General features: G+C 72.2%; 53 protein-coding genes (2 of these 53 running past the window's edge). 20 read left to right on the top strand and 33 right to left on the bottom strand.

The features are described from left to right. From IDM40_RS10020 to IDM40_RS10010, 3 genes are all read right to left on the bottom strand, one after another. Positions 1-212, bottom strand: partial view of an alpha-amylase gene (locus IDM40_RS10020; protein WP_193121667.1) — the beginning only. It extends 1,291 nt beyond the left edge of the window; the window shows 212 of its 1,503 coding nt (coding positions 1-212); the start codon lies at positions 210-212; the stop codon falls past the left edge of the window. A 250-nt stretch (positions 213-462) separates the two neighbouring features. Further along, positions 463-801, bottom strand: a complete 339-nt coding sequence (locus IDM40_RS10015; RefSeq protein WP_193121666.1) for a hypothetical protein — start codon at positions 799-801, stop codon at positions 463-465. Positions 802-886: 85 nt separating this feature from the next. Next, entirely contained in the window at positions 887-1,462 is a 576-nt protein-coding gene (locus IDM40_RS10010) for a hypothetical protein (protein WP_328806985.1), read from the bottom strand. 256 nt (positions 1,463-1,718) lie between these two features. Here IDM40_RS10010 and IDM40_RS10005 point away from each other — a divergent pair, with 256 nt between their 5' ends. Beyond that, positions 1,719-2,327: a dihydrofolate reductase family protein gene (locus IDM40_RS10005; RefSeq protein WP_193121664.1), complete on the top strand. Its 609-nt coding sequence runs from the start codon at positions 1,719-1,721 to the stop codon at positions 2,325-2,327. A 32-nt stretch (positions 2,328-2,359) separates the two neighbouring features. Here IDM40_RS10005 and IDM40_RS10000 read toward each other — a convergent pair whose 3' ends face one another. Next, entirely contained in the window at positions 2,360-4,132 is a 1,773-nt protein-coding gene (locus tag IDM40_RS10000; RefSeq protein WP_193121663.1) for an NAD+ synthase, read from the bottom strand. A 299-nt stretch (positions 4,133-4,431) separates the two neighbouring features. Here IDM40_RS10000 and IDM40_RS09995 point away from each other — a divergent pair, with 299 nt between their 5' ends. The 4 genes from IDM40_RS09995 to IDM40_RS09980 all read left to right on the top strand — a co-directional run bounded on the left by IDM40_RS09995 (position 4,432) and on the right by IDM40_RS09980 (position 8,372). Next, on the top strand, positions 4,432-5,793 hold the full coding sequence (locus IDM40_RS09995; RefSeq protein WP_193121662.1) for a glutamine synthetase family protein: 1,362 nt from the start codon (positions 4,432-4,434) through the stop codon (positions 5,791-5,793). A 130-nt stretch (positions 5,794-5,923) separates the two neighbouring features. Further along, entirely contained in the window at positions 5,924-6,193 is a 270-nt protein-coding gene (locus IDM40_RS09990) for a metal-sensitive transcriptional regulator (protein ID WP_193121661.1), read from the top strand. A gap of 104 nt (positions 6,194-6,297) precedes the next feature. Continuing rightward, a complete protein-coding gene (locus IDM40_RS09985; RefSeq protein WP_193121660.1) occupies positions 6,298-7,671 on the top strand; it encodes an MBL fold metallo-hydrolase in 1,374 nt (457 codons plus the stop codon). 113 nt (positions 7,672-7,784) lie between these two features. Further along, the gene (locus IDM40_RS09980; RefSeq protein ID WP_193121659.1) at positions 7,785-8,372 is read left to right on the top strand and encodes a rhodanese-like domain-containing protein; all 588 of its coding nucleotides are present in this window, start codon (positions 7,785-7,787) and stop codon (positions 8,370-8,372) included. Between the two features lie 12 nt (positions 8,373-8,384). Here IDM40_RS09980 and IDM40_RS28805 read toward each other — a convergent pair whose 3' ends face one another. The 4 genes from IDM40_RS28805 to IDM40_RS09960 all read right to left on the bottom strand — a co-directional run bounded on the left by IDM40_RS28805 (position 8,385) and on the right by IDM40_RS09960 (position 14,828). Next, positions 8,385-11,297 (bottom strand): helix-turn-helix transcriptional regulator, encoded by a 2,913-nt coding sequence (locus IDM40_RS28805; protein WP_193121658.1) that lies wholly within the window; start codon positions 11,295-11,297, stop codon positions 8,385-8,387. A gap of 65 nt (positions 11,298-11,362) precedes the next feature. Continuing rightward, entirely contained in the window at positions 11,363-12,541 is a 1,179-nt protein-coding gene (locus IDM40_RS09970) for a globin domain-containing protein (RefSeq protein WP_193121657.1), read from the bottom strand. A gap of 236 nt (positions 12,542-12,777) precedes the next feature. Then, complete coding sequence (locus IDM40_RS09965; RefSeq protein ID WP_193121656.1) at positions 12,778-13,224, bottom strand: RrF2 family transcriptional regulator; 447 nt, start codon at positions 13,222-13,224, stop codon at positions 12,778-12,780. Between the two features lie 23 nt (positions 13,225-13,247). Further along, the gene (locus IDM40_RS09960) at positions 13,248-14,828 is read right to left on the bottom strand and encodes an MFS transporter (protein ID WP_193121655.1); all 1,581 of its coding nucleotides are present in this window, start codon (positions 14,826-14,828) and stop codon (positions 13,248-13,250) included. Between the two features lie 292 nt (positions 14,829-15,120). On the opposite strand from IDM40_RS09960, the gene panB reads away from it, so the two are divergent. The 3 genes from panB to IDM40_RS09945 all read left to right on the top strand — a co-directional run bounded on the left by panB (position 15,121) and on the right by IDM40_RS09945 (position 18,178). Then, positions 15,121-15,957, top strand: a complete 837-nt coding sequence (gene panB, locus IDM40_RS09955; protein WP_193121654.1) for a 3-methyl-2-oxobutanoate hydroxymethyltransferase — start codon at positions 15,121-15,123, stop codon at positions 15,955-15,957. A 150-nt stretch (positions 15,958-16,107) separates the two neighbouring features. After that, entirely contained in the window at positions 16,108-16,992 is an 885-nt protein-coding gene (locus IDM40_RS09950; protein WP_193121653.1) for a sulfurtransferase, read from the top strand. A gap of 145 nt (positions 16,993-17,137) precedes the next feature. Next, positions 17,138-18,178, top strand: coding sequence for an LLM class F420-dependent oxidoreductase (locus IDM40_RS09945; RefSeq protein ID WP_193121652.1), 1,041 nt, complete (start codon positions 17,138-17,140; stop codon positions 18,176-18,178). A 117-nt stretch (positions 18,179-18,295) separates the two neighbouring features. On the opposite strand, the gene npdG is transcribed toward IDM40_RS09945, so the two are convergent. Continuing rightward, a complete protein-coding gene (gene npdG, locus IDM40_RS09940; protein WP_193121651.1) occupies positions 18,296-18,994 on the bottom strand; it encodes an NADPH-dependent F420 reductase in 699 nt (232 codons plus the stop codon). A 51-nt stretch (positions 18,995-19,045) separates the two neighbouring features. After that, on the bottom strand, positions 19,046-19,237 hold the full coding sequence (locus IDM40_RS09935) for a hypothetical protein (protein WP_193121650.1): 192 nt from the start codon (positions 19,235-19,237) through the stop codon (positions 19,046-19,048). A gap of 128 nt (positions 19,238-19,365) precedes the next feature. On the opposite strand from IDM40_RS09935, the gene map reads away from it, so the two are divergent. From map to IDM40_RS09895, 8 genes are all read left to right on the top strand, one after another. After that, the gene (gene map / locus IDM40_RS09930; RefSeq protein ID WP_216630562.1) at positions 19,366-20,217 is read left to right on the top strand and encodes a type I methionyl aminopeptidase; all 852 of its coding nucleotides are present in this window, start codon (positions 19,366-19,368) and stop codon (positions 20,215-20,217) included. A gap of 120 nt (positions 20,218-20,337) precedes the next feature. Then, entirely contained in the window at positions 20,338-21,171 is an 834-nt protein-coding gene (locus IDM40_RS09925) for a M55 family metallopeptidase (RefSeq protein WP_193121648.1), read from the top strand. Between the two features lie 156 nt (positions 21,172-21,327). Then, positions 21,328-22,713, top strand: a complete 1,386-nt coding sequence (locus IDM40_RS09920) for a M20/M25/M40 family metallo-hydrolase (protein WP_193121647.1) — start codon at positions 21,328-21,330, stop codon at positions 22,711-22,713. A gap of 65 nt (positions 22,714-22,778) precedes the next feature. Continuing rightward, positions 22,779-23,780, top strand: coding sequence for a S66 peptidase family protein (locus IDM40_RS09915; protein ID WP_235997469.1), 1,002 nt, complete (start codon positions 22,779-22,781; stop codon positions 23,778-23,780). Between the two features lie 56 nt (positions 23,781-23,836). Then, a complete protein-coding gene (locus IDM40_RS09910; RefSeq protein ID WP_193121646.1) occupies positions 23,837-24,226 on the top strand; it encodes a hypothetical protein in 390 nt (129 codons plus the stop codon). Positions 24,227-24,281: 55 nt separating this feature from the next. Continuing rightward, entirely contained in the window at positions 24,282-24,569 is a 288-nt protein-coding gene (locus IDM40_RS09905; RefSeq protein WP_193121645.1) for a helix-turn-helix domain-containing protein, read from the top strand. Between the two features lie 58 nt (positions 24,570-24,627). Beyond that, positions 24,628-26,604, top strand: a complete 1,977-nt coding sequence (locus IDM40_RS09900; RefSeq protein WP_193121644.1) for an acyl-CoA dehydrogenase family protein — start codon at positions 24,628-24,630, stop codon at positions 26,602-26,604. Positions 26,605-26,684: 80 nt separating this feature from the next. Beyond that, positions 26,685-27,284 carry a PadR family transcriptional regulator gene (locus IDM40_RS09895; protein WP_193121643.1) on the top strand — a complete coding sequence of 200 codons (600 nt, stop codon included), beginning with the start codon at positions 26,685-26,687 and terminating at the stop codon, positions 27,282-27,284. Between the two features lie 22 nt (positions 27,285-27,306). Here IDM40_RS09895 and IDM40_RS09890 read toward each other — a convergent pair whose 3' ends face one another. The 7 genes from IDM40_RS09890 to IDM40_RS09860 form a co-directional block, all read right to left on the bottom strand. Further along, positions 27,307-28,080: a VOC family protein gene (locus tag IDM40_RS09890; RefSeq protein WP_193121642.1), complete on the bottom strand. Its 774-nt coding sequence runs from the start codon at positions 28,078-28,080 to the stop codon at positions 27,307-27,309. A gap of 158 nt (positions 28,081-28,238) precedes the next feature. After that, complete coding sequence (locus IDM40_RS09885; RefSeq protein WP_193121641.1) at positions 28,239-28,868, bottom strand: hypothetical protein; 630 nt, start codon at positions 28,866-28,868, stop codon at positions 28,239-28,241. 159 nt (positions 28,869-29,027) lie between these two features. Then, positions 29,028-29,645 carry a TetR/AcrR family transcriptional regulator gene (locus tag IDM40_RS09880; RefSeq protein WP_193121640.1) on the bottom strand — a complete coding sequence of 206 codons (618 nt, stop codon included), beginning with the start codon at positions 29,643-29,645 and terminating at the stop codon, positions 29,028-29,030. Positions 29,646-29,715: 70 nt separating this feature from the next. Next, a complete protein-coding gene (locus IDM40_RS09875; RefSeq protein WP_193121639.1) occupies positions 29,716-30,888 on the bottom strand; it encodes an acyl-CoA dehydrogenase family protein in 1,173 nt (390 codons plus the stop codon). Next, positions 30,885-32,915 (bottom strand): acetyl/propionyl/methylcrotonyl-CoA carboxylase subunit alpha, encoded by a 2,031-nt coding sequence (locus IDM40_RS09870; RefSeq protein ID WP_193121638.1) that lies wholly within the window; start codon positions 32,913-32,915, stop codon positions 30,885-30,887. Before IDM40_RS09870 ends, IDM40_RS09875 begins: the two co-directional genes overlap by 4 nt. A gap of 70 nt (positions 32,916-32,985) precedes the next feature. Then, entirely contained in the window at positions 32,986-34,587 is a 1,602-nt protein-coding gene (locus tag IDM40_RS09865) for an acyl-CoA carboxylase subunit beta (protein ID WP_193121637.1), read from the bottom strand. After that, complete coding sequence (locus tag IDM40_RS09860) at positions 34,584-36,335, bottom strand: acyclic terpene utilization AtuA family protein (RefSeq protein ID WP_193121636.1); 1,752 nt, start codon at positions 36,333-36,335, stop codon at positions 34,584-34,586. Before IDM40_RS09860 ends, IDM40_RS09865 begins: the two co-directional genes overlap by 4 nt. A gap of 148 nt (positions 36,336-36,483) precedes the next feature. On the opposite strand from IDM40_RS09860, the gene IDM40_RS09855 reads away from it, so the two are divergent. The 3 genes from IDM40_RS09855 (at position 36,484) to IDM40_RS09845 (ending at position 38,867) form a co-directional block, all read left to right on the top strand. Then, on the top strand, positions 36,484-36,966 hold the full coding sequence (locus IDM40_RS09855; RefSeq protein ID WP_193121635.1) for a hypothetical protein: 483 nt from the start codon (positions 36,484-36,486) through the stop codon (positions 36,964-36,966). 100 nt (positions 36,967-37,066) lie between these two features. Beyond that, a complete protein-coding gene (locus IDM40_RS09850) occupies positions 37,067-37,675 on the top strand; it encodes a hypothetical protein (RefSeq protein ID WP_193121634.1) in 609 nt (202 codons plus the stop codon). Between the two features lie 154 nt (positions 37,676-37,829). After that, positions 37,830-38,867 (top strand): UbiA family prenyltransferase, encoded by a 1,038-nt coding sequence (locus tag IDM40_RS09845; RefSeq protein ID WP_193121633.1) that lies wholly within the window; start codon positions 37,830-37,832, stop codon positions 38,865-38,867. Positions 38,868-38,919: 52 nt separating this feature from the next. Here IDM40_RS09845 and IDM40_RS09840 read toward each other — a convergent pair whose 3' ends face one another. From IDM40_RS09840 to IDM40_RS09795, 10 genes are all read right to left on the bottom strand, one after another. Beyond that, the gene (locus IDM40_RS09840) at positions 38,920-40,209 is read right to left on the bottom strand and encodes a thymidine phosphorylase (protein WP_193121632.1); all 1,290 of its coding nucleotides are present in this window, start codon (positions 40,207-40,209) and stop codon (positions 38,920-38,922) included. Positions 40,210-40,320: 111 nt separating this feature from the next. Next, a complete protein-coding gene (locus IDM40_RS09835; RefSeq protein WP_193121631.1) occupies positions 40,321-40,740 on the bottom strand; it encodes a cytidine deaminase in 420 nt (139 codons plus the stop codon). Further along, on the bottom strand, positions 40,719-42,314 hold the full coding sequence (locus IDM40_RS28800) for an ABC transporter permease (protein ID WP_193121630.1): 1,596 nt from the start codon (positions 42,312-42,314) through the stop codon (positions 40,719-40,721). Before IDM40_RS28800 ends, IDM40_RS09835 begins: the two co-directional genes overlap by 22 nt. After that, entirely contained in the window at positions 42,311-43,789 is a 1,479-nt protein-coding gene (locus IDM40_RS09825; protein WP_193121629.1) for an ABC transporter permease, read from the bottom strand. The genes IDM40_RS28800 and IDM40_RS09825 overlap by 4 nt, the downstream gene beginning before the upstream one ends. Beyond that, a complete protein-coding gene (locus tag IDM40_RS09820; protein ID WP_193121628.1) occupies positions 43,786-45,390 on the bottom strand; it encodes an ABC transporter ATP-binding protein in 1,605 nt (534 codons plus the stop codon). Before IDM40_RS09820 ends, IDM40_RS09825 begins: the two co-directional genes overlap by 4 nt. A 201-nt stretch (positions 45,391-45,591) precedes the next feature. Then, a complete protein-coding gene (locus IDM40_RS09815; protein WP_193121627.1) occupies positions 45,592-46,644 on the bottom strand; it encodes a BMP family lipoprotein in 1,053 nt (350 codons plus the stop codon). Positions 46,645-47,055: 411 nt separating this feature from the next. Further along, complete coding sequence (locus tag IDM40_RS09810; RefSeq protein WP_193121626.1) at positions 47,056-47,790, bottom strand: alpha/beta fold hydrolase; 735 nt, start codon at positions 47,788-47,790, stop codon at positions 47,056-47,058. 145 nt (positions 47,791-47,935) lie between these two features. Further along, a complete protein-coding gene (locus IDM40_RS09805; RefSeq protein ID WP_193121625.1) occupies positions 47,936-48,277 on the bottom strand; it encodes a biotin/lipoyl-containing protein in 342 nt (113 codons plus the stop codon). Between the two features lie 7 nt (positions 48,278-48,284). After that, complete coding sequence (locus tag IDM40_RS09800) at positions 48,285-49,304, bottom strand: alpha-ketoacid dehydrogenase subunit beta (protein ID WP_407939952.1); 1,020 nt, start codon at positions 49,302-49,304, stop codon at positions 48,285-48,287. Next, positions 49,301-50,299 (bottom strand): thiamine pyrophosphate-dependent enzyme, encoded by a 999-nt coding sequence (locus tag IDM40_RS09795; protein ID WP_328806984.1) that lies wholly within the window; start codon positions 50,297-50,299, stop codon positions 49,301-49,303. Before IDM40_RS09795 ends, IDM40_RS09800 begins: the two co-directional genes overlap by 4 nt. 643 nt (positions 50,300-50,942) lie before the next feature. Here IDM40_RS09795 and IDM40_RS09790 point away from each other — a divergent pair. Then, positions 50,943-51,437 carry an Lrp/AsnC family transcriptional regulator gene (locus IDM40_RS09790; protein WP_193121623.1) on the top strand — a complete coding sequence of 165 codons (495 nt, stop codon included), beginning with the start codon at positions 50,943-50,945 and terminating at the stop codon, positions 51,435-51,437. 33 nt (positions 51,438-51,470) lie between these two features. Here the strand turns inward: IDM40_RS09790 and IDM40_RS09785 are convergent, their stop codons facing one another. The 6 genes in view from IDM40_RS09785 to deoC are tightly spaced (at most 55 nt apart) and all read right to left on the bottom strand, a layout consistent with a single transcriptional unit that may run on beyond the window. Then, a complete protein-coding gene (locus tag IDM40_RS09785) occupies positions 51,471-53,129 on the bottom strand; it encodes a phospho-sugar mutase (RefSeq protein WP_193121622.1) in 1,659 nt (552 codons plus the stop codon). Positions 53,130-53,152: 23 nt separating this feature from the next. After that, a complete protein-coding gene (locus IDM40_RS09780; RefSeq protein WP_193121621.1) occupies positions 53,153-53,950 on the bottom strand; it encodes a purine-nucleoside phosphorylase in 798 nt (265 codons plus the stop codon). Then, positions 53,947-54,591, bottom strand: coding sequence for a GNAT family N-acetyltransferase (locus IDM40_RS09775; protein WP_193121620.1), 645 nt, complete (start codon positions 54,589-54,591; stop codon positions 53,947-53,949). Before IDM40_RS09775 ends, IDM40_RS09780 begins: the two co-directional genes overlap by 4 nt. A 55-nt stretch (positions 54,592-54,646) precedes the next feature. After that, the gene (locus IDM40_RS09770; RefSeq protein ID WP_193121619.1) at positions 54,647-55,576 is read right to left on the bottom strand and encodes an aldehyde dehydrogenase family protein; all 930 of its coding nucleotides are present in this window, start codon (positions 55,574-55,576) and stop codon (positions 54,647-54,649) included. Continuing rightward, the gene (locus IDM40_RS09765) at positions 55,569-57,005 is read right to left on the bottom strand and encodes an aldehyde dehydrogenase family protein (RefSeq protein ID WP_328806983.1); all 1,437 of its coding nucleotides are present in this window, start codon (positions 57,003-57,005) and stop codon (positions 55,569-55,571) included. The genes IDM40_RS09770 and IDM40_RS09765 overlap by 8 nt, the downstream gene beginning before the upstream one ends. A 5-nt stretch (positions 57,006-57,010) precedes the next feature. Next, positions 57,011-57,671 carry the 3' portion of a deoxyribose-phosphate aldolase gene (gene deoC, locus IDM40_RS09760; protein WP_193121618.1) on the bottom strand. It continues 287 nt past the right edge of the window, so the window shows 661 of its 948 coding nt (coding positions 288-948); its start codon lies beyond the right edge, outside the window; the stop codon is at positions 57,011-57,013.

The raw sequence follows: 57,671 nt of genomic DNA, 5'->3' as shown, positions 1-57,671 counted from the left end.
CCGAGGAAGTCGGTGCACTCCTGGGCGACGGCGTCCCAGGTCCATTGGAAGAGGTGGACGATCGTGCCGTCTTCGGGGGCCTGCTGCGTCTGCGGGGGTTGTGCTGCCGCGGCCGGCTGCGCCTCGGTCGGGGTGGAGGGCCCCGAGACCGCGATCAGTCCGGCCCCGAGGACCAGGGCGCCGGCGACCGCGCCGATCCGGAGGGTTGTCATCGTGCGCTCCTTCGCGGGGGTGTGCGTCGGGGGCGGTACCACCCCCGACGACGTTTCCTTGCAGAGTTTGCAAGACTTTGCGCGCGAGTGACAAAGGTAACAGACGGATGCCGCCCTGTGAACGGGTGGTCACGCAGGAAATCCGGCGCAAGTCCGCGCAAGAAAAGCGGGGACGGCACGGACCTGCGAAGTCCGTACCGCCCCCGCTCCGAGGCCGGCGCGCGGCGTGCGGGCACCGCGCGGGCGAGCATCACCAGAAGACGGCGAGACCGATGTTGAGGACGCCGAGCACACCGGCGGCCGCGGCGAGCTTCGTGGCCGGGTTGCGCTTGTTCACAAAACCGACGACGACGATCGCCAGAGCGATCACGAGCTTGATGCCGATCTTCATGTGGTTGACGTCGGCGAGGTCGGCCATCTCGTAGACACCCACGAGCAGGATGCCGCTGACGAGCTGCAGCAGGGCGCTGTGCAGCAGGACCTTGACCGACTTGGTGTTGTCGGTCATCAGCTGCATGAGGACGCCGGCGAGGATGCCCGCCAGGCCGATCATGTGCAGGAAGAGAAGGAAGGATGCGAGGATGCTCATGCGCCCAGACTACTACTGGTTGTAGTTGTTCTGTCCGTTTTGTCGACACACTGACGTAACGAAGCGCACAGGCCCCCGGCACCGGTCAGCGGGCCAGGAAGAAACCCCGCTGGCGCCAGAGCAACCACGCCAACAGGAGCACGAGCCCCGCGCCCGCCACACGTAGTGCGCTCTCCCCGTCGACCGCGCCTGCGGCCTTGGCGACCGCGGTCTCCTCGGCCACCGGGACGTCCTCGGTCGCACACGCGGTCGGCTCGGCCTCGCGTTCCAGGAGCAGGCACGCGGTGCTGCCCAACTGGCTCCCGGGCCGGGCGTCCTCGCCCAGGCGTGCCGTCACGGTGTACTCGGCGTCCTCGCCGGGCGGCACGTCGACCACCCAGTTGGCGATGTCGCCCTCGACCACGCCGTCCCGTCCGGCGGAGACGATCTCCATGTCGTCGGGCACGTGCTGGGCGAGCAGCGCCTGCTCCATCGAGTCGCGGTCGCTGTTGGCCACGGTGATACGGAACCGGACCTCCTCACCCGGCTCGACCGGCCCCTCGACCCCGTTGAGCGAGACCCCCACGAGCGGTTCCCCCTGGCCGTCCGCGGGTTCGGCCGCCGCCGGGGCCGAGGCAACCACCAGGAGCCCCACCGCGCCCGCTCCGATTCGGCCCGCCACCGGGCCCCAGCTTCTTCGCGCGATCCGAGCCATACCTGCGCCTCCTGTCCCTGAACACTCGAACAGGACAAGACAACTATGCGTGGGCGAACGATCCCGGCCGGTGACACGCGCCACCACAAGAAGTCTTCGGCGGACAGCGACGCTCTGCGCTCCTTTGTCCGCATTCGGCCACACCCGGCGGCGCCGACCACGCCTGTGCGCTCCAGGGACGTGCCATGCTTCGACGGTCGGCCCTCGACCCCCTGGAGGCAGCATGCGGACCCTGACCTACTTCGTCGCGGTCTCGTTGGACGGCTACGTCTGCGGCCCCGACGGTTCCTTCGACTTCTTCGACCCCGGGGAGGAGACGGGCCAGCTCGGGGACAACGGCGAGTTCCACGTGAGCGAGTATCCGGAGCTGTTGCCCCGGAGCGTGCGGTCCCACCTGGGGCTGGACGTGCCCAACCGGCACTTCGACACCATGCTCCAGGGCCGGGGTTCCTACCAGGTCGGCCTCGACGCGGGCATGACCAGCCCCTACGGGCACATGCGGGAGTACGTCTTCTCGCGCTCGCTGCCCGGGGACGTCGACCCGAACGTGACGGTCGTGGCCACCGACCCCTCGAAGACCGTCCGCGAGCTCAAACAGGAGGACGGGCCCCTGGGCATCTGCATGGTCGGCGGCCCCTCCATCGCCGGATACCTGCTGCCGGAGATCGACGAGCTCTTCATCAAGCGCTACCCGGTGGTCGCCGGGGCCGGGAAGCCCTTCTTCGAGGGTGCGTCCTTCGACCCCGCCCGGTTCGAACGGGTGGAGAGCCGCGTCTTCGAGGAAGGGGCCGACTACACGCTCTTCCGGCGCCGCACCTCCGGCACCGCGTAGGGCCGACGGGCGCAGGGAGCGGCCCCGCGCCCTCACACCGTCCAGCGGTTGGTCATCGGCAGGCGGCGGTCGCGGCTGAGGTTGCGGGCGCTGATCTTGGTGCCCGGGGCGCTCTGGCGCCGCTTGTACTCGGCCCGGTCCACCATCCGGATCACCCTTCGCACGAGCTCGGGGGCGAACCCGGCGAAGACCAGTTCCGCCTCACCCTTGTCGGTGCCCACGTAGGCGTCCAGGACCGCGTCGAGCAGCGCGTAGTCCGGCAGGGAGTCGGTGTCGAGCTGGTCCGGGCCCAGCTCGGCGCTGGGCGGTTTGCTGATGGAGTTCTCCGGGATCGGCGGCACGTGGCCGCCCCGCTCGGCGTCGGCGTTGCGCCACTCGGCGAGTTCCCACACGAGCGTCTTCCAGCAGTCCTTGAGCGGTGCGAACCCGCCCACGGAGTCGCCGTAGAGGGTCGAGTACCCGGTGGCGGCCTCGCTCTTGTTTCCGGTCGCCAGCACCAGGTGGCCCTCCTGGTTGGACAGGCTCATCAGGAACGTGCCCCGCACCCGCGCCTGCAGGTTCTCCGCGGCGAGCCCGTGCAGAGGGCTGGCGGCCTGCTCGGCGGCGGACTCGAACGCCTCCACCATGGCGCCGATCTCGACCGTGCGCACCGGGAAGCCCTGCCGACGGGCGAGCTCCTCGGCGTCGGAGACCGAGTGCGTGCTGGAGTGCTCGCCCGGCATGAGGACCCCGTGCACCAGGTCCGGGCCGAGCGCGTCGACCGCCACCGTGGCCGCCAGTGCGGAGTCGATGCCGCCGGAGACGCCCACGAGCACCGACGAGAACCCGTTCTTGAGCACGTAGCCCCGCAGCCCCGTGACCAGGGCCCGGTAGACCTCGCCCACGTCGGAACGCGGGTCGGGCCTCGGGGTGACGGTGTTGGCGCGCGGAGGGTAGGGGGCCACCGCATCGGAGGAGACGGTACGGCGGCGCACCCGCAGCCCTTCGACCAGGTCGGGGCCGTGTTCGGCGCGCCGGCCCGCACCGGGCAGGTCGAGGTCGGCGACCAGGAGCTCCTCGGTGAACTGCGGGGCGCGCGCCACCAGCTCGCCCTCGGCGTCGACGACCAGGGAATCACCCTCGAAGACCAGCTCGTCCTGGCCGCCGACCATGTTGACGTAGGCCAGGGCGGCGTTGATGCGGCGGGCCCGCGCCTGGCACAGGTCCAGGCGCGCGTCGTCCTTGTGGCGCTCGTAGGGGGAACCGTTGAGCACCGCGAGAAGGTCGGCCCCGACGGCCCCGGCGGCGTCCACCGGTCCGCCCTCCTGCCAAAGGTCCTCGCACACCGCCAGCGCGACGTCCACACCGCGCACGCGCAGGAGGGCCAGGGTGTCGCCGGGCACGAAGTTGCGGAACTCGTCGAAGACCCCGTAGTTGGGCAGGTGGTGCTTGGCGGAGGTGAGCACCACCTCGCCCCGGTGCAGCACCGCGACGGAGTTCTGCGGCGCGCCCGAGGGCTGACCGGTGCGGGAGGGCGCACCCTCCCGGCGGGACAGGAAACCCACCACCACCGGCAGCTCGCCCAGGCCCTCGTGGTCGAGGTCTGAGGCCAGGTCCCGCGTCGCCTTGACGGAGGCCGACACGAAGGAGTCCCGCAGGGCGAGGTCCTCCACGGGGTAACCGGTGACGACCATCTCGGGGAACAGGACCAGGTGGGCGCCCGCCCCCGCCGCCCGGCGGGTGTGTTCGACGACCAGGGCACGGTTGCCCTCCAGGTCTCCGACGACGGGATCGACCTGCGCGAGTGCGATGCGGAGCTGTGTCACGGGGCCGACCCTAGCCCGCCCGCGTTACGGCGAGGGGTCAGCGAAACGGGCGTGTGCGGGGCTTCCGGGGCGTCCCGGGCCGGTGCGCCGGGGCGATTCGCCCCGGGGGTGCCGGGTGAGGCACCCTTACCGCAGGCCATCCCGTGTGCGAAGGATCCGAAACCGACCGACCGGACCCGGGGTTCGGAAACCCGGAGGAAATATCCACACGGCAGACTGGTGATGGGACACGACGTCCGGCCGGTCCGCGCGCCCGTGGACCACCCGCCCGGACCGACCGGCATCGAGGAAGGTTGAACGTGAATCGACAGCAGGAATTCGTGCTCCGTACGTTGGAGGAGCGCGACATCCGGTTCGTACGGCTGTGGTTCACCGACGTGCTCGGGTACCTCAAGTCCGTGGCGATCGCGCCTGCCGAGCTGGAGGCCGCCTTCTCCGAGGGCATCGGCTTCGACGGATCGGCGATCGAGGGTTTCGCGCGCGTCTACGAGGCGGACATGCTCGCCCAGCCCGACCCCTCGACGTTCCAGCCGCTGCCCTGGCGCAACGAGCCGCACGGGACCGCGCGCATGTACTGCGACATCCTGATGCCCGACGGTTCGCCGTCGCCGGCCGATCCGCGCCACGTGCTCAAGCGCCAGCTCGGCAGGGCCTCCGACCTCGGGTTCACGTTCTACACGCACCCCGAGATCGAGTTCTACCTGCTCAAGAAGATGCCCGACCACGGGGAGTTCCCCGAGCCCAACGACCTGGGCGGGTACTTCGACCACACGCCGCACAACAGCGCGCACGACTTCCGGCGCAACGCCATCAACATGCTCGAGGCGATGGGCATCTCGGTGGAGTTCAGCCACCACGAGGGCGGGCCCGGCCAGCAGGAGATCGACCTGCGGTACGCCGACGCACTCACGACCGCCGACAACATCATGACCTTCCGGCTCGTGATGAAGGAGGTGGCGATGGAGCAGGGGGTCTACGCGACCTTCATGCCCAAGCCCTTCACCGAGTACCCCGGTTCGGGCATGCACACGCACCTGTCGCTGTTCGAGGGCGACCGGAACGCGTTCTACGAGCCGGGCGCCGACTACCAGCTCTCCAAGGTCGGGCGCGGTTTCATCGCCGGTCTGCTGCGGCACGCCGACGAGATCGCGGCCGTGACCAACCAGTGGGTGAACTCCTACAAGCGGCTGTGGGACGACCCCGCCGCCTCGGCCGGCGCGGGCGGCGAGGCCCCTGCGTACATCTGCTGGGGGCACAACAACCGCTCGGCGCTGGTGCGGGTGCCGATGTACAAGCCGGGCAAGTCCAACTCGAGCCGGATCGAGATCCGGTCCCTGGATTCCTCGTGCAACCCCTACCTCGCCTACGCGGTGATCCTGGCCGCCGGCCTCAAGGGCATCGAGGAGGGGTACGAGCTGCCCCCGGGCGCCGAGGACGACGTGTGGGCCCTCACCGACGCCGAGCGGCGTGCGATGGGCATCCGCCCGCTGCCGCAGAGCCTGGACGAGGCGCTGCGCATCATGGAGAACAGCGAGCTGGTCGCCGAGACGCTGGGCGAGCACGTCTTCGACTTCTTCCTGCGCAACAAGAAGGCGGAGTGGAACTCCTACCGCCGCCAGGTGACCCCGTACGAGCTGCAGCGGTACCTGCCCACCCTGTAGGGAGCACCGCGCCGCGCCCCGGCCCCCGTCCTCCGGGCGGGGGCCGACGTGTGCCCGGCGTGGCCGGCAACACACTCAGTCGGGAATGGATACGGGCGGGGGTATGTTGACGCCGGTGAGGTGATGACCGATGGAGCTGAAGCCGGAGATGGTCGGCGATGCCCTGACCCGTCTGCGCAGGGCGCAGGGGCAGTTGGCCGGCGTGATCGACATGATGGAGCAGGGCGAGGACTGCACCGAGGTGCTGCAGCAGCTCGCGGCGGTCTCGCGCGCCCTTGACCGTGCCGGGTTCAAGATCGTCTCCAGCGGTCTGCGCCACTGCAACGCCGCACGTGAACGCGGCGAGGAGCCGGAGATGACCGAGCAGGAGCTGGAGAAGCTCTTCCTCGCCCTGGCCTGACCGGGTTGGCGCCAGAGCCCCCTCTGTACACCACATACCCCTGGGGGTTCTTATACCCTCCGGATACCCCCGGGGGTTCAAAACGACCACGAAGGAGCGCGAGCATGATCCTGACCCAGTACTACCTCGACTGCCTCTCGCAGGCCTCGTACCTCATCGGCGACGAGACCACCGGGAAGGCCGTCGTGGTCGACCCGCGCATCGACGTGGACGAGTACCTCGACGACGCACGCGACCAAGGCCTCGACGTCGTGGGGGTGATCAACACCCACCTGCACGCGGACTTCATCTCCGGGCACTTCGAGATCGCCGAACGCACCGGCGCCTGGATCGGCTACGGGGAGACCGCCGAGGCGGAGTTCGCCTTCCGGGGTCTGGCCGAGGGCGAGCGCATCACGCTGGGCGAGGTCGAGGTGGAGGTCCTGCACACGCCCGGCCACACCCCCGAGTCCATCAGCCTCGTGGTGTACGAGCGCGGCGGGGACACCGTGCCCTACGGGGTACTGACCGGCGACGCGCTGTTCATCGGCGACGTGGGCCGTCCCGACCTCGCAGCCTCGTTCGGGCATTCCCCCGAGAAGCTCGCGCCGATGCTCTACGACTCGGTGCACAACAAGCTCATGGCCCTGCCCGACGCCACCCGGCTCTTCCCCGGGCACGGCGCCGGTTCGGCGTGCGGCAAGAACATCTCGACGGAGCGGCAGTCCACGATCGGCGACCAGCGGCGTACCAACTACGCGGTGCAGCCGATGAGCGAGGCGGACTTCGTGGAGCTGGTGAGGGAGGGCCAGGAGGCGATCCCGGCGTACTTCTCCTACGACGCCGCCCGCAACCGGCAGGACCGCGACCCGGTCGACGTCGAGGCCCTGGCCCGGCCGTTGGACGCGGAGGCGTTCCTGCGCCTGCGTGCCGCGGGCGCAGTGGTCGTCGACGCCCGTGACCACCAGTCGTTCTCCGCCGGGCACCTGCGCGGGGCGCTCAACGTGGGCACCGACGGCCGCTTCGCCGAGACCTCCGGGATGATGGTCGAGCCCGGCTCGGAGATCCTGGTCGTGGCCGCCGCCGGGCAGGAGCAGGAGGCCGTGACCCGCCTGGCCCGCGTGGGACTGGACACCATCGCCGGGTACCTCGAGCGCCCCGAGGCCGCGATGGCCTCCGTTCCCGGTGAGGTGGAGCGCGCCCCGCGGGTGGAGGCCGCAGAGCTCGCCCGCATGCTCGAGGCGGAGGACGCCCCCGTGGTGGTGGACGTGCGCGGTTCGGCCGAGCGCGAGGGCGGCTTCATCGAGGGCGCGGTGCACATCCCGCTGGCCCACCTTCCCGAGCGCGGCGGGGAGCTGCCCGCCGACCGGCCGATCGTCGTGCACTGCGCCGGCGGTTACCGTTCCAGCGTCGCCGCCAGCCACCTGCGCGCGCAGGGGCACGCGCAGGTCGCCGACCTCGTGGGCGGCTACCACGCCTACCGCATGCTCGCCGCCTGAACGTTCGTGATCCAGGGGGACGTGTACCCTCGGGATACCCCCCGGGGTTCCAGAACCCGTACACGTCCCCGCCCGCCCTTGCCGACCCACACGTCCGGAACCGGAGTTCCCGCATGACCAGCAGCACCACCGACGTCCCTTCCGTGCGCGCCCTTATCGAGCGCGACCCCGACACCCTCGTGGTCGACGTGCGCACGCCCGCCGAGTACGAGAGCTCGCACATCGACGGCTCCGTGAACCTGCCCCTGGGCCAGGCCGGGCCGCACCTGGAACGCCTCGCCGCCGACGCCCGCGGGCCGATGGTTCTGATCTGCCAGGCGGGACCGCGCGCCGAGCAGTTCCGCGACCGCCTCACCGGGGCCGGGTTCACCGACGCCTCCGTGATGACCGGCGGGATGAACGCCTGGGAGGCCGACGGCGCCCCGGTCGTGCGCGGCAAGGAGCGCTGGGCCCTGGAACGCCAGGTGCGCCTGGTGGCCGGCAGCATCGTCCTGGTGTCGGTGCTGCTGAGCCTGGTGTGGCAGCCGGCGGTGTGGGTGGCCGCCTTCATCGGCGCGGGGCTGACCTTCGCGGCAGTGACCAACACGTGCGGGATGGCGATGGCGCTGTCCAAGCTCCCCTACAACCAGCCGCGCAACGCCGTGGACGTGGAGGCCTCGGTGGCCCACCTGACCGGCGCCGGCGGGTCCGCACGCCGCTGAGCGGTCGTGGCCTCAGGTGAGGCCGAGGTCGCGGGCGCGCACCGCGGCGGCGTTGCGGTTGGTGACGCCGAGCTTGGACATCAGGTTGCTCATGTGCACGCTCACCGTCTTCGGTGAGATGAACAGGGCCTCCCCGATCTCCCGGTTGGTCGCGCCCGCAGCCAGGCGCACGAGGACCTCCTGCTCACGCCGGGTCAGGCCGGCCGGGGCCTCGCCCGGCTCGCCGAGCACGGCACGCACGGGGGCGGCGTGGCGGCGCAGCAGGGCGGCACCGTTGTCGCACTGTCCCGCGACCTCGTCGCACAGCACGAGCAGGCGCCGCGCGTCGCCCTCCCGACCGCACTCCGCGGCGAAGGACGCGGCCCGGCCCAGCGCGACGGTGCGCTGTACGGGGAACCCGACCTCGCCCAGGGCGGTGGCGTAGCCCTCCCACAGGCGCAGGGCCTCGGCCGGGTCGGTGGCCAGCCAGGCACGGCTCTGTTGCTCGCGCAGCCGCCCGCGCGGGGTCTGCGCCCACACCTCGCCCCGGCGGAACAGCTCCAGCCCGGGCCGGAGCTCCTCGGCCAGGGCCCGGTGGCCGGGGTCGCCCGAGCGCATCAGGTGGTGGAGGGCCTGGGAGAAGTGGGCCATGCCGTCGACGCTGGCCTGCGTCGGGGCCTTGCTCCGTTCGCCGTCGATCATGGCGCGCGCCACCGGTCCCATCGCGTCGAGGTCGCCCTCCTCCGCCAACAGGCGCAGCCGGGCCGCGAGCCGCACGATGCGCCGGTCGGCCGGCAGCTCCACGGCCTCCTCCACGGCGGTGAGTTCTTCGAGGAGCCGCCGGGAGGTGGGCACGTCGCCCTCCCACAGCGCGATCGACAGGGCGATGTGGGCCTTCTGTCTGCGCACGGGCAGGTCGCCGCCGGGGAACCGGTCGAACAGACGGTGGGCGGCGTCGGTGTGGCCCAGGTTCACCAGGACCGCGGCGAGGTTTCCGGCCGCCTCGGCTCCGCGGGTCCGGGCCACGCCGAGTTCGGTGTGGCGTTCCATGGACCGGCGGGCGACCTCCAGCGTGGCGTGCAGGTCGAGCCGGAAGTGCAGGGCGACCTGGAGGTTGTTCCAGCCGCGCAGCTCGGTCTGCACGTGTCCGATGCGGGCGGCCAGGGCGATCCCACGGCGCAGCAGGTGCTCGCGCTCGTCGGCGTCCTCCCCGATCCAGAAACTGCCGAGTGTCACCAGGGCGTCGGCCTCGCTGTGCGGGTCACCCGCGCGCCGGGCCCACTCCAGCACTGCGCGGGCGACCGGCTCGGCCTCCCGTTCGCGTCCCCGGACGTTGAGGGCGGCCGCACGGGCGGCGTCGACGGCGATCCGGCCGGTGTGGTCCTCGCCGAAGAGGACTGCGGCGGCGTCGAGGTCCTCCAGGTCGCCGTCCTGGCCGAGGGTGCGCAGGACACGCGCCCTGGTCAGCCGGAGCAGGGCGGCGGCGATGCGGTGCTCGGACGCGGGCGGGGTGTCGCCGTCGGCGCCGAGCTCGGCCAGGCCCGCGGTGGCGTGGTCCCGGGCGCGGCGGGCGCGCCCGGCCAGGTGGGCGGCGGTGGCGGCGCGGCGCAGGAGGTCGGCGCGGGTCGCACCGATCTCGGCCGCGGTGGCGGGAACAGCTTCGTACAGCTCCAGGAGGCGTTCGAGCAGGTCCAGCTGTTCGGGGTGGCCGGGGGTGTGCTCGTCGCGGGCGACCACGGCCCAGGTGGCCCGGAAGGCGCGCTCGTGGTCGTGGGCCAGGGTGGCGTGGCGGGCCAGGAGCCGGTCGCGTGCGGGTTCGGCCAACCCGGGCACCCCGGCGTCGAGGGCGTCGGCGAGGTTGCGGTGGGTGCGCACACGTTCGCCGGGGAGCAGGTCCTCCTGCACGGCCTCGGCCAGCAGGGCGTGGCCGAACGTGTAGCCGTCACCGTCCACCTGCAGGACCCGGGCGTCGACGGCCTCGCGCAGGGCGGCGTCGAGGTCCTCCTCACCCACACCGGACCGTGCGGCCGCAGCGGCCAGGAGTGTGTGCGGGACCCGGGTGCCGATGAGTGCGGCGGTCCCCAGCACGGACCGGGCCCCGGAGGACAGGGCCTCGACCCGGCGCAGCATGAGTTCGCGCGGGCCCTCGGGGATCCCCGACCCGCCGTCGCCGCCCGTGATCAGGGCCTCGACGAAGAGCGGGTTGCCGCCGCTGCGCCCGTGCAGGCGTTCGGCCTCGGCGTCGGCGGGAGCGTGCCCGCGCAGGGCGGTGACCTGGGCGGCGACGCCGGCCACGTCGAGGGGTTCGAGGTCGGCGGTGCCCACGCGGGGCAGGCGGACCATGTCGGGCACGAGCCTGCGCAGCGGGTGGGTGCGGTGCACGTCGTCGGTGCGGACCGTGGCGAGGATCTGGAGCGGGGCCCGGCCCGGGTTCCGCAGGAGGAACAGCAGCAGGTCGCGGGTGGAGGCGTCGGCCCAGTGGAGGTCCTCCAGCACCACACAGAGGCCGGGCCGGGTTCCGTCGCCCGCCTCGGCGCAGCGTTCCAGGAAGGTCAGCACCGACTCGAACAGGCGGATGCGTCCGTCGTCGGGCACGGTGGAGACCTCGCCGAGCTCCGGCAGGATGCGGGCGAGCTCGCGCGCCTCGACCGGTGTCGGGGCGTGGTCACGGGCCAGGGGGCGCAGCACGGACGTGACCGGGGCGAAGGCGACGGCGTCGGTCCCGGACTCCACACACCCGCCGACGGCGCGGGAACCGAGCGGGGTGCGCCGGAGGTACTCGTCGACCAGGCGCGTCTTGCCGACCCCGGCCTCACCGCGCACGAACACGGCCCGGGCCCCGCCGTCGAGCACGTCGAGGGCGTCCTCGAGCAGGGCGGTGACGTGGTGGTCGCGGCCGACGAAGGCGGAGCGGTCGGCGGAGGGCGGGATCGTCTCGGGGGGCATGGGCCCAGTATGTCGGCCCGGGCCGGTTCCGGGTACCGGCCCGGGACACCTCCCGGCGGCCCGGCTCAGGCGGCGCCGAGCCAGAGGTCGGGGCCGAAGACCTCGTAGTGGACCCGGCGCGGCGGCACACCCGCGTCGAGGAACTGGGCGCGCACGTCCCGCATGAACGGCAGCGGGCCGCACAGGAAGACCTCGGCGCCCGCGGGGACGTCGATCTCCGAAAGGTCCATACGTCCGCGGTGGTCACCGCCGCCGTCCTCGTACCAGGTGTGCGAGCTCGCGCCGGGCAGGGTGTCGACGAGCACGGCCGTCTCGTCGCGGTGCGGGTGTTGGTCGGGGCCGTGGTCGGCGTGCAGGACGAGGACCTCGCGCGAGCTGCCGGCCTCGGCCAGGTGGTGCAGCATCGCGAGCATCGGGGTGCAGCCGATCCCCGCGGACACGAGCACGAGCGGGTGTTCGCCGCCGGGAACCGTGACGTCGCCCGCCGGTGTGGAGACCATGAGTCTGTCCCCCGGGGCGGCGTCGTGCAGGAGGGTCGACACCTCGCCGGCGGGGTTCCGGCCGGCGCGCAGCCGCTTGACGGTGATGCGGCGCCGGCGGCCGTCCCACCCGGTCAGGGAGTACTGGCGGGCCTGGTGCACCCCGTCGGGCATCTGCACCTGCACGCTGACGTACTGGCCGGCACGGAAGGCCGGCGCCTCTCCCCCGTCCTCGGGTTCGAGGCCGAGGGCGACGGTGTCGGGGCTCTGCGGGGCGCGGTCGGTCACACGCCAGGGCCGCCAGACGTCGCGGCCGGTGGCGCCGCCGTCCGCGTAGAGGCGGGCCTCGATGGCGGTGAGCGCCCCGGCCATGAGCCAGTAGACCTCGTCCCAGGCGGCGACGACGTCGGGTGTGGCGGCGTCTCCGAGGGTCTCGGCGATGGCCTGGAACAGGTACTTGTGCACGAGTGCGTACTGGTCCTCGGTCACGCCGAGGGAGGCGTGCTTGTGGGCGATGCGCGAGAGCAGGGTGTCGGGCCGCTCGTCCGGGTTCTCGAGGAGGGCGGTGGCGAACCCGGCGATGGAGGCGGCCAGGGCCCTGCGCTGGTCCCCGTTGGCCTGGTTGGCGCGGTTGAACATGCCGTCGAGCAGTTCGGGGTGTTGGCCGAGCATCCCGTCGTAGAAGCGGGCGGTGATGGTGTCGAGGTGTTCGGCGACGACCGGGAGGGTGGCGCGGACGGTGGCTGCGGACTCTGCGGAGAGCATGCGTCCTCCTTCTCCGGGGTGACCCGGACCAGATAATTGGTATCTGAAATGCAGATTAAATCCGGGCCCTGGAGAGCTCTCACCGGGGTGGCCCCAAGGACACCTCAGCGCCACCGTTGTACTGCGACGACGCCGCGATCGGGCAGGGCCGGACGGCCTTGTACGCGCGGGACGCGGGCCCGGCTCCGCCGGGACTTCCGGCGCCCCGCGGGACCCGACCTCCGGCCCGGTCCGGCTCAGGTGCCGGCGGGCGGTTCGCGCAACAGTGTCAGGGCACGACGTGTGGGGGATTCCACCAGGGAAGCCACGGTGACCTGGTCCAACGATGCGTAGAACGCCTCGCGCGCCTGGGCCAGCGCACCCCGCAGGCGGCAGGCCTCACGCAGCGGGCAGGGCGGGTCGTCCTCGCATCCGGCGAGATCCCCGTCACCCTCGAGTTCGCGCACGATCGCGCCGACGGAGGACGCACGTCCCGCCTCGGTCAGCAGCAGGCCTCCCCCGCGGCCGCGCCGGGCCTCGACGATCCCCAGGTCGGACAGCCGGGCCACGGCCTTGGCCATGTGGGTGTAGGGCACCGAGAGCATGCCCGACGCGGCCCGTGTGGTCAGGCGTTCGCCCTCCTCGGCCACGGCCAGCCGCATGACCAGGCGGAGGGAGACGTCGGTGAAGGCGGTCAGGCGCATACCCCCAAGGTATGCGGAGCGCTTCACCCCGAACGTGTCCCGGAACCCTGGCCGCGCCCTCCCCGGCCCCCGTCGCCCCCGGAGGAGCGCGGCAGCCAGATGAGCACGACGACGAGCCCGATGATCCCGAAGGCCAGGGAGACCAGCGCCGCCAGGTGCATGCCCGAGACGAAGGCCTCCTTGGCCGGGGCCACGAGCACCCGCCCCGCGTCACCGAGCTCCCGGACCAGCGTCATGGTCGCCTCGATCGACTCCCCCGCCGTCTCGGCACGCTCCTCGGGCACGCCCTCCTCCGCCGCGACACGTTGCAGCTCCGGCGAGAGCGCCGAACGGTAGTGCACGGAGATGACCGCGCCCAGCACCGCCACCCCCAGCGCGGTGGCGATCTGGCGGGCGGTGTTCTGCACGGCCGAGGCCGCACCGGCCTTGCCCGGCGGAACCGAGGACACGATCGCGTCGGTGGCCGGGGTGAGCACCGTCGCCATCGCCGCCGCCTGCGTGAAGAAGAACAGCATGATCAGCGGGATCGGGGTGTCCTGCTGGATCACCGCGAAGAAGGCGAACGAGAGACACACCGCCACGATGCCGCCGGCCGCCACCGCACGCGGGCCCGCCTTGCGCACCAGGGTCGGGCTCAGTGGCGCGAAGAGCATCTGCCCCACCGCCGAGGGGAGCACGAGCAGACCGGCCACGAGCGGGCTGAACTCGCGCACGCTCTGCCAGTAGAAGCTCATGAAGAAGATGATCCCGGCCATGCTGAAGAACAGCAGCAGGATCACGGCGATGGAGACGCTGAACCGCGGATCGCGGAAGAAGCGCACGTCCAGCGAGGGGTTGTCCACCCGCTTCTCGTGCAGCACGAAGAGCGTGAGCACCCCGAGCCCGCCCAACAGCGCCACGACCACGTCGGGGTCGGTCAGCGAGGCCCGCTCCCCCGCCGTGATGACGCCGTAGATGAGCAGCACCAGGCCCGGGATCGACAGCAGGACCCCGACCAGGTCCAGGCGTCCGGGGGCCTCGTCGCGCGACTCCGGGATGAGCACGAAGATCAGCGACAGCCCGACCAGGACGAAGGGCACGTTGATGAGGAAGATCGATCCCCACCAGAAGTTCTCCAGCAGCAGGCCGCCCGCGGTGGGCCCGATCGCCAGCGCCAGCCCGACCGCCCCGGCCCAGATCCCGATGGCACGCGGGCGTTCGTCGGACGGGAACACGTCGGTGATGATCGACAGCGTCTGCGGCATGACCATCGCCGCACCGAACCCCATCGCGGCGCGGGCGGCGATGAGCTGCTCGGGGCTCTGGGAGTAGGCCGACAGCGCCGAGGCCGCACCGAAGACGAACAGCCCGGAGGCGAGCAGGCGCCGCCGTCCCCACCGGTCGCCGAGCACCCCGAAGGTGAACAGCAGTCCGGCGAAGACCAGGGTGTAGGAGTTGATCGCCCACGCCAGCTGGGACTGGCTCGCGCCCACACCCTGCTCGGGGTCGGAGAGCACACGCAGCGCCACGTTGAGGATCGTGTTGTCGGCCACGAGCACCAGCAGGCAGATGATGAGCACGGCGAGCGCGCCCCATCTGCGGCGATGGGCTGTCTCTCGGTCCACGTCACCGTCCCTGTGCGCTCCGGCAGTGCTTTGTGACCCTACCCAGCTCTGTGCGGGGCGAGCAGGCCAGGGGGCGCCACCGCTGTCCCGTGCGCCCCGTCCGTCACACACCCGCGGGCGCACGCGCTGCAGGGATGAACCGGGGCCGCATCGGGGTTCCACCCGACAGAGGGCGCCCGGAACGCACCGTGCGATGATGCGGGCACCGCGTTCCGGCGCGGCCACAACAATCGTCCACAACGCCCGGGGACACCCACGAGGTGCCTCGAGGACACGTAAGGAACGATCACAGATGAACACCACAGGCACCGCCCTCTACGGAGGGGTCACCAACCGGCGTGTGACCGTGCGCGACCTGGCCTCGGCCAAGGGGCGCGGAGAGCGCTGGCCGATGCTGACCTCCTACGACGCGATGAGCGCCCGGATCTTCGACGAGGCGGGCATCCCCGTCCTGCTCGTGGGCGACTCGGCCGCCAACGTCGTCTACGGCTACGACACGACCGTGCCCGTCTCGGTCGACGAACTCCTGCCCCTGGTGGCGGCGGTGGCACGGTCCACGCAACGTGCCATGGTCGTGGCCGATCTCCCCTTCGGCTCCTACGAGGGCTCGCCCCAACAGGCCCTGGAGACCGCGACCCGCTTCATGAAGGAGGGCCGGGCCCAGGCGGTCAAGCTCGAGGGCGGCGCGGAGGTCGCCCCGCAGGTGGAACTGCTGGTCAGGGCCGGGGTCCCGGTCATGGCGCACGTGGGTCTGACGCCGCAGTCGGTCAACACCCTGGGCGGGTTCCGGGTGCAGGGCCGCGGTGAGGCCGCGGACCAGCTGCTCGCCGACGCCCGGGCGATGGAGGACGCGGGTGCGTTCGCGGTCGTGCTGGAGGCGGTCCCGGCCGACCTGGGCGCGCGCGTGACCGAGGAGCTCGGTGTCCCGACGGTCGGGATCGGCGCGGGCGCCTCGACCGACGCTCAGGTGCTGGTCTGGCAGGACATGGCCGGCCTGAGCGACTGGACCCCGAAGTTCGTCAAGACCTTCACCGACCTGCGTGCGTCGCTGCGCGATGCGGCCGAGACCTACGCCGAGGAGGTCCGGGAGGGCAGCTTCCCCGAGGACCAGCACTCCTACAGCGGCTGACGCCCCGGACCGAGCACGGGACCGCCGATCGGTGCGCCGGTCGGCGGTTCGTCGTGTCCGGGCGGCCTCCCCCTGCTGGGATGTGCTGTGCCGACACCCGGCGGTACGATTTTTCCTACTGCTTCGATTGGATTTCGGGGGATTCATCCGATGGCTCATCAGGCACCGACGGTCAGCGTGCACTGGCTCGCCGATCACCTCCACGACAGCGACCTGGTCGTCGTGGACTCCACGTCCCACCTGTCCATGCCCGCCGAGGGGCCCTACCGGGTCGAGTCCGGCCGCAGCACCTACGAGGCCGAGCACGTCCCGGGCGCGGTCTTCGCCGACCTGCTCGACGACTTCGCGGACACGAGCGCCCCGGCGCCCTGGACCGTGCCCTCCTCGGAGAAGTTCGCGGCCTCGGCCGGGGCCCTGGGCATCGGCCGGGGCCGGCGCGTGGTGGTCTACAGCCAACACAGCACGATGTGGGCGACGCGCCTGTGGTGGCAGCTGCGGCTGGAGGGGTTCGACGACGCCGTGGTGCTGGACGGCGGCCTGGAGGCGTGGAAGGCGGCCGGGCAGCCGACCACCGACGAGCCCTCCGTGCCCTCGCCCACGGTGTTCACCCCGCGCCGCCGCCCGGAGCTGCTGCGCTCGACCGAGCAGGTCGAGGGCGCCCTGGGCGATGACCGCACGCTGCTGGTGAACGTGCTCGACCCGGCGACCTACCGGGGCGACAAGCACACCTACGCCCGGGACGGCCACATCCCCGGCAGCATCAACCTCCCGGTGAGCGAGGTCTTCGACGAGCGCGGGGAGTTCCGCCCCACCGACGAGCTCCGGGCGATCTTCGACCGCGCCGGCCTGCTGGACCCGGGCGTGACCCCGGTGACCTACTGCGGGGGCGGGATCGCCGCGACCGGTGTGGCTCACGCTCTGGCGCTGGTGGGCCGGGAGGACGCCGCGGTCTACGACGGTTCGATGACCGCCTGGGCCGCCGACGACTCCCTTCCGCTCGTCACCGGTGACGAACCCGGCGGCGGCCGGGGCTGACCTGCGCGGGCACGTGCGCGCCCGGCCCCTGTGACCCAGGCAACAACCCGAACGGTACTCGGTAGTACAGTGACTCGGGACCGAGCAGCGGCCGGTGCACGGGCCCCGGGCGCCGCGGGAACGCCCTCCGGAAGGGACGAAGTACATGCGCATCTCGACGCAGCTCCAGTACGACGGCGATCCGAAGGCGGCCGCCGACTCGGTGGTCGCACTCGAGAAGGCCGGGCTCGACACGGTCTGGGTCGCCGAGGCCTACGGTTTCGACAGCCCGACCCTCATGGGTTACATCGCCGCACGCACCGAGCGGGTGCGCATCGCGGCCGGGATCCTGCCCCTGTACAGCCGGACCCCCACGCTCATCGCGATGACCGCAGCGGGCCTGGACAACATCTCCGACGGGCGTGCGGTCCTGGGCCTGGGTGCGAGCGGACCCCAGGTCATCGAGGGGTTCCACGGGATCCCCTACACCAAGCCGCTGGCGCGCACCCGGGAGACCATCGAGATCTGCCGCAAGGTCTGGGCCCGCGAGGAGCGCCTGTCCCACGACGGCAAGGTCTTCCAGCTCCCGCTTCCCCCCGAGCAGGGCACCGGCCTGGGCAAGCCCCTGAAGATCATCAACCACCCCGTGCGCCCCGAGATCCCCATCCACGTGGCCGCCCTGGGCGTGAAGAACGTGGCGATGACGGCGGAGATCGCCGACGGCTGGCTCCCGCACCTGTTCATCCCCGAGCGCGCCGACCGCGTGTGGGGCGAGCCGCTGGCGGAGGGCAAGGCCAAGAGGGACCCGTCCCTGGGCGAGCTCGAGGTCACCGCCGGCGGCATGCTCGCGATCGGTGAGGGCGAGGACACCAAGAAGCTCCTGGACTTCATGCGGCCGATGATCGCCCTGTACGTCGGCGGGATGGGCGCCAAGGGCAAGAACTTCTACAACACGGTGGCCCAGCGGTACGGCTTCGAGGAGGCGGCCGCCAAGATCCAGGACCTCTACCTGGACGGCAAGAAGGACGAGGCCGCGGCGGCGGTGCCGGAGGAGTTCGTGGAGCTGACCAACATGGTCGGCCCGGAGTCCTACGTGCGCGAGCGCGTGGAGGCCTTCCGCGCCGCCGGCGTCACCCAGCTGAACGTGACACCCGTCGGCGAGAACCCGGCCGCGCTGGTGGAGAAGGTCAAGGGCTGGGTGAGCTGACCCCACCCGCACCCTCAGTGTGCCCCGTCCCCGAAACCGGGGGCGGGGCACACGTGTGAGCGGGCCCGGGTGCGCCGCCCAGCGCAGCAGCGGGCGGCGCACCCGGGAGGCCGTGCTTCAGAGGCCGGTGATGCGGATCCCGGCGTGGGTCTTGTAGCGGCGGTTGACGGCGATGATGTTGGCGGTGAGCGCCTCGACCTGGTGGGCGTTGCGCAGGCGTCCGCCGAAAACGCCCCGCACACCCGGGATGCGGTCGGCGAGTTCGCGCACCGTGTCGGTGGCCGCGCGGTCCTCACCCAGGACGAGCACGTCGAGCTCGACCTCGTCGACGTCCGGGTCGAGCAGCAGGCGCGCGGAGACGTGGTGGAAGGCGGCGGTGACACGGCTCTCGACCAGGATCTGCTCGGCCTGCTGGGCGGCGCTGCCCTCCTCGACCTCCAGCGGGAACGGCCCGCGCTTGTCGAAGCCGAGGGGGTTCACGCAGTCCACGACGATCTTGCCGGCCAGGGGCTCGACCAGCCCCTGCAGCAGTTCGCGGTGGCCGTCCCACGGGACGGCGACGATCACGATGTCGCCCTCGGCCGCGGCGGCGGTGTTGTCGAGGCCGCGCACGTCGATCGTGGAGGACTCGCCCTCCACGAGCTCGGCGGCGGCCTGCTGTGCACGTTCGAGCTTGCGGGAACCCAGGTACACGGTGTTGCCGGCCAGGGCCAGGCGGCGGGCCAGACCCCGGCCCTGGTCACCGGTGCCGCCCAGGACCGCGACGGACGCCGTGGCGACGTCGACCCGGGGGGTGCTGTCTTCGGTCGTAGTCATGCAGCGATCCTGCCACGGGCACCCCCGGGCGGCTTCGAGCGGCCCGCACGCTCACGAGTCGCGCTCGTCGTCCTCCTGCTCGTCCCACTGCTCGTTGCGGCGGGCGGCGATGTTCAGCGCGTTCGCGGCCGTGGCCTCGTCCGGGTAGGGGCCCATGCGCTGCTTGTTGGGGCAGCCTGCGCCGTGTTCGACCCGGTTGTGCTTGAGGCAGTACCACCAGCCGTCGTCCTGTACGTCACCCATGTCGGCCTCCTGTTGCATGGCGGTCGGGTTCCCGGGGCGGAGCATGCCCGCCGGGGGCCGTCCGAAGCCTCTCACGCCACACTCGAGGGAGCCCCGCGGCCGCCGCACACGAACTACAATTCGTGCCCATGACTACTCCGCTGGTTCCTGGGCGTATCTCGCCACAACGTTCGGTCCCCTCGCACATCGTCCGACCGGAGTACGTCGGCCGCAAACGGCCCGTCGAGGGGGTCCTCGGCGACATCCAGACCCCGGAGACCATCGAGCGCATCCGCGAGGCCGGCCGTATCGCCGGGCAGGCCCTGCAGGAGATCGGCAAGAACGTCCGCCCGGGCGTGACCACCGACGAGCTCGACCGCATCGGCCACGAGTTCCTGCTGGACCACGGCGCCTACCCGAGCACCCTGGGATACAAGGGCTACCCGAAGTCGCTGTGCTCCTCACTCAACGAGGTCATCTGCCACGGCATCCCCGACGACACCGTTCTGTCGGACGGCGACATCGTCAACATCGACATCACCGCCTACAAGGACGGCGTGCACGGCGACACCAATGCCACGTTCCTGTGCGGCGACGTCTCCGAGGAGCACCGCCTGCTGGTGGAGCGCACCGAGGAGGCCACGATGCGGGCCATCAAGGCGTGCCGCCCCGGCCGGCAGATCAACGTGATCGGCCGTGTCATCGAGTCCTACGCCAAGCGGTTCGGGTACGGCGTCGTGCGCGACTTCACCGGCCACGGCGTGGGCCCGGAGTTCCACTCGGGCCTGGTGGTGCCGCACTACGACGACCCGCGCGCGACCACGGTCATGGAGCCGGGCATGACGTTCACGATCGAGCCCATGATCACCCTGGGCGGCGTGGACTACGACCTGTGGGACGACGGCTGGACCGCCGTGACCGCCGACCGCAGGTGGACGGCGCAGTTCGAGCACACGCTGGTCATCACCGACTCCGGCGTGGACATCCTCACCCTGCCCTGACCGCGCACCGCACTCGTTCCGGCCCCGGCGTGCCCGGGGCCGTTCGTGTGTGCGGGGCCGGAACCGGCCGGTTCACGGGATCCATGGCCTTCCCGCGCGCGCCCGCGTAGGGTCGTGCGCGTGAAGATCCTCATCTCCGCCGACATGGAGGGCGCCACCGGCGTCACCTGGCCCGCCGACTGCGAACCGGGCACGGAACAGTGGCAGCGCTGCCGGTCGATGTTCACCAGCGACGTCAACGCCGCGATCGGGGGGCTCCTCGACGGCGGGGCGGGCGAGGTGTTCGTCAACGAGGCGCACGCGACCATGCGCAACCTGCTCCTGGAGGACCTGGACGAGCGCGCCACGATGATCACCGGCCGCCACAAGGAGCTCTCCATGGTCGAGGGGGTCCAGTCCGGCGACGTCGACGGCATCGTGTTCCTGGGTTACCACTGCGGCGCCGGCGAGGACGGCGTGCTCGCCCACACCTACCTGCCCAACGCCATCACCGGCGTGTGGCTCGACGGCGCACCCGCGAGCGAGGGTTACCTGAACGCGGCCGTGGTCGCCGAGTTCGGCACCCCGGTCGTGCTGGTCACCGGTGACGACCGTGCGTGCGAGGACGCCGAGACCTACGCACCCGACGCCCGCAAGGTCGCGGTCAAGGACCACGTGAGCCGCTACGCCGCCCGCTGCAGGCCGCCCGCGCGCACCGCCGCCGCGATCGGCGCGGCCGCGCGCAGCGCGATGGACCTGGCGGGCTCGGTGGAGCCCGCCGCGCCGCGCCCGATGGTGCTGGAGGTCGAGACCGACTCCGCGCACCTGGCGCAGGCCGCCGCGATCGTGCCGGGTGTGGAACGCACCGGGGTCCGGACCGTGCGGTACGCGGCGCCCGGCGCCTACGAGATGATCCGCTGTTTCAAGGCGCTCGCCACGCTCATCTCGCAGGCGATGGAGGAGCGCTACGGGTAGGACTGGGGTCCGGGCCCGCGGAGGGGGAAGGGCCCGGTCGGCCGGGCGGTGAACCGAACGCGCCCGGCACGAGTCCGACCAGAGCGTAGGACCCCGGTGCCGGCGGCGGTGCACCCGCCGCTCCGGGGTGGAGCCGTGTGAGAGCGAGGCCGAGCCGTGGGCCACCCATCTGCAACTGTGACCGATCCGGAGACCGGACTGCGCGACGCCGGGAACGAGGCCGTCGACCTGGCCCGGGACCTGATCCGGCGCGACTCGACCAACAACGGCGGCGGTGACGGCGACGAACGCGGGGTCGCCGAGTTCGCCGCCGAGGCGCTGAGCATCGGCGGCCACGTCCCACAGGTCCTGGAGTCGGCGCCCCGCCGCGCCAACACGGTGTTGCGCATCCCGGGCACCGACCCCGACGCCCCGGCGCTGCTGGTGCACGGACACCTGGACGTGGTGCCGGCGGCCGCCGAGGACTGGACCGTCCCGCCGTTCTCCGGGGAGATCACCGACTGCCCGGTCACCGGCGAGCCCGCCCTGTGGGGGCGCGGCGCCGTGGACATGAAGAACACCGTCGCGCAGATCATCGCGGTCGTGCGCTACTGGGCCCGTTACGGCCTGCGCCCGCGCCGCGACGTGGTCATCGCACTGGTCGCCGATGAGGAGGACAGCGCCCGCTACGGCGCGGACTTCCTGGTGCGTGAACACCCCGACCTGTTCGAGGGCTGCACGGTCGGTATCGGCGAGGGCGGCGGGGAGACCATCCACGCCGCCACGGCCTCGGGCCGCCCGGTGCGCCTGTACCCGGTGGGCGCGGCCGAGCGCGGCAGTGCCTGGCTGGACCTGCGGGCGGAGGGCACGGCGGGGCACGGTTCGCGCCCCCCGCGCGACAACGCGGTCACGTCCCTGGCCGAGGCGGTCTCGCGCATCGACCGGCACGAGTGGCCGCTGCACCTGACCCCGGTCACCCGTGCTGCCATCGACGCGATCGCGCGCGCCCTGGAGGTCGAGCGCGTCCAGGGCGACACCGACACCTACACCGCCGTGTCCGAGCTGGTGGGGCGGTTCGGGAGGGCGGCCCCGCTCATCGGCCCGACAGTGCGCAACAGCGCGGCCCCGACCATGCTCTCGGCCGGGTACAAGGTCAACGTGGTGCCGGGCGAGGCGGTCGGCGGTGTGGACGGCCGCGTGCTCCCGGGCGCTGAGGAGCAGTTCGCGCGGGCCATGGACGAGCTCACCGGGGAACGGGTCAGCTGGGACTTCGCACACCACTCCCCGCCGGTGTCGGCGCCGGTGGACTCCCCCGCCTTCGACGCGCTGCGGGAGGCGCTGGTGGCGCACGACCCCGACGCGTACGTGGTCCCGGTCTGCCTGGCCGGGGGCACCGACGCGAAGGTCTTCGCGCGCCTGGGCATCGACTGTTACGGGTTCTCCCCGCTGTCGCAGCCGGAGGGGATGGACTACACGGGCCTGCTGCACGGCGTCGACGAGCGGGTGCCGTTGGAGGGTCTGCGGTTCGGGGTGCGCGCCCTGGACACGTTCCTGCGTTCGTGAGGGGCGCCGGACCGAGAGGGCGGCCCGCGCCCGGAGGGGACGCGGGCCCGGACGAAGGGTGAGGGATGGGCGAGACGACGGCCGGGGTCCAGGCGGGTACGGAACACGGGCGGACGGGGCGGCAGGCCCCGGTGGGTGTGCCGGTGCTGGAGCGCCCGCCCCGGTTGTCGGAGGGGTCGCGGGTGCGCCTGGTGGCGCCGTGCAGCCCGGTGCCGCCGGGGCAGTTGGAGGCCGCGGCGTCGGTGCTGTCCGGGTGGGGACTCCGGGTCGGCCTGGGCCCGCACGTGCGCGACCGGCACCCGGCCCTGCCCTACCTGGCCGGACACGACGCCGACCGCGCCGCGGACCTGCAGGAGGCCTGGTGCGACCCGGACGTGGACGCGGTCCTGTGCGTGCGCGGCGGCGACGGGGCGCACCGAACGCTCGACCTGCTGGACTTCGCGGCCATGCGGGCGGCCTCCCCCAAGGTGCTGGTGGGTTTCAGCGACATCACCGCGCTGCACGAGGCGTTCGCCGTGGAGCTGGGGGTGGCCACGGTGCACGGCCCTGTGGTGGGCACCAAGTACTTCGTGGGTGACGCGGCCGCCCAGCACGAGCTGCACACGACGCTGTTCGCCCCGGAGACGCGCACCGTGCTGACCTCGCCGGGCGCGCACGCCCTGGTCCCGGGCCGCGTCGAGGGGGTGACCTTCGGCGGGAACCTGAGCCTGCTCAACGACGGGCTGGCCACGCCCCACAGCCGCCCCTCCGCGGCCGGCGGGATCCTGGTGCTGGAAGACATCAACGAGGACGTGGCCCGCCTGGACCGCATGATCACGCACCTGATCCGTTCCGGGTGGATGGACGGGGTGTCCGGGATCGTGCTGGGGACGTGGACCGACTGCCCGCCGGACCCGGGCACGATCGCGGAGCTGATGCGCGACCGCCTGGGGCCGTTGGGTGTGCCGGTGCTGTGGGGGCTGGAGTTCGGACACTGTGCGGCCCAGCTCACCGTTCCGCTCGGCGTCCCGGCGCAGTTGGACGCCGAGGACGGGGTGCTGCGCCTGATCGAGCCCGCCCTGGCCTGAACCGGCCGGCCCCGCGGCCTTGACCTGAAGCGCGCTCGAGGCCGCACGCTCGTTGCATGAGTGAGTCACAGCACGGCACCGCACTGCTCCTGCACAACACCATGCGCGTCACCGACGGGCACCTGGAGGCCTACCGGGAGGCGATCGAGGCCGCGGTCGACTTCACGCGTGCGCACGCGCCCCAGCTCATGGTCGAGATCTTCCTCGACGAGGAGAACATGCGGGCGCACAGTTTCCAGCTCTACGCCGACTCCGACGCGGTCCTGCGCCACTGGGACCTGTCGGACCCCTACATCCGTGCGGTCAACGAGCACTGCGAGGTGCTCTCACTGGAGGTGTACGGCGACCCCGACGACCGGGTCCGTGCGGGCCTGCCCGCGCCGGGTTCGGGGGTCCCGATCACGTTCCTACCGCGCCTGGCCGGCTTCGTGCGTGGCGGGTCCTGAACGGGGCCCGTTCGTCCCGGGTCCGGGCGCGCCGGGCGGGGTTACACTGCACGGCATGGTTCGAGAACCGCTGAGCGCAGACCAGATCGAGCGCGGCCGTGCCCTGGGCGCCCTGCTGCGGCAGGCGCGCGCCGAGCGCACGATGGTGGAGGTGGCCCGGTGCGCGGGCATCTCGGTCGAGACCCTCCGCAAGATCGAGGGCGGGCGGATCCCCAGCGCCGGGTTCTTCACCGTCGCGGCCATCGCACGCACCCTCGGGGTGTCGCTGGACGAGCTCGCGCAGCGGGCCGACACCGCGGCGCCCTCCCCCGCACCCGACCGGCCATCGCAGGTAGCGGTCTGACGTCCCCCGCGTCTCTCCCATAACGTTGGGGCACAGGCGCTAGAAGGGGGACCACACCATGACCGAACAGCCGCTACGAGCCGACGACTCCGAGCTTCGGGGGTTGCTCGACGGACGGTGGGCGCACGTGCGCGAGCGTGCGCGCGACCTGCTCCAGGGCGAGGACTTCGCCCCCGTCAACGGGCTGTCGATGGAGGACCACCGGACCCTGACCACCGAGCGGCTCGCCAAACTGGCCGAGACCGGGATGCAGACCTACGGGTTCCCGGAGGAGGTCGGTGGTTCCGGCGACGTGGGCGCCTCCGTGGTGGCCTTCGAGATGCTGGTGTCCGACCTGTCGCTCATGGTCAAGATGGGCGTCCAGTGGGGCCTGTTCGGCGGGGCGATCAACGCGCTGGGCACCGAACGCCATCACCGCGAGTACCTGCCGGGTGTGATGTCGCTGGACATCCCCGGATGCTTCGCGATGACCGAGACCGGGCACGGCTCGGACGTGCAGAGCCTGCGCACGACGGCCACCTACGACCCGAAGACCGAGGAGTTCGTGGTCCACACGCCCGACGAGTCGGCGCGCAAGGACTACATCGGCAACGCCGCCCGGGACGGGCGCATGGCCGTGGTCTTCGCCCAGCTGCAGAGCGCGGGGATCGATCACGGGGTGCACGCGCTCATGGTTCCGATCCGAAACGACGACGGGAGCGCGGCGCCGGGTGTGACCATCGAGGACTGCGGGCCCAAGGCCGGCCTCAACGGTGTCGACAACGGCCGCCTCTGGTTCGACCAGGTTCGGGTACCGCGCACCAACCTCCTCAACAAGTACGGGGACGTGGGACCGGACGGCGCCTACACCAGCCCGATCGAGAGCAAGAACCGGCGCTTCTTCACGATGCTGGGAACGCTGATCCGAGGCCGCATCAGCGTGGCCGGCGGTGCGGGCAGCGCGGCCAAGGCGGCGCTGACGATCGCGGTGCGCTACGCCGACACCCGCCGCCAGTTCACCCGCCCCGCCGCCGACGGCGAGCCCGAGCGCGAGGTGCGGATCCTGGACTACCTGGCGCACCAGCGCAAGCTCCTGCCGGCGCTGGCCCGCTCCTACGCCCTGCACTTCGCCCAGGAGGAGCTGGTCACCCGGCTCCACGAGCTGTACGGGGACGAGGAGCGCGACCCGCACGACCAGCGGGAGCTGGAGTCCCGTGCGGCCGGGCTCAAGGCGATGTCGACCTGGCACGCCACGGAGACCATCCAGATGGCCCGCGAGGCGTGCGGCGGCGCCGGGTACCTGGCCGAGAACCGGATCCCGCAGCTCAAGGCCGACTCCGACATCTTCACCACGTTCGAGGGCGACAACACCGTCCTGTTGCAGCAGCTCACCAAGGGGTTGCTGACCAACTTCCAGGACGCGTTCGGCGACCTCGACCAGATGGGCCTGGCCCGGTTCATGGCCAACAAGGTCTTCGAGACGGTCATCGAGCGCACGGCCGCGGTGCCGCTGATCGACCGCCTCGTGGCGGCCGCGCCGGGCCGGAGCGGCAACACGAGCCTGTACAACCGCGGCTGGCAGCTGGAGCTGCTGGAGGACCGCGAGAAGCACGTCGTGGAGGGCCTGGCCTCGCGCATCAGGCGTGCGAAGAAGGACGGCAGCGACGGGTTCGAGGTCTTCAACCACGCCCAGGACCACGTGCTGCGGGCCGGCCGGGTGCACATGGAACGTGTGGTGCTGGAGGCGTTCGTGGCCGGCATCGACCGGTGTGGCGACACCTCCACGGCCAAGCTCCTCAACCGGGTGTGCGACCTCTACGTGATGTCGGTGATCGAGGAGGACCGCGCCTGGTTCCTCGAGCACGAGCGCCTGTCGACCGCGCGCGCCAAGCAGGTGACCGCGGCCGTCAACGAGCTGTGCCGGGGCCTGCGCCCGTACGCGGTGCAGTTGGTGGACGCGTTCGGGCTGCGCGACGAGTGGCTGGCCGCGCCCATCGCGCTGGGCCGCGAGCACGACCGCCAGGGGGACCCGGTCCCCGAGCGCGGCCAGGGCTGAGTCCCGGACACAGCTGAGGTGTTGGACGGGCGCGGCCGTGCACGGCCGCGCCCGCCGTCGAGGTGAGAGAGGGCGTCGGAATGTCGGCGATCCGGCTGCTGGTACTGGGTTCGGTACGCCACCACGGGAGGGCCCACGGGTACCAGGTGCGCGGCGACCTCGAGTCCTGGGGCGCGCACGAATGGTCCAGCGCCAAACCCGGGTCGATCTACCATGCCCTCAAGCAGCTGGCCCGCCAGGAACTCCTGGTCGCGCACGAGGTCGAACCCTCTGCGGCGGGCGGCCCGCCGCGCGTGGTGTACAGCATCACCGACGAGGGCACGCACACGTTCTTCACCCTGCTGCGCGGGGCGCTCTCGTCACCCGACACCAAAGTGGACGTGCTCTCGGCCGGCCTGGGCTTCATGGTCGACCTGCCCCGGGACGAGGTGGCCGCCCTGCTCCGGGAACGCCTGGACGGGTTGTGGGCCTGGCACGCGTCGGTCTCCGAGTACTACTCCCCCGAGGACGGCCCGACCTCCCTGGGCCACATCGGCGAGATCATGGACCTGTGGGTGCGCACGGCCGAGGCGTCGGCGGTGTGGACCCGCGGCCTGATCGAGCGCATCGAGGCCGGGGCCCACGTCTTCGCGGGCGAGGAGGGCGAACCCTACGAGGGTGTGTTCACCGAGGAGGTCTGACCCCTGGACCGGGACCGACGGCTCAGCCGCCGCCCTCGGCGAACCAGCGCCGGGTCTCCTCGACCGCGTCCAGGTCCCCGGCGGCCTCGGCCTGTTCCTCACCGGTGAGCTCGATGGCGTCGAGCTCCTCCAGGCGGCCGCGGATCACCTCGGGGTCCTCCCCCACCGCGGTGCCCAGCTCCACGAGCACCGCCAGCATGCGCGCCCGCTCCACGGCGGGGGCGTCGGCGCCGTGGCGCTTGAACCCGGACTTGGCTCGGCGGTAGGCGTGCGCGTCGTCGGTCTTGTACTCGCGGAGGATGCGCACCTCGTCCAGTGACCGGCCCAGACCTTCGAGCTCGGGCGAGCCTCCGTACTCGAGCTCCTCGGGTTCGTCGCGCTGGATGAACAGGAGCGAGTTGCCGTTGGGGTCCACGAGGGTGAAGCGGCTCGATCCGGTTCGGAACCGGGTGATGCGCGGGACCCCGCGTGCGAGCACCTTCCCGCGGGCGGCGCGCATGCCCGCCACGAACTCCGCGTGGTAGGCGGCCACGTCGTCGACCATGACCAGGGCGATCCCGCCCTCCTCCTTCGCCGGGTCGGTGCCCTTGGGCGCGTCCACGAAGTGCACGTGGAGCCCGCTCCAGCCCAGCGCCATGTAGAAGTAGGGCCGCCGCTGGTCGTGCTCGACCCGGAACCCGAGCATCCGGTAGAAGTCCACGGTCGCGTCGGCGTCCACGCAGCCCAGGACCGGGACCACCGCCTCGTTGGCGCGCACGCCCACCCCTTCGCCGCTCTCCGCCTTCTTCTCCGTCATCGCCGTTCCGCCCTTCGTCGCCGCTGATCGAAGCTTCACGCTAAGCGGCCGACCCTTTCTAGTCAAACTTGACTACTGGGGTCTTGGAAAGCGCGCCCGGCCCTGGTCCGGGCGCGCTCGCACACGCGTCGTCCCCGGTCACGCCGGGGACGGAAGCCTCAATTCTCGGTGCGGGTCGTCTCCACGACGGTCTCGCCCCCGTGCCCCTGCGGGCCCGGCCCCGGGTCCGGCTCGGCACCCGGCTCGGACCCCGGAGCGACACCCTCATCACCCGACCTCAGGCGGACCGGTTCCCACCACCACCAGTGCGAGTCCGGGACCCAGGAGGGCACCTCGTCCTCGGTCGTGATGCCGGCGTCGACCGCGACCTCGGCCAGGGCGTCGTCGATCCGGGTGATGGCGTCGACGTCACGGGGGCGCAGGACCACCGACCAGGGCACGAACTCGTCGCCGAGGATCTGCAGCATCGACCGCCGCCAGCAGGCTGGCCGGTAGCCCTCGTGCCGTCCGTTCTCCGCCGCGGTCTCGCTGCGCACGACGTACAGGCCCAGACGGTCGGGGTTGTTGCCCTGGGCCAACAGCTCGGCGAGGTTGCCCGCGAACTCGCGGAACCCTGGCGAGCTCCGGTGTGCCGGGGTCGTGGCCCGGTACAGGTCGAACAGGGCCGCGAACGCCGAGTCCATGAGGGCGTCGCGGTCCCTGGTGCGCGTGGCACTCTCCGCGAACGCGTTCAACGCCCGTCCGGCCAGGCCGGGGAGGTCCCCGCCCGTCTCCGCACTCACCGACACACCGCCTTGTCCAGTTGGATCGCTTTACTCCGGGTTGGTCCGTGCCAACCGGTTCGATGATAAGCCTCCACGAACCGGGGCGTGTCCTCGGGACCTTCGACCCTGGCGGAGCGCTCGACGCGCCCCGGTCGCAGCCCCTCCCACGGGCCCGGGGACCCCTCAGGCGGCGGGGCTGCGCTCCAGCTCGCGTTCGAGCATCGCGGCCCACTGGCGGGCGATGCGGTGGCGCCGGGCGGTGTCGTCGGTGAGCAGGTTGGCCAGCCCCAACCCGCGGGCCAGGTCCAGGGTGGCCTGCACGGTCTCGCGCACACCCGGCACGGACTCGTCGGCGCCCAGCACCTCCACGGCGGCGCGGTGGGCCTCGCGCCCCACACGCTGCTCCAGCGGCACCACCCGGGGGTAGAGGTCGGGGTCGCTGGCCGCGCCGGTCCACAACTGCAACGCGGCCTGGAACTCGGTCCCGCTGAAGACGTCGAAGAGCAGCACCACCATCGCCTCGACCCGGCCCGGCCCCTCGGGCAGGTCCTCCATGAGGCGCCGCAGCCCCGTGATGAGCCCGTCGGCCATGCTGTCGAAGGCGGCCACGAACAGATCCTCGCGGGTCTGGAAGTGGTGCTGGGCCGCCCCGCGCGAGACACCCGCGCGTTCGGCGACCGCGCCCACCGTCGTCCCGGGCACCCCGCGCTCGGCCAGCAGGGCCACCGCCGACTCCAACAGGCGGGCTCGGGTGGCCCTGCTGCGTTCCTGCCTGGGCTCCTGTACCCGTCCGGTCTCCACGGGCGCGCCTCCCACGTGCGGGGCCGGGCCGGGCGCAGGTCGGTGCGCCCGGCCCGGCCGGTGTCCTCGGTCAGTACGACTTGGGCAGGCCGAGCGACTGCTGCGCCACGTAGTTGAGGATCATCTCCCGGCTGACCGGGGCGATCCTCGACAGCCGTGCGGAGGTGAGGGCGGCGCCCAGCCCGTACTCGCTCGCCAGGCCGTTGCCGCCCAGGGTCTGTACGGCCTGGTCGACCGTGCGCACGCAGACCTCGGCGGCAGCGTACTTGGCCATGTTCGCGGCCTCGCCCGCCCCCGCGTCGTCGCCGGAATCGTAGCGGAGCGCCGCGAACTGGGTCATGAGCCGCGCCTGCTCCATCTCGATCTTCACCTGGGCCAGCGGGTGCGACAGGCCCTGGTGTGCGCCGATCGGGGTGTCGCGCCAGACCACGCGGTCCTGCGCGTAGTCCACGGCCCTGGCCAGGGCGTGCCGTGCGGTGCCGGTGGACAGCGAGGCCGCCATGATGCGTTCGGGATTGAGCCCGGCGAAGAGCTGCAGGAGCCCGGCGTCGGGGTCGCCGACCAGCGCGTCCGCGGGCAGGCGCACGTCGTCCAGGAAGAGCTGGAACTGGTGGTCGGGGCTGACCAGGTCCATCTCGATCTGCTGTTTCTCGAAGCCGGGGGTGTCGGTGGGCACGGCGAACAGCGCCGCGGACAGGCGGCCGGTGCGTTCGTCCTCGATGCGGCCGACCACGAGCACCGCGTCGGCGACGTCGACGCCGGAGATGAAGGTCTTCCGCCCGTTCAGCACCCACTCGTCGCCGTCCTTGCGGGCGGTGGTCGTGATGCGGTGGGCGTTGGAGCCGGCGTCGGGTTCGGTGATGCCGAAAGCCATGATCGCGGAGCCGTCGGCCAGGCCGGGCAGCCACCGCTGTTTCTGTTCGGGGGTGCCGAAGCGCGACAGCACGGTGCCGCAGATGGCCGGGGAGACCACCATCATCAGGGTCGGGCAGCCGGCGGCGCTGAGCTCCTCCAGGACGGCGCCCAGGTCGCCGATGCCGCCGCCCCCTCCGCCGTACTCCTCGGGGATGTTGACGCCGAGGTAGCCGAGCTCGCCGGCCCGCTTCCACAGCTCGGTGAGGTAGGCGCCCTCCTTGGCGCGGGCGCGGTAGTACTCCTGCCCGTACTCGGAGGCGAAGGCCGACACGGCGGCGCGGAGTTCGGTGCGTTCGGACGGTTCGGTGAAGGTCATGGCGCCGGTCATGAGTCCTGCCCTTCGTAGTCGAGCACGGCCAGCGGTGTGCCGGCCGAGACCTTCTGCCCCTCCGCGACCGGGATCTCCCGGACGGCACCGGCGGCGGGGGCGGTGACGCGGTGCTCCATCTTCATCGCTTCCATGCGCAGCAGGGTCTGGCCCTCGGAGACCTTCTCCCCCACGGTCACCCCGACCGAGGTGACGGTGCCCGGCATGGGTGCGGGCAGGGCACCGGGGTCGACGACCGCCTCGGGTGAGGGCAGCGGGTCGACGGGGACCAGGGTGAGGGCGCCGAGCGCCGACTCCACGTGCACGTGGTCGGAGCCGGGATGGACGTGCACGCCGAACCCGCGGCGCACCCCGTCGGCCTCCAGGACCACGTGGCCGGGGCGGGCCGAGAGCACGCGCACGCCCTCCTGGTCGGGCAGGTAGGCGCCGCCGGAGGTGCGGTAGGCGCTGGTGAGCTCGTGCCCCTCGTCGGTGGTGTGGCGGCGGGTGTGCGCCTGGGAGGTGAGGTTGCGCCAGTTCGCCGCGATCCCGGCGGGGACCGGGGTGCGGGAGCGGGCCTCCTCGGCCGCCGAAAGGCTCGCGGCCAGTGCGGACAGGCGCTCGGCGGCGCGGTCGGCCAGCGGCTGGGCCAGGGCGGTCAGCCGGTCGCCGGAGAGGAACCCGGTGTGCGGCGCCCCTGCGGCGAAGGCGGGGTGGCGCAGGGTCCGCACGAGCAGGTCGCGGTTGGTGCCGACGCCGTGGACCCGGGCGCCGGCCAGGGCGGAGCTGAGCCGGCGCAGGGCGTCGCGGCGGTCGCGTCCCACGGCCACGACCTTGGCGAGCATGGGGTCGAAGTCGGTGCCGACGCTGTCACCGGCGGCCACACCGCTGTCCAGCCGCACACCGGGTTCGGTGAGCGGGGTGAAGACGCAGGTGGCGGCCGGGACCTCGAAGGCGTGCAGGGTTCCGGTGCGCGGGCGCCAGTCGTTGCGGGGGTCCTCGGCGTACAGGCGCACCTCGACGGCGTGGCCGCGCGGTGCGGGCGGGCCGCCCTCGGGCAGGTGCTCGCCCTCGGCCACGCGGATCTGCCACTCGACCAGGTCCAGGCCGGTCACACACTCGGTGACGGGGTGTTCGACCTGCAGGCGGGTGTTCATCTCCAGGAAGACCGGGTCGCCGGGGGTGCCGTCCTCGGCGACGGGCACGAGGAACTCGGCGGTCCCGGCGCCCACGTAACCGATGCGTTCGGCCATGCGGCGTGCGGCCCCGTGCAGGGTCTCCCGGAGTGCGTCGCCCAGGCCGGGCGCGGGCGCCTCCTCCACGACCTTCTGGTGGCGGCGCTGCACCGAGCAGTCGCGTTCGCCCACCGCCCAGACGGTGCCGTGGGTGTCGGCCAGGACCTGCACCTCGACGTGGCGGCCGAGTTCGACGTAGGGCTCGCAGAACACGGTGGGATCGCCGAAGGCGGAGGCGGCCTCGGCGGAGGCGCGGTCGACCTCCTCCGCCAGGCTCTCCAGGTCGCGCACCACCCGCATTCCGCGGCCGCCGCCCCCGGAGGAGGCCTTGACGAGCACGGGCAGGTGGGCACCCTCGACCTGTTCGGCGGTCAGGGCCTCGGAGACGGGGACCCCGGCCTCGCGGGCGAGCTCCTTGGCGCGGGTCTTGGCGCCCATCTCCTCGATGGCCTCGGGCGGGGGCCCGACCCAGGTCAGGCCGGCCTCGAGCACGGCGCGGGCGAAAGCTGCGTTCTCCGACAGGAACCCGTACCCGGGGTGGACGGCGTCGGCGCCGGCGGTGCGGGCGGCGTCCACGAGGGCGTGCGGGTCGAGGTAGGCGTCGACGGCGCCGCGGCCCTCGGGCACGTCCAGGCGCACGGCGGCGTCGGCGTCGGTGACGTGGGGGGCTCCCTCCTCGCCGGGGGTGTAGACGGCCACGGCCGCGACGCCCAGGTCCCGGCAGGTGCGGGTGATGCGGCGGGCGATCTCGGCGCGGTTGGCCACGAGGAGGGTGGAGACGGGTCTGGTCGGTGGAGCGAGGGGTGAGTTCACCTGGTTCTCCCGGACGGTGCCCGGCGGCGGGCCGGGGCGGCGGACGGTGGGGACGGGGACGGCCGGCGGTTCACATCCGGAAGACCCCGAAGGCGTCGGTGCCCTCCACGGGTGCGTTGTGGGCGAAGGACAGGCACAGGCCCAGGACGGTGCGGGTGTCGCGGGGGTCGATGACACCGTCGTCGTAGACCCGCCCGGACAGGAACAGCGGCAGGGACTCGGACTCGATCTGGTTCTCGACCATCTCGCGCACGGCGGCGTCCTGGTCCTCGTCGTAGGGCTGCCCCTTCTTCTCCGCCGACTGCCGGGCGACGATGGAGAGCACCTCGGCGAGCTGCTTCGGCCCCATGACCGAGGAGCGCGCGCTGGGCCAGGCGAACAGGAACCGGGGGTCGTAGGCGCGTCCGCACATGCCGTAGTGCCCGGCACCGTAGGAGGCGCCGATGAGCACAGAGAAGTGCGGGACGGTGCTGTTGGAGACGGCGTTGATCATCATCGAGCCGTGTTTGATGATGCCGCCCTGCTCGTAGTCGGCGCCGACCATGTAACCGGTGGTGTTGTGCAGGAACACCAGCGGGGTGTCGGAGCGGTTGGCGAGCTGGATGAACTGGGTGGCCTTCTGCGCCTCCTCACTGAAGAGCACGCCCTGGTCGTTGGCGAGGACGCCGACGGGGTACCCGTGCAGGGTGGCCCAGCCGGTGACCAGGCCCTCCCCGTAGGCGGGCTTGAACTCGTCGAACTCCGAGCCGTCCACGACGCGGGCGATGACCTCGCGGGGGTCGACCGGCACCTTGAGGTCGGGCGGCATGACGCCGGCGAGCTCCTCGGCCGGGTACAGGGGCTCGGCCGCCTGGGGCAGGGCCGGACCGCCGCCGGCCTTGCGGTGGTTGAGGCGGGCGACGATGCGGCGGCCGATGCGCAGGGCGTCGTGCTCGTCCTCGGCCAGGTGGTCGGCCAGCCCGGACTGTTCGGCGTGCATGCGCGCGCCGCCCAGGGACTCGTCGTCGCTCTCCTCGCCGGTGGCGGCCTTGACCAGGGGCGGGCCGCCGAGAAAGACCTTGGAGCGTTCGCGCACCATGACGACGTGGTCGCTCATACCGGGGATGTAGGCGCCGCCCGCGGTGGAGTTGCCGAAGACCAGCGCGATGGTGGGCACGCCCGCGGCGGACAACCGGGTCAGGTCGCGGAAGGTGCGCCCGCCGGGGATGAAGATCTCCTTCTGGCTGGGCAGGTCGGCGCCGCCGGACTCCACGAGGCTGATCATCGGCATGCGGTTCTGCTCGGCGATCTCCCCGGCCCGGTGGGACTTCTTGAGGGTCCAGGGGTTGGAGGCGCCCCCGCGCACGGTCGGGTCGTTGGCGACGATCACGCACTCCACGCCGGAGACCACGCCGATGCCGGTGACGATGCTGGCGCCGACGGTGTAGTCGCTGCCCCAGCCGGCGAGCGAGGACAGTTCCAGGAACGGGCTGCCCTCGTCGAGGAGGAGCTCGATGCGTTCGCGGGCCAGGAGTTTTCCGCGGGAGCGGTGGCGGTCGACGTACTTCTCTCCGCCGCCGGCGACGGCCTTGGCGTGCTCGGTCTCGATCTCGGCGATCCGGTCGAGCATGACCTTGCGGTTCTCGGCGTGCTCGGCGGAGGAGGGGTCGATCCGTGAGGTCAGGACGGTCATGGCAGCAGTGCCTCCGGGAGGTCGGTCTGTCGGGCCCGCAGCCACTCGCCGAGCCCCTTGGCCTGGGGGTCCTGGCCCTCGCGGCGTGCGGTGCCGGGGGCGAGGATCCCCTCGATCCAGAAGTTGGCGGCGCGCAGGTTGGGCAGCAGGTGGCGCGTGACCTTGAGGTCGGCGGTCTCGGGCAGCAGGCCCTGGAGCCGCTCGGCGGTCAGTTCGTGGGCCAGCCACGCGAAACCGGCGTCGTCGCGGGCCCACACGCCGAGGTTGGCGTCGGCCCCCTTGTCGCCGCTGCGGGCCCCGAGCACGGCGCCGAGGGGAGCGCGGCGGCGCGGGCCCCCGGGCGGGGGTGCGGGCAGGGGCGGTTCGGGCACGGGGGCCAGGTCCTGGAACCGGGTGGGGGGTTCCACGGTGGTGCGGTCCCCGTCGGGCAGGATCACCGTGTGTTCGACCTCCTCGACGGGGACGAACTCGTGGGTCGCGGCGACGCCGTCGGGGCGGGCCGAGCGCGGGGGCGCGCTCATGTGGAACCCGGCGTACCCGGCCAGGGCGATCTCTACGGCGGCGGCCCCGAAACCCCGGCCGATGGCGCGGGCGTCGTGGTCGCGTGCGGTCACGCGCAGGCGGGAGGTCGCCGCGTCCTGGGTGTCGCCGGCGGGGTCCTCGGCGGGGTGGAAGTCGAAGCGCAGTTCGCCGGGCTTGCGGTGCTCGAGCTTGGCGCGGATCTGCCGCTCGGCCCAGGCGGCCTTCTCCCTGGCGCCGTCACCGGTGATGAGCAGGTCGTACTCGTTGCGGAACCCGGTGAGCCCGGTGAGGCCGACCTTGAGCGTGGGCGGGGGCGCCTCCCCGCGGGTGCCGCTGAGCCGGACCCGGTCGGGGCCCTCCTGGGTGAGCTCCACGGTGTCGAGCCGGGTGGTGACGTCGGGGCCGGGGTAGCGGGCGCCGGCGATCTCGTACACGAACTGTGCGGTGACGGTGCCGGTGGTGACCGCTCCTCCGGTGCCGGGGTGTTTGGTGATCACGGCGCTGCCGTCGGCGGAGATCTCCGCGATCGGGAACCCGGGGTGGTCCAGGTCGAAGCCGTCGGCGACGAGTTCGGGGGCGAAGGCGTAGTTGCCCCCGGTGGCCTGGGCGCCGCACTCGATGACGTGCCCGGCCGCGGTGGCCCCGGACAGGGCGTCGAGGTCGTCGCGGGTCCACCCGAAGTGGGAGATGGCCGGGCCCACGGCCAGGGAGGCGTCGGTGACCCGTCCGGTGACCACGATGTCGGCGCCGGCGTCCAGGCACGCGGCGATCCCGAACCCGCCGAGGTAGGCGTTGGCGGTGAGCGGGGCGCCCAGGCCGAGCTCCTCGGCCCGGTGGAGCAGGTCGTCGCCGGTCACACACGCGATGCGCGGTTCGAGGTCCAGCTGCTCGGCGAGCTCGGTGAGCTGGTCGGCGAGCCCGCGCGGGTTGAGGCCTCCGGCGTTGGTGACGACCTTGATGCCGCGTTCCATGACGAGCTGGAGGGTCTCGCGCATCTGGCGCAGGAAGGTCTTGGCGTAGCCGCGCCCGGGGTCGGCGAGCTGGTCCCGGCCGAGGATCGCCATGGTGAGTTCGGCCAGGTAGTCACCGGTGAGGACGTCGACGGGGCCTTCGGTGAGCATTTCGTGGACGGCGGCGATGCGGTCTCCGTAGAAGCCGGACGCGTTCCCGACCCACAGCGGTGGCGCTGTTGTCGCAGTCATGGTGACGAGAGTGACACCGCCCACACAAAAAAACAAGCACAGGTGATTGTTTCTCTTGCGGCAGAGGTCGCGGCCCTTGCCCCGGACCGATCACCCCCGATGACCGGATCCGGCCATGGAACCGGCGGTCCCGCCCGTATCCGGGCTCCGCGGACCCAGTAGTTTTGGGTCCGTGAGTACCTCCCGAGAAGACGAAGCAACCGAGAGCACCACCGACGCGGACCTCTCCCCCGAACCCCGTGAGGACCAGGTCGACGACGGGACGACCGGTGCCCCGCAGACCGGCGCCGACTTCGTCCAGGGGTCGCGCCCCCAGGCCCTGCCCCGGGGCGGAGGCGTGTTCTCCCCCGAGTCCCTGTCCCTCACCGGACTGCTCCTGCTCCTGCCGGTCCTGGTGGGCGGCCGCCTCCTGGAGCGCGTGGCGTGGTTCGGAGTCGGTTCCGGTACCGCCGAGGCCGCCCAGCTGGCCGTCCTGCGTTCCGAACTGCTGATCACCGGAACCATCGCCGGGCTCGCCGTCCTGCTCGCCTCGGTGTCGCTGTTCACCGGTGACGACCGCACCCGCGCCTGGGCCCGGTGGGCGGCGTCGGCGGTCGTGATCGCCGGTGTGGTCAGCCTGCTGATGTGTGTCGTCGCCTTCGTCGGGATCGTCTAGGACGGTCGAGGCCCGACTGACCTGCCCCTGCAAGCGCGAAAGCCTCGGCCGCACCGCTCCTTAGGCGCCGTTTATCCAGGTCGGGGGGTACGTTGGCCGCATGGGCAACGACAACACCAATCCCACGGACCGTCCTGAGGAGACCGAGGGGCAGGCCCCCGGGTATCCCGAGGACACGAACGTCGACACCCAGAACGGCGACCCGCGTTGGGCCGGGCCCCATGACGAGGCGGGCGACGGCACCGAGGGCGCTGAAGGCGCCGCGTACGCCTACAACGAGCAGGGTTACGGCGAGGCCCCAGTCAGCGCCGGCGCCGTGGCCGCACAGCCCCGCACCGGCGGGCTGCTCGGTTCGGAGACCTTCGCGCTCAGCGCCGTCTTCCTGCTGGCCGTGACACTGCTGTCCAGCCAGCTCGTGCAGCTCTTCAGCTCCGTCATGCAGATCGGCGACCAGCCCGTCCCGCACGAGCAGGTCGCACAGCTGTCCAACCAGGCCCTGGTCGGGGGCGGACTGGCTCTGCTCACCGTGCTCTTCGCCGGCCTGGCCCTGGTCCTGGCCGACGTCGGCACGCGCGCCTGGGCCCGCTGGGGCGCCATGGCCACCATCATCGTGGGTCTGCTGTTCGTGATCGTCGCGGCCCTGACCTACGTGATGATCCCGGCCGGATCCGAGCCGCAGATGCCGGAGATGCCGGCCATCCCGCAGTAGTGGCCGTGCCCTCCCCCTCCCGTTCGGGCGGGGGCGAAGGGAACCGTGTCCGCAGCCCCGGCGCCCGCGATGTGCGGCCGCCGGGGCTCTGTCGTTCCGGGCCCCGGCGGTAGACTGACCGTGCCTTGGCCCCCAGCCACGAAGGTCGCCCCCCGTGTCCGAACACGCCTCACCGGCCGAGCCCGCCTTCGACCCCGAGCTCCCGCAGCGTGTGCACGACGAGCTCCATTTCCGGCACGACGAACTGCTGCGCGCCGGTGACGAGCGGCAGTGGACCCGGGAACTGTCGGCGGGGCAGCGCTGGACCGAGGCCCTGCTGTTGTCGGCGCTCAGTGCGGTCCCCGCCTTCGCGGTGCTCTGGGCGGCCTCCGTCTTCTTCCTGCCGCTGACGATCATCGCCGGGATCCTGCTGGTCATGCTGGTGTTCGGGGCGTTCGGGTACAACCCGGCCCTCGGGTTCTTCGTGCTGACGGCCTCGGCCGGGCTCGTGTCCCTGGTCGTGTGGCTGGGCCCGCAGGCGACCGTCCACACGATCTCGGGCGGGGTGTGGCTGGCGGGGACGTTCTTCGCCGCGCGCTACGCCCTGCGCGACGCGGGTGAGCGCCTCCCGCACGTGTACCGCGACCACTACGTCGTGCCCGCCGACCTGCACCCGGTGGAGCGGGGCATGCTCGGTCGGGTGCAGGTCGTCGTGGACCTGACCGAGTCGGCGCAGGAGAACCTCGGCGGGGCGTTCGACGCCACCACGGCCCTGCGGACCCTGCAGGCGCAGGAGTGGGCGCTCGCCCAGCTCTTCCTGCGCCGCAGCCACCTGGCCCGCGACCTGGAACGGCGCGAACGCGAGGCGGTCTCCGACGCGGTCCAACGTTCCCTGGATCCCCAGCGCTCCTCCCTGCAGCGGGTGCGCGCCGACGCCGAGGAGCGGGTCGCACGCATCGAGTCCTACGGCCGCACAGTCGCCGACGCCCTGGTCAAACAGCGCGAGTGGGAGCAGGTGCGCGAGAACCTGTCCCGTGACGAGGCCTACGGGGACCTGCTGTTCGACACGGAGGGCGCGCCCGAACAGCGGGGCGAGGGTGTACCCGAGGACAGCGCGCTGCGTGCGGTGCGCGAGAGCCGGGACGAGAGCGTGCGCCGGGCGCTGGACGAGGTGCGGTGGCTCTCCGAGGCCCAGGACGTTCTCGACCGCTGACCCGCCGGCGCCCGCGCCCCGCGGCGGTGCGGGACGCGGGCCGATACCGGGTTCAGCCGATGCGGTCCAGTACCAGGGGGCCGGGGTCGAAGCCGGGGTCCTCCCCGACGTCGTAGGAACCGGCCAGGGCCTGCGCCGCGCGGTCGAAGCGCTCGGGTTCGTCGGCGTGCAGGGTGAACAGGGGCTCCCCGGCCGAGACACGGTCCCCCGGCTTGGCGTGCAGGGTCACCCCGGCGCCGAAGGAGACCGCGTCCTCCTTGCGTTCGCGGCCGGCGCCCAGACGCCAGGCGGCCAGGCCCACCTGGTAGGCGTCCAACCGGGTGAGGACCCCCGAGGCGGGCGCCAGCACCACCCGGTGCTCGGCGGCCTCGGGCAACGGGGCGTCCGGGTCGCCTCCCTGGGCGTGCACGAGGTCCTTCCACACGGCCAGGGCGCTGCCGTCCGCGAGGGCGTCGGCGGGGTCCTTCACACCGTCCGTGCCGGGGGTCAGGCCCGCGGAGGTGAGCATCTCCCGGGCCAGCGCCACGGTGAGTTCGACGACGTCGGAGGGTCCGCCACCGGAGAGCACCTCGACCGCCTCGGCGACCTCCAGGGCGTTGCCGACGGTGCGGCCCAGCGGGGCGGACATGTCGGTGAGCAGGGCGGTGGTGCGCACCCCGTGGTCGTTGCCGATGTCGACCATGGTGCGGGCCAGTTCGCGGGCCGAGCGCAGGTCCTTCATGAACGCCCCGGAGCCGACCTTGACGTCGAGCACCAGCGACCCGGTTCCCTCGGCGAGCTTCTTGCTCATGATCGAGGCGGCGATGAGCGGCACCGACTCCACGGTCCCGGTGACGTCGCGCAGGGCGTAGAGCTTGCGGTCGGCGGGGGCGAGCCCGGTCCCGGCCGCGCAGATGACGCCGCCGGTCTCCTTCAGGACCTTGCGCATCTCCGTGGGGGTGAGCCCGGCCCGCCAACCGGGGATCGACTCGAGCTTGTCGAGGGTGCCGCCGGTGTGGCCGAGCCCGCGCCCGGACAGCTGCGGTACCGCGGCCCCGCAGGCGGCGACGGTGGGCGTCAGCGGAAGGGTGATCTTGTCGCCGACCCCGCCGGTGGAGTGCTTGTCGGTGGTGGGCCGGGCCAGGTCGGAGAAGTCGAGGCGGTCGCCGGAGGTCAGCATCGCCTCGGTCCACCGGGCGGCCTCCGCCCGGTCCATCCCGCGCAGGAACACCGCCATGGCCAGCGCGGCCATCTGTTCCTCGGCGATCTCGTCCTTCGTGTAGGCCTCGATGACCCAGTCGATCTGCTCGGGGCTCAGCCGTTCCCCGTCGCGTTTGGTGCGGATGACCTCGATGACGTCCATGTCCTGTTCCTTCGCGTCGTCGCGGGGCGGAAGGCACCGGGCGGGGGTGCTCCCTACAGCTGTCCCCGGCACCGACGGGCGGGGCCGGGGACAGTCACGGTGTGTCCTGGATCAGACCAGGTTGTGCGGCCCGAAGGCCTGCGGCAGGACCCGGTCCATGGTGAGCACGCCCTCGGGGGTGTCCACCAGGAGCCCGGGCCCGCCGTGTTCGTACAGGAGTTGGCGGCAGCGCCCGCACGGCATGAGGGTGCGCCCCTCTCCGTCGACGCAGGCGAACGCGGTCAGGCGCCCGCCGCCGCCGGCGTGCAGGGCGCTGACGAGCCCGCACTCGGCGCACAGACCGACCCCGTAGGAGGCGTTCTCCACGTTGCAGCCGGTGACGGTGCGCCCGTCGTCGACCAGTGCCGCCGCGCCCACCGGGTACCGCGAGTAGGGCGCGTAGGCACGGGCCATGGCCTGGCGGGCGGCGCCGCGCAGCGCCTCCCAGTCGACCTCGTGCGGGGTGTGGCTCATGAGCGGCTCGCCCTCCACTGTTGTCCGATGCCGGCGGGTGCCCGCAGCTTCTGTGAGGCCAGCGAGAGCACCAGCAGCGTCGCGATGTGCGGACTGTAGGTGGACAGCTCGCGTGGCAGCGAGTCGGTCCCGAAGTACCAGAACAGCAGAAGCGCAGCCGTTCCCGCTGTCACCACCGCCAACGCCGTGGCACGTTCCTTGTGGCCCCACATCGACACCAGCGCGGCGATCACCCCGAGCACGGAGCCGGCCACGAACACGGTCGTGGTGTCCGTGGTGGGCAGGGCCGTAAAGGAACCGAGCCAGTACGCCAGCGCCCCCACCGTCACGAGTCCGACCGCGACCGTGGCGAGCCACGGGGTGTCGGGGTTGCGTGTGCCGATGAGCGCCAGCACCAGGCCGATCAGCAGGAGCAGGCCCGAGGCCGGCAGCAGGGTCCCGGAGAACGCGGCCAGCGGCCCGGCCGAGACGAACGCGTAGACCAGCGCACCGGTCACCGCCGAGACGGCGCCGACGCGGCCGATGAGCGAGCTGCGGGCCCGCCACACCGCCCAGGCCAACAGCGCGGCCACGAACAGCAGGAGCAGCGCGTGGATGGCCGCACCGCCGCCGCGCACCTGCAGGGCGTCGGTGTAACCGAACAGGCCCGCGCCCATGGCCAGACCGCCCGGGCGCCAGTTGCCGAAGATCATCGCGGCCAGACCGATGTAACCGCGGCCGCCCGTCTGGCCCTCCTGGTAGATGTTCGAGGCCACCAGCGACAGGAACGCGCCGCCCATGCCGGCCAGGCCGCCGGAGATGATGACGGCCGTGTACTTGAGGCGGTAGACGGCCACACCGAGGCTCTCCGCGGCGTCGGGGTTCTCACCGACCGACCGCAGCCGCAGACCGAAGGTGGTCCTCCACAGCAGCACGTAGGTCAGCGGGATCATCAGGAGCGCCACGAGGGTCAGCGCGGACATGTTCGTGGTCAGCCCGACGACGAAGGCCGCCAGGTCGCCGATGACGAAGATCCCGCTCGCCGCGACGGGCTGGAGCAGGTCGGGCAGCACCGGCAGGGACAGCGTCGGGAAGTCCGGCGTGACCGGGGACTGCGCCGCTCCGGCCTGCGGGACGTCCTCGTAGGTGAGGATCGACAGGTACCGCATCGCGCCGAGCATGAGGATGTTGATGGCCACACCGGAGACGATGTGGTCCACCGCGAAGGTCACGGTGGCCACGGCGTGGATGAGGCCGCCGGCCATGCCCGCGACCACGCCGGCGAGCATGCCGATCCAGGGGTCGCCGGTGGTCCAGGCGAAGTAGGCACCGAACCAGGTCCCGAGGATCATCATGCCCTCGAGACCGATGTTGATGATGCCGGCGCGTTCGGCCCACAGACCGCCGAGCGCTGCCAGGGCGATGGGCACCGCGAACACCAGGGTGGTGCGCACGGTCCCGGCGTCGGTGAGCATGTCCTGGCCGGTGATGACCCGCAGGCCCGCCAGGGACACGAAGACCGCGCCGAGCAGGGTGAGGAAGCGCCACTTGGCCCACCCCTTGGGGCGTGCCGGGGTCTTCGCGGTCGCCTTCACGTTGAGTTCCTGGCTCACTTCGCCTCCCCGGGGGACTCGACGGTCCGGCCGAGCTGCTTACCGATCTGCTGCTGTTGGTAGCGCCGGCCCCAGCGGTGCACGACCTCGTAGACCACGACGACCGTGAGCACGATGGTGGCCTGGGCGATGACCGCGATCTCCTGCGGTGTGCCGTCGAAGGGCAGGATCCCCGCCGCCTGGTCGAGGAAGGACCACAGCAGCGCCGCGAAGACGATCCCGACCGGGTGGTTGCGGCCCAGCAGGGCGATGGCGATCCCGATGAAGCCGATACCGACGGGGAAGTCGAGCGCGTAGTGGTGGGAGTGGCCCAGCAGCTGCGGCAGGCCCACGAGCCCGGCGACCATGCCCGAGAAGAGCATGGACAGGAACACCATCTTCTTGACGTCGACACCGCTGGCCTCGGCCGCCGTCTTGGACTGGCCGGTGGCGCGCAGCTCGAACCCGAACCGCGTGCGGTTGAGCATCGCCCAGTACAGGAAGCCGACCACCGCGGCCAGGACGATCATGCCCCAGATCTCGCGGTCGGAGCCGAGGAAGCCGGCGGGGATGCCCGGCACCCACGACGACTCCGGCATGGGCGGGGTACCGATGTTGTTGGTGCTCAGCTCCACCGCCAGGCGGTCGGTGCTGAGCAGGTAGGCGGTGATGCCGGTGGCGATGGAGTTGAGCATGATCGTCGAGATCACCTCGGACACCCCGCGGGCCACCTTGAGGTAACCGGCGATCCCGGCCCACACACCGCCGACCGCGACGGCGGTGGCGATGATGATGATCTGGCTGATCACCGGCGGGAGCATGATGTAACCGCCCACCGACGCCGCGGCCAGGGCCGCGAGCCGGTACTGGCCGTCCACGCCGATGTTGAACAGCCCCATCTTGAAGCCGATCGCCACCGCCACGGCCGCCAGGTAGTAGGTGGTGGCGGTGTTGACGATCTGCACCATGCTGTCGGGCCGGGAGCCGAACTCCAGCATGCGCCCGAAGGTCTCCACGGGGGCGATACCGCTGATCTGGAGCACGGCGCCGGTGACCGTGAGCGCGATGACGCCGGCGGTCAGCACCGCGGCGAACGACAGCGCGAGCATGGCCGACAGGCGGTGGAAGAGCACGAAGGCCAGCGCGGAGCCGACGAGCGCGCCCAGGCCGGCGGCGACCTCGGTGATGAGTTGCAGGTCGAGGATCCAGGCGGTGGCCAGGCCACCGGCCAGCGCCAGCACCAGGGACATGGGCGCGACCAGCACCTTGTGCAGGGGCGTGCCCTCCTCCTTGGCGCCGGTCGCCCCGGTGCGGCTCTCGTCGCGGGTGCGCGCTGCGGTGGCGGCGACCAGCACGAAGGCTGCGCCGACACCGATCAGGAGCGCGGCCCACCAGAGCAGGAACAGGTCGAGCACGACCGCCGTGGCCGTGCCCAGAACCAGGGCCAGGCCGAAGACGGCCGGTGCGGCGAAGGTACGGGGAGCGTTATCGGTCATGCTCCGCCCTCGCCCTCGTCGTCGCGGGTCCGGTCGGCACGGGGGCCACCTTCCGTGTCGTCGGCGCTGCCCAGTCCGGCGCCGGTCATGGCGGAGCCGAGCTGTTCCGGGGTGACGCCGGTGGGGTCGGCCTCGGCGACCAGGCGGCCGCGGAGGATCACGTGCAGGGTGTCGGACATGCCGATGAGCTCGTCCAGGTCGGCCGAGATGAGCAGGACGGCCAGACCCGCGGCGCGGGCCTCGCGCAGCTGCTCCCAGATGGCCGATTGGGCGCCCACGTCCACGCCGCGGGTGGGGTGGGCGGCCACGAGGAAGCGGGGTTGCCCGCTCATCTCACGCCCGATGATGAACTTCTGCTGGTTGCCGCCCGAGAGCGCGTCGGCGACCACGTCGATACCGGGGGTGCGCACGTCGTACTCCTCGACGATGCGCTCGGAGTCGGTGCGGGCGCCGGCCCGGTCGATCCACGGGCCGCGCACGCTCGGGGGCCGGGTCTGGTGTCCCAGGATCCGGTTCTCCCAGAGCGGGGACTCCAGGAGCATGCCGTGGCGGTGGCGGTCCTCGGGGATGTATCCGACCCCGGCCTCGCGGATGTGCAGCGTGGACCACTCGGTGATGTCGGCGTCCTCGAGGTGGATACGGCCGGCGCTGAGCGTCTGCATGCCCATGACCGCCTCGATGAGCTCGGACTGGCCGTTGCCCTCCACGCCGGCGATCCCGACGATCTCGCCGCGGTGCACGTCCACGGACACGTCGTCGACGACCGGGCGGCCCTCGGGCGAGAGCACGGTGACGCCGTCGAGGGAGAGCACCACGTGGTCGGTGACGGTGGACTCGCGCAGTTCGGGAACCGGGAGTTCACCGCCGACCATGAGCGTGGCCAGCTCGCGGGCGGAGGTGGCGGCGGGGTCGACGGTGGCCACGGTGGTGCCGCGCCGGATCACGGTGATCTCGTCGGCCACCGACAGGACCTCGTCGAGCTTGTGCGAGATGAAGATGACCGTCAGGCCCTCGCGCTTGAGCTCGCGCAGGTTGTCGAAGAGCTCGTCGACCTCCTGCGGCACCAGGACCGCGGTGGGTTCGTCCAGGATGATGGTCTGTGCGCCGCGGTAGAGGACCTTGAGGATCTCCACGCGTTGGCGGTCGCCGACGCCCAACTCCTCCATGAGCCGGTCCGGTTTGATCCCGAGCCCGTACTGGTCGGAGAGTTCGAGGATGCGCGCGCGGGCCTTGTGCCCGATGCCGTGGCGGCGTTCGGCCCCCAGCACCACGTTCTCGAGCACGGTGAGGTTGTCGGCCAGCATGAAGTGCTGGTGGACCATCCCGATGCCCTGCTTGATGGCGTCGGAGGGCGAGCCGAAGTGCACGGGGGTCCCGCGGACGAGGATCTCCCCCTCGTCAGGACGGTGCATTCCGTACAGGGTCTTCATCAGCGTGGATTTCCCGGCCCCGTTCTCGCCCACGATGGCGTGCACGGTACCGGGGGCCACAGTGATGTCGATGTCGTGATTGGCCACGACGCCGGGAAATCGTTTGGTGATCCCGTGCAGCTCGACGGCGGGGGGCGCATCGGCCCCGCCGCCCGGTGGCGTGCTGCTCATCTTTCTCCTCGTGGAAACGGCAGCGCGGCGGATCGGGCCGGATCCCGGCCTTTCGACACCGTCGCCGCAAAAACGCAAGATGGGGGCGGTACCCGCGGGGCGTGTGGGAATGTGTTCCGCTGCCTGCGCCGGTACCGCCCTCGCCGGAACGCCGCGGGGCCGGGGGCCGCCCGCGGCACGTTCCGTCGATCGGGGTCGCCCCTACGGAGCGGTCGGGACCTCGATCTCGCCGTCGATGATCTGCTGCTTGAGGTCGTCGAGCTCGTCCTGGATGGGCTCGATGGCCTCCTCGTTGGACTGCGTGTAGTCCACGCCGCCGTCGGAGAGGTCGAAGCGCTGGATGCCGCTCTCGAGCTCGCCCTCGCCCACGGCCTCGATGAGGTCGTAGACGGCCACGTCGACCTCCTTGATGGCGGAGGTGAGCACGTAGGGCTTCTGGTCGTCGTCGGCGTTCTCGTACTGGTCGCTGTCGACGCCGATGAAGGTGAGGTCGTTGTCGGCCACGGCCTCGAGCACACCGTTGCCGGAGGCGCCGGCGGCGTGGTAGATCACGTCGGCGCCGCGGTCGTGCTGGGCCTGGGCGCTCTCCCGGCCCTGGGCCGGGTCGGTGAAGCCGCTGATGTCCGGCGGCTGGCTCAGGTAGTCGACCTCGATGTCGACGGAGTCGTCGACGTGTTCGACACCGGTGATGTAACCGGCCTCGAACTTCTTGATGAGCGGGGTCTCGACACCGCCGACGAAGCCGACGTGGTCCTCCTCGGTGGTCAGCGCCGCGGCCGCGCCGGCCAGGAAGGAGGCCTGCTCCTCGGCGAAGACCAGGCTGGTGATGTTGTCGTGGCCCTCGATCTCCTCGTCGACGATCGCGAAGTTCACGTCGGGGAACTCGGAGGCGACGCTCTCGATGGGTTCCTGGTAGGCGTACCCGACCCCGATGACGAGGTCGTAGCCCTCCATCGCCATGTTGCTGAGGCGGTCCTCCTTGTCGGCGTCGGACTCGCCGTCGGCCGGTTCGAAGTCGGCCGTCTCGACGCCGAGCTCCTCCTCGGCGCGTTCCAGCCCGCGGAAGGCCGAGTCGTTGAACGAGCGGTCGCCGCGGCCGCCGACGTCGTAGGCGAGGCCCACGCTCACGGTGTCGGCGTCTCCGCCCTCTCCGTCACCGGAGGCGCCGTCGCCGTCCGCGTTGTCACACGCGGTCAGCGCCAGGGCGCTCGCCGCTGCAACGGCGGCGAACTTGGTTGCGTTAGTACGCTTCACTTCGGAACTCTCCCCTTCGCACTCTCGGCCGTCCGGACATTCACGCTGAACCGACCTGAGTTCTGCTGCCGGACAATATCCCGTTGTCGAAAAACCACCCAACGGACGGGCCGAGTTGTTATGAAGGCGAGAGCGGAGCGACACGGGGCCCCGCACACGGGCCGCGCAGAAGATGTCGGGGACGGTCGGGAGAGGGCTCCGCGGGGTGCTCCCCGGTGCTGGAATGCCCTCCCACCCGGCATGACCACACGGGGCTGCGTTTCGGTCACCCAGAGATTTCCCACCTGCGAAGTGGGGCGCCGGTACAGACCGGTCTGACCCTGCGCGGGCATGCCTCTCCCCCGCGTGCGTGCGGGCGCCCGCACGCACGGGAGGATCGCGATCCCCTGTGTCCAGGGGCCTGCGGACGGTTCAGTCCCGGACGAGGAAGTCCACGACGGCCTGGCGGAAGACCCGCGAGGAGACCGCGTTGGCGTGGTCGCGCCCGGGGATCTCCACGTGGCTGCCGCCGCGGTCCCGGGCGAGCTCCTCGGCACCGGCGGCGAGGGGGTCCTCGGCCCCCGCGACCAGCAGGAACGGGATCCCTTCGGGCGCCGGCTCGGAGCGGAACGGACGTGCGGCCTGCCCCCGCGCGCAGGCCGCCAGGGCCGCGGCGTCGTTGTTGGGAAGGGCGCTGACCGTGCGGAAGACCCCGTCGAAGGGGGTCTCCCCCTCCCCCAGGGCGTTCAGGTCGGTGCCGCCGAAGGCGTCGTTGGGACCGAAACCCCCGAGGACCAGGCGCCTCACCCGGCCGGGCGCACGCAGGGCCAGGTCCCAGGCCAGGCGGGATCCCATGGAGTACCCCACGACGTCGACGCGGTCCACGTCCAGCCGGTCCAGGAGCGCGACGAGGTCCTGGGTGAAGCGCTCGGGAAGGTAGGCGGCGTCGTCGGTGGGCTTGTCGCTGCCGCCGTGTCCGCGCAGGTCCGGGCCGATGACGCGCAGGCCCTCGGCCTCCAGGGACTGCACCCACCCGGCGGCTTTCCAATTCATCTCGAAGTGGGTTCCGAAACCGTGCAGGAGAAGCACCGGAACCGCGTCCGCCGGAGACCCCGGACGCAAATCCGCATAACGCATTGCGACGTCGTCGGTGAGATTCGCAGACATGAATCCTTCAATCGTTTGCCTGAGCGGAGGCTATCCGGACGCGGCACGGTTTTCATTCGTGTTTTCCGATGAACGGGTCCAATTCTTCCCGGGTTCCGTTGGTGCGAAAGAACGAACTCTGCGGGGCGGCGTCAGGACCCCGGGCTCATTCTCCGGGCGGCGTGAGGCGGACACGGCGGCGGGGGCGTTTCTCCTCCTCCGGGACGGTCCCGACGATGCCGGCGGCCGGCCGGTCGGGGGCGGCCACCGCGAAGGTGACCAGGGGTGCGCCGACCCGGACGACCTCGTCGGGGGCGGCGTGCAGTTCGACGACGCGCCCCTCGTGCGGCGAGGGGATGACCACGGCCGACTTGGTGGTCTCCACCTCGACCAGCGGGTCGTTGCGTGCGACGTCGTCGCCGACGGCGGCCTCCCAGTCCAGGACGGTCGCCTCGACCAGGCCCTCGCCCAGGTCCGGGAGGTGGAAGGTGACGTTCTCTTCTGCCATGTCGGTATCAGTACTCCAGAGTGCGCTGCACCGCGAGCAGCACACGGTCGACGGACGGAAGGTACTGGGGCTCCAGGGGCCCCGCCGGGTAGGGAACGTCGAACCCGGTGACGCGCTGGACCGGGGCGGCCAGGTCGCCGAAGCAGGCGTCGGTCACCCGTGTGGCGACCTCGGCGCCCAGCCCCGCCGTCAGTGGCGCCTCGTGCACGACCACGGCCCGCTTGGTGCGGCGGACCGAGGCGGCGAGGCCGTCGGTGTCCAGCGGGGTGAGCCAGCGCAGGTCCAGGACCTCGAGGTCGACGCCGTCCTCGGCGGCCAGCTCGGCGACCTGGAGGCAGCGGTGGACCATGGCGCCCCAGGCGATGAGCGTTCCGTGGCGGCCGGGGCGCACGACACGGCTGGTGCCGATGGGGTCGGCGGGTTCGCTCAGCTCGACGGGGCGCCGGTCCCAGTAGCGCGCCTTGGGTTCCATGAACACGACCGGGTCGTCGCAGCGCACGGACTGCAGGAGCAGGCGGTAGGCCTCGCCCGGGTCGGAGGGGACGGCGACCTTGAGGCCGGGGGTGTGGGCGAAGAGCGCCTCCAGGCTCTCCCCGTGGTGTTCGGGGGCCTGGATCCCGCCGAAGGAGGGCAGGCGCAGGGTGATGGGCATCGGCACGGCCCCGCGGGTGCGGTAGTTCATCCGGGCGACCTGGTTGACGATCTGGTCGACGGCCGGATAAGCGAACCCGTCGAACTGCAGCTCGGGGACGGGTCTCCAGCCGTTCATCGCCAGGCCCACGGACATGCCCATGATGGCCGACTCGGCCAGGGGTGTGTCGAAGACGCGGTCGGCCCCGAACTCCTTCTGCAGGCCGTCGGTGACCCGGAAGACCCCGCCGAGCGCACCCACGTCCTCCCCGAGGACCAGCGTGTCGCCGTCCTCGGCGAGCAGGGTGCGCAGGGCCCGGTTGAGGGCCTGCTGCATGGACAGTTCGACGGTCGGACCGGTGGCGGTGCCGGTGGTGTGTTCGATCAGCTCGGTCACAGCTCGACCTCTTCCTGCCAGGTGCGGCGCTGCCGGGCCAGCTCGTCGGTGGACTCCCGGAACACGTGCGTGAACAGTTCGGCCCCGTCGGGTTCGGGCGCTGCGGCGACCCCGTCGCGGATGCGCCGGGCCTCCTGAAGGGCGGCCGCGTCGGCCTCGGCCAGGGCGTTCTCGTCGGCGTGGCCCGCGGCCAGGATCGCCTCGCGCAGCAGGGTGACCGGATCGCGGCGGAGCCAGCGTTCGGTCTCGGCGCCGTCCCGGTAGCGGCCGGGGTCGTCGGAGGTGGAGTGGGGTTCGACGCGGTAGGTGAGCGCCTCGATCAGGGTCGGCCCCTCACCGCGGCGCGCGCGTGCGACGGCCTCGGCGGTGGCCGCGTGCACGGCGCCGGCGTCGTTGCCGTCGACGAGCACCCCGGGCATTCCGTAACCCTGGGCGCGGGCGGAGATCGAGCCCCCGGCGACCTGGCGGTCGTTGGGCACCGACAGGGCCCACTGGTTGTTCTGGCAGAAGAAGACGACCGGGGCGCCGTAGACGCCGGCGAAGTTCATGGACTCGTGCACGTCGCCCTCGGAGCTGGCGCCGTCGCCGAAGTAGGCCAGGGCCACCCCGTCGTCCCCGCGCAGGCGCTCGCCGACCGCCCAGCCGACGGCGTGGGGCACGGGCCCGCCGACGACGGCGTTGACGGCGCCGAAGCGGGAGGCCGCCACGTCGTAGAGCCCGCCGTGCCACAGGGCGCGGTGGCTGGCCATGTAGTCGACCATGTCGACGCCGTGGGCCTGGGCCGCGGCCATTTCGCGGTAAGTGGGGAAGACGAAGTCGCGGTCGGGGTCGAGCGCGGTGGCGCTGCCGACCTGGGCGGCCTCCTGTCCACGGACCGAGACGTAGGCGGGGAAGACGCCCTGGCGCTGGAGCGCAATCGCCTCGGTGTCGAGGTCCCGGGCGGTGCGCATGTGCCGGTAGAGCTCACGGGTGAGGTCGGGGGGAAGGTGGTCCACGCTGATGGATCCTCGGCCCGCGGACGCGTGCTGTGGCATCTCTGGCTGCTCCCAACGTGGCCCCCGGACGTGCGGCATGGATGGGGCCGGGCTCTGCGGTGTCCTGCCCCGATTCTGCTCCGGATTCGACACTTTTGGTAGATACGCGCCCGTAGTTGATACATATGCGAACGGGGACGGCGTTCTGGTTCGCTTATGTCCAGCCCGACTCACGCGCCACCTGCGAAAACGACACACGGACCTGTACATCCCGAAACGGGGCGCTCCGACACTGGACGGAAACGTGCCGCCCGCAGGACGTACTCGCCAGACGTCGGCGAGAAAGGGCCCCGGCCGAACACTCGTCACGTTCCAGGGGTTCCCGGCGAGACAAAAAGGACGATTCGCGGGTCGGCGGTGTAGCGGACCGCCCGTGCGGGAAACCCCCAACCCAGTCCGCCGGGCCCGCCCCGGGTACAGTCGGTCCTCCCCTCCGGCGCCCCCGGCACCCGTTCCCCCGACCCCCGTTCCCCCGCACCGTCTCGCCACCTGAGACCCCGATGGACGAATCCACCGTTTCCCTGGTAGTTCGTTGGCCCCGACCCCCGTCGATGAGGACCGTGAGGGGCCGCCGCGAGCACAAGAGCACACGAGGAGCACCCACATGGCCATGGGCGACCAGCGTCGTAACGGTCGGCGTCCGGACAGCACCGACCAGACGATCCTGAGCGCGCTCGCCAAGGACGCGCGAACCGGCATCACGGAGATCGCCGCACTGGCCAACGTCTCCCGCGCCACCGCCTACAACCGCATCAAACGCCTCACCGACGACGGGGTGATCCGCGGGTACTCCGTGGTCGCCGACCACACCAAGATGGGGCTGGGCGTGACCGCGCTCGTGCTCATCTCCGGCAGCCAGCCCGACTGGCGGGCCAACCGGGAGGTGCTCTCCTCCTACCCGGAGGTCGAGTACTGCTGGTACGTCGTGGGCTCGGCCGACATCGTGCTCCTGGTCCGGGTCGCCAACACCAACCAGCTGCGCGACCTGATCCTGACCCGCCTGCAGTCGCTGCCCGGGGTGACGGCCACCCAGACCCTCACCGTCATCGACGAGGTCGTGCACCGTCCCGTGGTCGAACCCGCCGAGGAGGAGGACTGAGGACCGGCGCACCGACCGCGCCGCGCGCTCCGGTCACCGGTCCCGCACCGCGGTCGAGACCGACGCCATGACCTCGGCGAGCATGCGTGCGCCGCGCACACGGGTCGACCCCACGTCGCCGGCGGTCTCCAGGACGATCTCGGCGTAGGCCTTGAGCTTGGGCTCGGTGCCCGAGGGGCGCAGCGTCACCCGGCCGCCGCCCGCCAAGCGGAAGCGCAGAGCGTCGGTGGGCGGAAGTCCGGCGTGCCCGGCCGCGAAGTCGTCCACGCCCTCGACCGCGAAGGGGCCGAACGCCTCCGGCGGGTGCGAGCGCAGTCGGCGCATGGCCCAGGTGAGCAAGGACAGATCGGCCACCCGGACCGAGAGCTGGTCGGTCAGGTGGAGTCCGTGGCGGCGCGCCTGGTCGTCCAGCAGGTCCAGGAGGGTGCGCCCGTCCTGCCGTGCCGCGGCCGCCAACGACAGCAGCACGAGCGCCGCGCCGATCCCGTCCTTGTCGGCCACCGGGCGCCCCCCGTCACCGCCGACGCAGTAGCCCAGCGCTTCTTCGTAGGAGAAGACCCGGCTGCGGGTTCCGCCCGCGCGCGCCAGCCACTTGAACCCGGTCAGGGTCTCGTCGAAGTGCACCCCGCGGGCGCGGGCGATGCGCCCGAGCAGGGTCGAGGAGACGATGGAGGCGGCCACGGCGCGCTCGCCCGAGGTGTGGTCGAGCACGTACTCGGCGAGCAGGCCCCCGACCTCGTCCCCGGTGAGCATGCCGTGCCCCGGGACCGCCACCGCGAGCCGGTCGGCGTCGGGGTCGTTGGCCACCACGACGTCCGAACCGTTGGCCTCGCCGGCCCGCAGCGCCAGGTCCATGGCGCCGGGCTCCTCCGGGTTGGGGAAGGCCACCGTCGGGAAGTCCGGGTCCGGGTCGAACTGTTCGGCCACGACGGTCGGACGCGGGAACCCGGCCCGCTCCACCGCCGCGGTCAACACTCGCCCGCCCACGCCGTGCATGGCCGTGTAGGTGGCGCTGACCTCGCGCGGGCCCTCCGGGGCCAGCTCCGCGACCGCCGCCAGGTAGCGCTCCAGGATCTCCGGCCCCAGGGCCGTCCATTCCGACCCCAGCGGCAGCTCGCCCACCGGGCCGACCCGGTCGATGGCGGCGGAGATCTCGGTGTCGGCCGGGGCGACGATCTGGGCCCCGGCGTCCTCTCCCCCGCCCCCGACGTAGACCTTGTACCCGTTGTCCTGCGGCGGGTTGTGGCTGGCCGTGACCATCACACCCGCGTCCGCGCCGAGCTCGCGCACCGCGAAGGCCAGCACGGGGGTGGGCAGCGGCCCCGGCAGGACCGACACCCGGTGCCCGGCACCGGTGAGGACCGCTGCGGTGTCGGCGGCGAAGTCGTCCGAACGGTGCCGGGCGTCGTGGCCGACCACGACGTGGCGCCCGGACCCGCCCAGCCACGCGCCCAGACCGGCCGCGGCCCGCATGACCACCACACGGTTCATCCGGTTCGGGCCGGCCCCCAGAGCCCCGCGGAGCCCGGCGGTGCCGAACTCCAGGCGGTGGCCGAAGCGGTCGTCGAGGTCGGCGACGGCCTCGGGATCCCCCGCCTCCACCCGCGCGAGCAGAGCGGAGAGCTCCTCACGGGTGACGGGGTCGGGGTCCTGGGCGAGCCAGGCACGGGCGGCGGCGAGGGTATCGGTCATCGGGGGCGCGTTCTCCTCGGGTCTCAGAGCTTGGCGACGACGTCGGCCAGGAGGCGGCCGACCCGGTCGGCGGAGTCGCGGCCGGTGGCCAGGACGTCCTCGTGGTCGAGGTTGGCGCCCTGCAGCCCGGCGGCGACGTTGGTGACCAGGGACAGCCCCAGCACCCGGGCCCCGGCGGCACGGGCGGCGATCGCCTCCAGCACCGTGGACATGCCGACCAGGTCGGCGCCCATCGCGCTGAGCATCCGGATCTCGGCGGGGGTCTCGAACTGCGGCCCGGGCATCTGGGCATAGACACCCTCGGCCAGGTCGGGCGCGACCGAGCGGGCGGTCTCACGCAGCTCGGCGCTGTAGGTCTCGGTCATGTCGACGAAGGTGGCGCCGCTCAGCGGGGAGCGCGATGTCATGTTGAGGTGGTCGGAGATGAGCACCGGCGACCCCACCGGGTACGCGGGGTTGATGCCGCCGGCGGCGTTGGTCAGCACCACCGTGCGGGCCCCGGCCGCGACCGCGGTGCGCACGCCGTGCACGACGGCGTCGGTTCCGTGGCCCTCGTAGAGGTGGGTGCGGCCGAGGAAGGCCAGCAGGTTCCGGTTCCCGTCGGAGATGCTGCGGACGGTGCCGCTGTGCCCGTCGACCCCCGGCGGGCGGAATCCGGGCAGGTCGGCGGCGGCCAGCTCGTGGCCGGAGTCGCCCAGCAGGTCGGCGGCCGGGGCCCACCCGGAACCCATGACGAGGGCGATGTCGTAGGTGTCCGCACCGGTCTGCGAGCGCAGTTCGGCGGCGGCCTCCTCGGCGGCGGCCTGGGGTGTGCGAGTCACTGCGTGTTCTCCGTTCGTTCGTTCCGGGGGCCCGGAACGCCGTGCTCCCCGGTGTCCAAGGGACGGGACAGGACCTGCTGCGGACCGTTCGGACCGCCGTGGTACGTGCGGCCGGTGGGCGTGAACCCGGCGGCCAGGTAGGTGCGTGTTCCGGCCTCGTTGGCGTAGTTGACGCACAGGACGATCTCGCGGGCCCGCGGGGCGGCCCCGGCGACCAGGGGGTCGAGCAGCGGTGCGGAACAGGCCGCCGTGCCGATGCCGCGGCCCTGCCATTCTGGCGTGACGTAGTAGGCGCGCAGCAGAGCGGCCCGTTCCGGTGTGTCGACCAGGTCGCGCAGGGGCCCGCGCAGGTCGATGATGCCGAACCCGGCGCAGGTCTCCAGCGCTGTGAGCCGGTCGATGGGACGGGCGTCGGCGAGGACCACCGCGAAGGGGATCCGGTCGGGGTCGGTGTCGGCCTGGGGCAGGGTCCGGACCGCCTCGGTGACGAAGCGGCGCTGTTCGGGGGCCAGCCGCTGGCGGACCACCGCTTCGCGCAGGGCCCGGGTCTCGTCGGTGTCGTGGTCCAGCCGGACCAGGCGCAGGCCGGGGGTCTGGTCTGCGGCGGTGTCGGCCGACGTCCCGGTCGTCGAGGTCACCACGCTGCTCCTTCCCTCGGGTGCGGACGGACGCACCTTCGCGCCCGCCCGCGGAGGCTCACACCCCGATCGGGTGCCAGACCGTCTTGGTCTCCAGGAAGGGTGACATACGCGAGGTACCGGGATCGGGGTCCAGCCAGGCCCGCTCTCCCCCGCCGGCCTCGTTCCCCGGGCGCAGGACCCGGGTGAGGGTCTCGGCGGCGGCCTCCTCGAAGGCGGTGGCGTGCTCACCTGCCCCGGCCAGGTCGAGGGCGTCGACGTCGCCGTGCGGGGCCAGGTGCGGGCCGATCTCCCCCGCGCGCCCGGTGAGCAGGTTGACCACACCGCCGGGGACGTCGGAGGTCGCGAGTACCTCGGCCAGGTCGACGGCGGGCAGCGGGGCCTCCTCCGAGGTGACCACCACGGCGGTGTTGCCGGTGGCCACGACCGGGGCCAGGACCGAGGTCAGCCCCAGCAGCGGGGCGTCCTGCGGGGCGAAAACCGCGACCACACCGGTCGGTTCCGGCGACGAGTGGTTGTAGTAGGGGCCGGCCACCGGGTTGGAACCCCCGATGACCTGGGCGAACTTGTCCGTCCAGCCCGCGTAGTACACCCACCGGTCGATGGCGGCCGAGACCACGGTGTCGGCCTCGGAGCGCTCCAGCCCCTGGGCGGCCGCGAGCTGGTCGGTGAACTGGGATCGGCGCCCCTCCATGACCTCCGCGACCCGGTACAGGACCTGGCCGCGGTTGTAGGCGGTGCGCCCGGACCAGCCGCCGAAGGCCTTGCGGGCGGCGGTCACCGCGTCACGGGCGTCCTTGCGGGAGGCGAGCGAGGCGTTGGCCAAGTGGTCTCCGTCGGCGGAAGTCACGGGGTAGCTCCTGCCCGACTCCGAACGGGGGAACGCCCCGCCCAGGTAGAGCTTGTAGGTCTTGCGGACCGCCAGGCGGGCCGGGGCCTTCGGGGCCGTCCGTGCCGCCTTCTTCGCGCTGGTGCGCCGCTCAGCCAAGGTAGGCCTCCAATCCGTGCCGCCCGCCCTCGCGGCCGTAACCCGACTCCTTGTACCCGCCGAAGGGGCTGCTCGGGTCGAACTTGTTGAACGTGTTGGACCAGATCACCCCGGCGCGCAGGCGCTCGGCGGTCCAGAGCATGCGCGAGCCCTTCTCCGTCCACACGCCGGCGGAGAGGCCGTAGGGGGTGTTGTTCGCCTTGGCCACGGCCTCCTCGGGCGTGCGGAAGGTCAGCACCGACAGGACCGGGCCGAAGATCTCCTCGCGGGCGACCCGGTGGGACTGGCCGACCCCGGTCAGGAGCGTGGGCGCGAACCAGTACCCCTGCGACGGCAGCTCGCAGTCCGGGGACCAGCGTTCGGCGCCCTCGGCCTCACCGCCGTCGGTGGCCTCGCGGATGCGGCGGAGCTGGTCGGCGGAGTTGATCGCGCCCAGGTCGGTGTTCTTGTCGAGCGGGTCGCCCACACGGATGCGCGCCATGCGCTCCTTCAACCGGGGCAGGAGCTCGTCGGCGATCGACTCCTGCACGAGCAGGCGCGACCCGGCGCAGCACACGTGGCCCTGGTTGAAGAAGATGCCCGAGACGATGCCCTCGACCGCCTGGTCCAGGGCGGCGTCGTCGTAGACGATGTTCGCGCCCTTGCCGCCCAGTTCGAGGGTCAGGCGCTTGTCGGTCCCGGCCATCGCGCGGGCGATGCCACGGCCCACGGCGGTGGAACCGGTGAAGGCGACCTTGTCCACGCCGGGGTGTTCCACGAGGGCCCGGCCGGTCCCGCCCGCGCCGGTCACGATGTTGACGACGCCGGGCGGGAGGTCGGCCTCCTGGCAGATCTCCGCGAAGACCAGGGCCGTCAGGGGTGTGGTCTCGGCCGGTTTGAGGACCACGGTGTTGCCGGTGGCCAGGGCCGGGGCGATCTTCCACGCGAGCATGAGCAGCGGGAAGTTCCACGGGATGACCTGGGCGGCCACACCCAGCGGGCGGGGGTCGGTGCCCAGGCCCGCGTGGTGGAGCTTGTCGGCCCAGCCGGCGTAGTAGAAGAAGTGCGCCGCGACCAGGGGCACGTCGACGTCGCGGGTCTCCTTGATCGGCTTGCCGTTGTCCATCGACTCCAGGACGGCGAGCTCGCGGGAGCGTTCCTGCAGGATGCGGGCGATCCGGAACAGGTACTTGCCGCGTTCGACCCCGCTCATGGGGCCCCACACGTTCTCCTGGGCGTGGCGTGCCGCGGTCACGGCGCGGTCCACGTCGGCCGGGCCCGCCACGGCGACGGTCGCGAGTGTGCTCTCGTCGGCAGGGTTCAGGCTGGTCAGGGTCTCGCCGCTGTCGGCCGGGACGAACCCGCCGTCGACGAAGAGGCCGTAGTTCTCGCGCAGGGACACGACGGAGCGGGACTCCGGCGCGGGCGCGTACTCGAAGATCTCTGCCACGTGTGTCAGTCCTGCGTGTAGTGGTCGGGGCCCGGGTAGACGCCGGTCGCCAGCCTGGTGCGCTGCATGAGCAGGTCGTTGAGCAGGCTGGAGGCGCCGATCCGGAACAGGTCCGGGGTGAGCCAGTCCGGTCCGGCGATCTCGTCGACCAGGATCAGGTTGCGGATGGCGTCCTTGGTGGTGCGGATACCGCCCGCGGGTTTGACCCCGACACGGCGGCCGGTGTCGCGGTGGTGGTCGCGCACGGCCTGCAGCATCACGAGCAGGACGGGCGGGGTCGAGGCGGGCGAGACCTTGCCGGTGGAGGTCTTGATGAAGTCGGCGCCGGCGAGGATCGCCAGGTGGGAGGCGCGTCGCACGTTGTCGAGCGTGGCCAGTTCCCCGGTCTCCAGGATCACCTTCAGGTGGGCGCCGCCGCAGGCCTCCTTGACCGCGACGATCTCCTCGTACACCTTCAGGTGGTCGCCGGACAGGAACGCGCCCCGGTCGATGACCATGTCGATCTCGCTCGCGCCGGCGGCGACCGCGGCGCGGGTGTCGGCGAGCTTGGCCTCCAGGGGTGCCCGGCCGGACGGGAAGGCGGTGGCCACGGAGGCGACACCGATCCCGGTTCCGCGCAGGGCCTCCACCGCGGTCCCGACGCGGTCGGGGTAGACGCACACCGCC

Origin of the sequence: Nocardiopsis coralli (assembly GCF_014892575.1) — a bacterium.
Classification (GTDB): domain Bacteria; phylum Actinomycetota; class Actinomycetes; order Streptosporangiales; family Streptosporangiaceae; genus Nocardiopsis; species Nocardiopsis coralli.
The sequence above is the reverse complement of the archived record's forward strand: the minus strand, read 5'-3'. Positions and strand labels throughout refer to the sequence as shown.

Coding starts and splice junctions, on each gene's coding strand:
- IDM40_RS09965 (WP_193121656.1), bottom strand. CDS start 13,224: ATGCGCCTGACCGCCTTCACCGACGTCTCCCTCCGCCTGGTCATGCGG.
- IDM40_RS09865 (WP_193121637.1), bottom strand. CDS start 34,587: ATGACCGTCCTGACCTCACGGATCGACCCCTCCTCCGCCGAGCACGCC.
- IDM40_RS09985 (WP_193121660.1), top strand. CDS start 6,298: ATGATCCTGACCCAGTACTACCTCGACTGCCTCTCGCAGGCCTCGTAC.
- IDM40_RS09825 (WP_193121629.1), bottom strand. CDS start 43,789: ATGACCGATAACGCTCCCCGTACCTTCGCCGCACCGGCCGTCTTCGGC.
- IDM40_RS09915 (WP_235997469.1), top strand. CDS start 22,779: ATGGGCGAGACGACGGCCGGGGTCCAGGCGGGTACGGAACACGGGCGG.
- IDM40_RS10015 (WP_193121666.1), bottom strand. CDS start 801: ATGAGCATCCTCGCATCCTTCCTTCTCTTCCTGCACATGATCGGCCTG.
- IDM40_RS09790 (WP_193121623.1), top strand. CDS start 50,943: ATGGCCATGGGCGACCAGCGTCGTAACGGTCGGCGTCCGGACAGCACC.
- IDM40_RS09935 (WP_193121650.1), bottom strand. CDS start 19,237: ATGGGTGACGTACAGGACGACGGCTGGTGGTACTGCCTCAAGCACAAC.
- IDM40_RS10005 (WP_193121664.1), top strand. CDS start 1,719: ATGCGGACCCTGACCTACTTCGTCGCGGTCTCGTTGGACGGCTACGTC.
- IDM40_RS09820 (WP_193121628.1), bottom strand. CDS start 45,390: ATGAGCAGCACGCCACCGGGCGGCGGGGCCGATGCGCCCCCCGCCGTC.
- IDM40_RS09890 (WP_193121642.1), bottom strand. CDS start 28,080: ATGACGGAGAAGAAGGCGGAGAGCGGCGAAGGGGTGGGCGTGCGCGCC.
- IDM40_RS09805 (WP_193121625.1), bottom strand. CDS start 48,277: ATGGCAGAAGAGAACGTCACCTTCCACCTCCCGGACCTGGGCGAGGGC.
- panB (WP_193121654.1), top strand. CDS start 15,121: ATGAACACCACAGGCACCGCCCTCTACGGAGGGGTCACCAACCGGCGT.
- IDM40_RS09905 (WP_193121645.1), top strand. CDS start 24,282: ATGGTTCGAGAACCGCTGAGCGCAGACCAGATCGAGCGCGGCCGTGCC.
- IDM40_RS09950 (WP_193121653.1), top strand. CDS start 16,108: ATGGCTCATCAGGCACCGACGGTCAGCGTGCACTGGCTCGCCGATCAC.
- IDM40_RS09840 (WP_193121632.1), bottom strand. CDS start 40,209: ATGGACGTCATCGAGGTCATCCGCACCAAACGCGACGGGGAACGGCTG.
- IDM40_RS09945 (WP_193121652.1), top strand. CDS start 17,138: ATGCGCATCTCGACGCAGCTCCAGTACGACGGCGATCCGAAGGCGGCC.
- IDM40_RS09910 (WP_193121646.1), top strand. CDS start 23,837: ATGAGTGAGTCACAGCACGGCACCGCACTGCTCCTGCACAACACCATG.
- IDM40_RS09810 (WP_193121626.1), bottom strand. CDS start 47,790: ATGTCTGCGAATCTCACCGACGACGTCGCAATGCGTTATGCGGATTTG.
- IDM40_RS28805 (WP_193121658.1), bottom strand. CDS start 11,297: ATGCCCCCCGAGACGATCCCGCCCTCCGCCGACCGCTCCGCCTTCGTC.
- IDM40_RS09895 (WP_193121643.1), top strand. CDS start 26,685: ATGTCGGCGATCCGGCTGCTGGTACTGGGTTCGGTACGCCACCACGGG.
- IDM40_RS09850 (WP_193121634.1), top strand. CDS start 37,067: ATGGGCAACGACAACACCAATCCCACGGACCGTCCTGAGGAGACCGAG.
- npdG (WP_193121651.1), bottom strand. CDS start 18,994: ATGACTACGACCGAAGACAGCACCCCCCGGGTCGACGTCGCCACGGCG.
- IDM40_RS09875 (WP_193121639.1), bottom strand. CDS start 30,888: ATGACCGGCGCCATGACCTTCACCGAACCGTCCGAACGCACCGAACTC.
- map (WP_216630562.1), top strand. CDS start 19,366: ATGACTACTCCGCTGGTTCCTGGGCGTATCTCGCCACAACGTTCGGTC.
- IDM40_RS09980 (WP_193121659.1), top strand. CDS start 7,785: ATGACCAGCAGCACCACCGACGTCCCTTCCGTGCGCGCCCTTATCGAG.
- IDM40_RS09990 (WP_193121661.1), top strand. CDS start 5,924: ATGGAGCTGAAGCCGGAGATGGTCGGCGATGCCCTGACCCGTCTGCGC.
- IDM40_RS09900 (WP_193121644.1), top strand. CDS start 24,628: ATGACCGAACAGCCGCTACGAGCCGACGACTCCGAGCTTCGGGGGTTG.
- IDM40_RS09970 (WP_193121657.1), bottom strand. CDS start 12,541: ATGCTCTCCGCAGAGTCCGCAGCCACCGTCCGCGCCACCCTCCCGGTC.
- IDM40_RS09785 (WP_193121622.1), bottom strand. CDS start 53,129: ATGACCGATACCCTCGCCGCCGCCCGTGCCTGGCTCGCCCAGGACCCC.